Annotated in this window: 51 protein-coding genes and 3 pseudogenes (1 of these 54 running past the window's edge); 31 read left to right on the forward strand and 23 right to left on the reverse strand. The window is 61.7% G+C overall.

Annotation, left to right across the window (positions count from 1 at the left end):
• The 20 genes and pseudogenes from HX814_RS13820 to HX814_RS13915 all read left to right on the forward strand — a co-directional run.
• A partial coding sequence (locus HX814_RS13820) for a urocanate hydratase (RefSeq protein ID WP_008430265.1) occupies positions 1–138 on the forward strand: 138 nt, incomplete at its 5' end.
• Between the two features lie 142 nt (positions 139–280).
• Positions 281–1,720: a cytosine permease gene (locus tag HX814_RS13825; RefSeq protein ID WP_087692903.1), complete on the forward strand. Its 1,440-nt coding sequence runs from the start codon at positions 281–283 to the stop codon at positions 1,718–1,720.
• Positions 1,707–1,854, forward strand: a pseudogene (locus HX814_RS13830) (histidine ABC transporter substrate-binding protein); the annotation flags it as partial. The gene HX814_RS13825 and the pseudogene HX814_RS13830, both read left to right, overlap by 14 nt.
• Before the next feature lie 71 nt (positions 1,855–1,925).
• Positions 1,926–2,777, forward strand: coding sequence for a proline/glycine betaine ABC transporter permease (locus HX814_RS13835; protein ID WP_003209260.1), 852 nt, complete (start codon positions 1,926–1,928; stop codon positions 2,775–2,777).
• Positions 2,774–3,598 (forward strand): glycine betaine/L-proline ABC transporter ATP-binding protein, encoded by an 825-nt coding sequence (locus tag HX814_RS13840; RefSeq protein WP_003209262.1) that lies wholly within the window; start codon positions 2,774–2,776, stop codon positions 3,596–3,598. The genes HX814_RS13835 and HX814_RS13840 overlap by 4 nt, the downstream gene beginning before the upstream one ends.
• Before the next feature lie 146 nt (positions 3,599–3,744).
• Positions 3,745–5,268 (forward strand): histidine ammonia-lyase, encoded by a 1,524-nt coding sequence (hutH, locus tag HX814_RS13845; RefSeq protein ID WP_102367932.1) that lies wholly within the window; start codon positions 3,745–3,747, stop codon positions 5,266–5,268.
• 114 nt (positions 5,269–5,382) lie between these two features.
• Positions 5,383–6,921: a histidine ammonia-lyase gene (gene hutH, locus HX814_RS13850; RefSeq protein WP_085984627.1), complete on the forward strand. Its 1,539-nt coding sequence runs from the start codon at positions 5,383–5,385 to the stop codon at positions 6,919–6,921.
• Positions 6,922–7,091: 170 nt separating this feature from the next.
• Entirely contained in the window at positions 7,092–8,498 is a 1,407-nt protein-coding gene (locus tag HX814_RS13855) for an amino acid permease (RefSeq protein WP_177008283.1), read from the forward strand.
• Positions 8,499–8,514: 16 nt separating this feature from the next.
• A complete protein-coding gene (gene hutI / locus HX814_RS13860) occupies positions 8,515–9,720 on the forward strand; it encodes an imidazolonepropionase (RefSeq protein ID WP_003209269.1) in 1,206 nt (401 codons plus the stop codon).
• 11 nt (positions 9,721–9,731) lie between these two features.
• Positions 9,732–10,532: an N-formylglutamate deformylase gene (hutG, locus tag HX814_RS13865; protein WP_177008284.1), complete on the forward strand. Its 801-nt coding sequence runs from the start codon at positions 9,732–9,734 to the stop codon at positions 10,530–10,532.
• Between the two features lie 259 nt (positions 10,533–10,791).
• Positions 10,792–11,739 (forward strand): choline ABC transporter substrate-binding protein, encoded by a 948-nt coding sequence (locus HX814_RS13870; RefSeq protein ID WP_008439284.1) that lies wholly within the window; start codon positions 10,792–10,794, stop codon positions 11,737–11,739.
• Positions 11,740–11,893: 154 nt separating this feature from the next.
• A complete protein-coding gene (locus HX814_RS13875) occupies positions 11,894–12,829 on the forward strand; it encodes an alpha/beta hydrolase (RefSeq protein ID WP_177008285.1) in 936 nt (311 codons plus the stop codon).
• Between the two features lie 103 nt (positions 12,830–12,932).
• Positions 12,933–13,904, forward strand: coding sequence for a prolyl aminopeptidase (gene pip, locus HX814_RS13880; protein ID WP_008439282.1), 972 nt, complete (start codon positions 12,933–12,935; stop codon positions 13,902–13,904).
• Positions 13,901–14,338, forward strand: coding sequence for a D-aminoacyl-tRNA deacylase (dtd, locus tag HX814_RS13885; protein WP_087692908.1), 438 nt, complete (start codon positions 13,901–13,903; stop codon positions 14,336–14,338). The genes pip and dtd overlap by 4 nt, the downstream gene beginning before the upstream one ends.
• Positions 14,339–14,605: 267 nt before the next feature.
• Entirely contained in the window at positions 14,606–16,357 is a 1,752-nt protein-coding gene (locus tag HX814_RS13890) for a glucan biosynthesis protein G (protein WP_008439280.1), read from the forward strand.
• Positions 16,350–18,925 (forward strand): annotated as a pseudogene (gene mdoH, locus HX814_RS13895) (glucans biosynthesis glucosyltransferase MdoH); the annotation flags it as partial. The gene HX814_RS13890 and the pseudogene mdoH, both read left to right, overlap by 8 nt.
• A 237-nt stretch (positions 18,926–19,162) precedes the next feature.
• A complete protein-coding gene (locus HX814_RS13900; protein WP_043226395.1) occupies positions 19,163–19,966 on the forward strand; it encodes a transporter substrate-binding domain-containing protein in 804 nt (267 codons plus the stop codon).
• Between the two features lie 219 nt (positions 19,967–20,185).
• The gene (locus HX814_RS13905; protein WP_003209284.1) at positions 20,186–20,983 is read left to right on the forward strand and encodes a transporter substrate-binding domain-containing protein; all 798 of its coding nucleotides are present in this window, start codon (positions 20,186–20,188) and stop codon (positions 20,981–20,983) included.
• A gap of 143 nt (positions 20,984–21,126) precedes the next feature.
• Positions 21,127–22,086, forward strand: a complete 960-nt coding sequence (locus HX814_RS13910; RefSeq protein ID WP_003209286.1) for an amino acid ABC transporter permease — start codon at positions 21,127–21,129, stop codon at positions 22,084–22,086.
• Positions 22,079–22,813 (forward strand): amino acid ABC transporter ATP-binding protein, encoded by a 735-nt coding sequence (locus HX814_RS13915; protein ID WP_087692909.1) that lies wholly within the window; start codon positions 22,079–22,081, stop codon positions 22,811–22,813. The genes HX814_RS13910 and HX814_RS13915 overlap by 8 nt, the downstream gene beginning before the upstream one ends.
• Positions 22,814–22,939: 126 nt before the next feature.
• On the opposite strand, the gene HX814_RS13920 is transcribed toward HX814_RS13915, so the two are convergent.
• From HX814_RS13920 to ubiE, 12 genes and pseudogenes are all read right to left on the reverse strand, one after another.
• Complete coding sequence (locus HX814_RS13920) at positions 22,940–24,847, reverse strand: methyl-accepting chemotaxis protein (RefSeq protein ID WP_177008286.1); 1,908 nt, start codon at positions 24,845–24,847, stop codon at positions 22,940–22,942.
• A 172-nt stretch (positions 24,848–25,019) separates the two neighbouring features.
• Entirely contained in the window at positions 25,020–25,892 is an 873-nt protein-coding gene (locus HX814_RS31685; protein ID WP_371103578.1) for a methyl-accepting chemotaxis protein, read from the reverse strand.
• A pseudogene (locus HX814_RS31690) lies at positions 25,878–26,936 on the reverse strand (methyl-accepting chemotaxis protein); the annotation flags it as partial. The pseudogene HX814_RS31690 and the gene HX814_RS31685, both read right to left, overlap by 15 nt.
• A 178-nt stretch (positions 26,937–27,114) precedes the next feature.
• Positions 27,115–27,822, reverse strand: coding sequence for a 16S rRNA (uracil(1498)-N(3))-methyltransferase (locus HX814_RS13930; protein ID WP_003209293.1), 708 nt, complete (start codon positions 27,820–27,822; stop codon positions 27,115–27,117).
• Entirely contained in the window at positions 27,819–28,610 is a 792-nt protein-coding gene (tatC, locus tag HX814_RS13935; protein ID WP_026078063.1) for a twin-arginine translocase subunit TatC, read from the reverse strand. Before tatC ends, HX814_RS13930 begins: the two co-directional genes overlap by 4 nt.
• On the reverse strand, positions 28,607–29,053 hold the full coding sequence (tatB, locus tag HX814_RS13940; RefSeq protein ID WP_003209296.1) for a Sec-independent protein translocase protein TatB: 447 nt from the start codon (positions 29,051–29,053) through the stop codon (positions 28,607–28,609). Before tatB ends, tatC begins: the two co-directional genes overlap by 4 nt.
• A gap of 10 nt (positions 29,054–29,063) precedes the next feature.
• Complete coding sequence (locus HX814_RS13945; RefSeq protein ID WP_003209298.1) at positions 29,064–29,342, reverse strand: twin-arginine translocase TatA/TatE family subunit; 279 nt, start codon at positions 29,340–29,342, stop codon at positions 29,064–29,066.
• A gap of 25 nt (positions 29,343–29,367) precedes the next feature.
• Positions 29,368–29,700, reverse strand: coding sequence for a phosphoribosyl-ATP diphosphatase (locus HX814_RS13950; RefSeq protein WP_008439273.1), 333 nt, complete (start codon positions 29,698–29,700; stop codon positions 29,368–29,370).
• Positions 29,701–29,702: 2 nt separating this feature from the next.
• Positions 29,703–30,095 carry a phosphoribosyl-AMP cyclohydrolase gene (gene hisI, locus HX814_RS13955; RefSeq protein WP_010169173.1) on the reverse strand — a complete coding sequence of 131 codons (393 nt, stop codon included), beginning with the start codon at positions 30,093–30,095 and terminating at the stop codon, positions 29,703–29,705.
• Between the two features lie 41 nt (positions 30,096–30,136).
• The gene (gene ubiB / locus HX814_RS13960) at positions 30,137–31,741 is read right to left on the reverse strand and encodes a ubiquinone biosynthesis regulatory protein kinase UbiB (RefSeq protein ID WP_003209302.1); all 1,605 of its coding nucleotides are present in this window, start codon (positions 31,739–31,741) and stop codon (positions 30,137–30,139) included.
• Positions 31,738–32,361 (reverse strand): SCP2 domain-containing protein, encoded by a 624-nt coding sequence (locus tag HX814_RS13965; protein WP_003209304.1) that lies wholly within the window; start codon positions 32,359–32,361, stop codon positions 31,738–31,740. The genes ubiB and HX814_RS13965 overlap by 4 nt, the downstream gene beginning before the upstream one ends.
• Positions 32,361–33,131, reverse strand: coding sequence for a bifunctional demethylmenaquinone methyltransferase/2-methoxy-6-polyprenyl-1,4-benzoquinol methylase UbiE (gene ubiE, locus HX814_RS13970; protein WP_003209306.1), 771 nt, complete (start codon positions 33,129–33,131; stop codon positions 32,361–32,363). Before ubiE ends, HX814_RS13965 begins: the two co-directional genes overlap by 1 nt.
• Before the next feature lie 143 nt (positions 33,132–33,274).
• Here ubiE and HX814_RS13975 point away from each other — a divergent pair, with 143 nt between their 5' ends.
• The 3 genes from HX814_RS13975 to HX814_RS13985 all read left to right on the forward strand — a co-directional run bounded on the left by HX814_RS13975 (position 33,275) and on the right by HX814_RS13985 (position 35,113).
• Positions 33,275–33,550, forward strand: a complete 276-nt coding sequence (locus HX814_RS13975) for a polyhydroxyalkanoic acid system family protein (RefSeq protein ID WP_008439272.1) — start codon at positions 33,275–33,277, stop codon at positions 33,548–33,550.
• A gap of 105 nt (positions 33,551–33,655) precedes the next feature.
• Positions 33,656–34,078, forward strand: a complete 423-nt coding sequence (locus tag HX814_RS13980) for a phasin family protein (RefSeq protein ID WP_134325603.1) — start codon at positions 33,656–33,658, stop codon at positions 34,076–34,078.
• A 12-nt stretch (positions 34,079–34,090) separates the two neighbouring features.
• Entirely contained in the window at positions 34,091–35,113 is a 1,023-nt protein-coding gene (locus tag HX814_RS13985; RefSeq protein ID WP_177008289.1) for a phasin family protein, read from the forward strand.
• Positions 35,114–35,284: 171 nt separating this feature from the next.
• Here HX814_RS13985 and HX814_RS13990 read toward each other — a convergent pair whose 3' ends face one another.
• The 10 genes from HX814_RS13990 to HX814_RS14035 all read right to left on the reverse strand — a co-directional run bounded on the left by HX814_RS13990 (position 35,285) and on the right by HX814_RS14035 (position 48,280).
• Positions 35,285–35,905: a TetR/AcrR family transcriptional regulator gene (locus tag HX814_RS13990; protein WP_003209312.1), complete on the reverse strand. Its 621-nt coding sequence runs from the start codon at positions 35,903–35,905 to the stop codon at positions 35,285–35,287.
• Between the two features lie 27 nt (positions 35,906–35,932).
• Positions 35,933–37,615 (reverse strand): class II poly(R)-hydroxyalkanoic acid synthase, encoded by a 1,683-nt coding sequence (phaC, locus tag HX814_RS13995; RefSeq protein ID WP_003209314.1) that lies wholly within the window; start codon positions 37,613–37,615, stop codon positions 35,933–35,935.
• 101 nt (positions 37,616–37,716) lie between these two features.
• Positions 37,717–38,562, reverse strand: coding sequence for a poly(3-hydroxyalkanoate) depolymerase (gene phaZ / locus HX814_RS14000; protein ID WP_003209316.1), 846 nt, complete (start codon positions 38,560–38,562; stop codon positions 37,717–37,719).
• Between the two features lie 189 nt (positions 38,563–38,751).
• On the reverse strand, positions 38,752–40,431 hold the full coding sequence (gene phaC, locus HX814_RS14005) for a class II poly(R)-hydroxyalkanoic acid synthase (protein WP_003209318.1): 1,680 nt from the start codon (positions 40,429–40,431) through the stop codon (positions 38,752–38,754).
• A gap of 249 nt (positions 40,432–40,680) precedes the next feature.
• The gene (locus tag HX814_RS14010; protein WP_003209319.1) at positions 40,681–41,058 is read right to left on the reverse strand and encodes a gamma-butyrobetaine hydroxylase-like domain-containing protein; all 378 of its coding nucleotides are present in this window, start codon (positions 41,056–41,058) and stop codon (positions 40,681–40,683) included.
• 162 nt (positions 41,059–41,220) lie between these two features.
• A complete protein-coding gene (gene hslU / locus HX814_RS14015) occupies positions 41,221–42,558 on the reverse strand; it encodes an ATP-dependent protease ATPase subunit HslU (RefSeq protein WP_008439258.1) in 1,338 nt (445 codons plus the stop codon).
• Positions 42,559–42,596: 38 nt separating this feature from the next.
• Positions 42,597–43,127 carry an ATP-dependent protease subunit HslV gene (gene hslV, locus HX814_RS14020; RefSeq protein ID WP_003209323.1) on the reverse strand — a complete coding sequence of 177 codons (531 nt, stop codon included), beginning with the start codon at positions 43,125–43,127 and terminating at the stop codon, positions 42,597–42,599.
• A gap of 256 nt (positions 43,128–43,383) precedes the next feature.
• A complete protein-coding gene (locus tag HX814_RS14025) occupies positions 43,384–44,088 on the reverse strand; it encodes an SPOR domain-containing protein (protein ID WP_003209324.1) in 705 nt (234 codons plus the stop codon).
• 1 nt (position 44,089) lies between these two features.
• Entirely contained in the window at positions 44,090–45,826 is a 1,737-nt protein-coding gene (argS, locus tag HX814_RS14030; protein WP_003209327.1) for an arginine--tRNA ligase, read from the reverse strand.
• A 234-nt stretch (positions 45,827–46,060) separates the two neighbouring features.
• Positions 46,061–48,280 carry a primosomal protein N' gene (locus HX814_RS14035; RefSeq protein ID WP_008439257.1) on the reverse strand — a complete coding sequence of 740 codons (2,220 nt, stop codon included), beginning with the start codon at positions 48,278–48,280 and terminating at the stop codon, positions 46,061–46,063.
• Between the two features lie 297 nt (positions 48,281–48,577).
• Between HX814_RS14035 and rpmE the strand changes: the two genes are divergently transcribed.
• From rpmE to HX814_RS14050, 3 genes are all read left to right on the forward strand, one after another.
• A complete protein-coding gene (gene rpmE / locus HX814_RS14040; protein ID WP_003209330.1) occupies positions 48,578–48,808 on the forward strand; it encodes a 50S ribosomal protein L31 in 231 nt (76 codons plus the stop codon).
• A gap of 41 nt (positions 48,809–48,849) precedes the next feature.
• Positions 48,850–49,638, forward strand: coding sequence for a thermonuclease family protein (locus HX814_RS14045; RefSeq protein WP_177008352.1), 789 nt, complete (start codon positions 48,850–48,852; stop codon positions 49,636–49,638).
• Positions 49,639–49,819: 181 nt separating this feature from the next.
• The gene (locus HX814_RS14050) at positions 49,820–51,088 is read left to right on the forward strand and encodes a malic enzyme-like NAD(P)-binding protein (protein WP_003209334.1); all 1,269 of its coding nucleotides are present in this window, start codon (positions 49,820–49,822) and stop codon (positions 51,086–51,088) included.
• Between the two features lie 191 nt (positions 51,089–51,279).
• On the opposite strand, the gene HX814_RS14055 is transcribed toward HX814_RS14050, so the two are convergent.
• The gene (locus tag HX814_RS14055) at positions 51,280–53,736 is read right to left on the reverse strand and encodes a penicillin-binding protein 1A (protein ID WP_371316571.1); all 2,457 of its coding nucleotides are present in this window, start codon (positions 53,734–53,736) and stop codon (positions 51,280–51,282) included.
• A 220-nt stretch (positions 53,737–53,956) separates the two neighbouring features.
• Here HX814_RS14055 and pilM point away from each other — a divergent pair, with 220 nt between their 5' ends.
• From pilM to aroK, 5 genes are all read left to right on the forward strand, one after another.
• Positions 53,957–54,610: a type IV pilus biogenesis protein PilM gene (gene pilM, locus HX814_RS14060; RefSeq protein ID WP_087692533.1), complete on the forward strand. Its 654-nt coding sequence runs from the start codon at positions 53,957–53,959 to the stop codon at positions 54,608–54,610.
• Entirely contained in the window at positions 54,610–55,161 is a 552-nt protein-coding gene (locus HX814_RS14065) for a PilN domain-containing protein (RefSeq protein WP_003209339.1), read from the forward strand. The genes pilM and HX814_RS14065 overlap by 1 nt, the downstream gene beginning before the upstream one ends.
• Positions 55,158–56,183 (forward strand): pilus assembly protein PilP, encoded by a 1,026-nt coding sequence (locus tag HX814_RS14070; protein WP_177008290.1) that lies wholly within the window; start codon positions 55,158–55,160, stop codon positions 56,181–56,183. The genes HX814_RS14065 and HX814_RS14070 overlap by 4 nt, the downstream gene beginning before the upstream one ends.
• A 69-nt stretch (positions 56,184–56,252) precedes the next feature.
• A complete protein-coding gene (locus tag HX814_RS14075; RefSeq protein ID WP_177008353.1) occupies positions 56,253–57,590 on the forward strand; it encodes a type IV pilus secretin PilQ in 1,338 nt (445 codons plus the stop codon).
• A gap of 4 nt (positions 57,591–57,594) precedes the next feature.
• Positions 57,595–57,671, forward strand: the start of a protein-coding gene (gene aroK / locus HX814_RS14080) for a shikimate kinase AroK (protein WP_003209345.1). The gene runs 442 nt beyond the window's last position; only the first 77 of its 519 coding nucleotides appear in the window; its start codon is at positions 57,595–57,597; its stop codon lies beyond the right edge, outside the window.

Raw genomic sequence — 57,671 nt, forward strand, 5'->3', positions numbered from 1 at the left:
GACGAAGCCGCCGAGCGTATCGCGCGCGTGCTGCACAACGACCCGGCGACCGGCGTGATGCGTCATGCGGATGCGGGCTACCAGATCGCGATTGATTGCGCCAAAGAGCAGGGCCTCAATCTCCCGATGATCAAATAACTAATGTGGGAGCGGGCTTGCTCGCGAATGCGGTGTATCAGTCACTGAAGTCGTTAGCTGACCCATCGCTTTCGCGAGCAAGCCCGCTCCCACATGTGATCTGCGTTTCACCCAAAAACAATCCATCAGAGGTTGAACATAAATGGCAGTAAAAGACGCTCGTGCAAGCACCACCCCGTTGATCGAAAGGCGTTCGATCGACTACATCCCGGAAGCGGAAAGACACGGCCGTCTATTGAGTCAGTTCACCCTGTGGTTGGGTGCCAACCTGCAAATCACTGCGATTGTCACCGGGGCCCTGGCCGTGGTGCTGGGCGGTGATGTGTTCTGGTCGTTGATCGGTCTGTTGATCGGTCAACTGCTGGGCGGTGGCGTCATGGCCCTGCATGCGGCGCAAGGCCCGCAACTGGGCTTGCCGCAGATGATCTCCAGCCGCGTGCAGTTCGGCGTGTATGGCGCGGTGATTCCCCTGGTGCTGGTGTGCCTGATGTACATCGGTTTTTCTGCCAGCGGCTCATTGCTGGCGGGGCAGGCGGTGGCGCAGTTGCTTCACGTTGAAGACTGGGTCGGCATCGTATTGTTCGCGGGGCTGATCATGGTGTTTACGATCTTCGGCTACCGGGTGATCCACGGCATTGGTCGCATCGCCAGCGTGCTGGGGGTGGTTGCCTTCGTGTACCTGTTCTACAGGCTGCTGGCCGGTAACGACATCGGTGCGTTGCTAGGCAACAAGCATTTTTCCCTCAGCAGTTTCCTGCTGGCGATTTCCCTCTCGGCGTCCTGGCAGATTGCGTTCGGCCCGTATGTAGCGGACTACTCGCGCTACTTGCCGCGCAGCACGCAGGCCTCGAAAACCTTCTGGGCCGTGGGCCTCGGTTCGGTGATCGGCGCGCAGGCTTCGATGGTGTTCGGTGTGTTTGCGGCAGCCCTGGCAGGCTCGCAATTCGCTCACCACGAAGTGTCGTTTATCGTCGGCCTGGGCGGCACCGGGATCGTCGCGGCGCTGCTGTATTTCAGCATCGCCTTCGGCAAGGTCACCGTCACCACCCTCAACGCCTACGGCAGCTTCATGTCGATCGCGACAATCATCAGTGGTTTCCGTGGCAGCCGGCATATCGGCAGTGGCACGCGGCTGTTGTACATCTTCGTGATGGTGTCGATTGCCGCCGCGCTGGCGTTGCTGGGCAAGGACTCGTTCCTCAAGGATTTCTCCGCGTTCATCCTGTTCCTGCTGGCGTTTTTCACGCCCTGGAGTGCGATCAACCTGGTGGACTTCTACTGCATCACCAAAGAGCGCTATGACATCCCGGCCCTGTCCAACCCCAACGGTCGCTACGGTCGCTGGAACCTGATGGGCATCAGCATCTACGTGTTCGGCGTGCTGATTCAGATGCCGTTCATCTCGACGCATTTCTACACCGGCCCACTGGTCGCGAGCCTGGGCGACACCGATATCTCGTGGATCATCGGGCTGGTGGTGCCGGCGGCGTTGTACTACTGGGCTGCGAAAAAATGGCACAGCCCGATTCCTGAGCGCCTCGTGCTGCCCGATGTGCAGGGCGCCGCTGCTCAACCTGCTTAACCAGAACCCGGTACGCATGACAAACAGCGAATTGAAACAGCAAAACTGGCGAAAACTTTCCTCAAGGGACATCCTGAACTCTGGCACGCATGGTGAGCGACAACGCAGCCAAGAAAATCGACGCGGCCTTGTAGGTTGAGCGTTTCCGGTTGCCGCCACAGGCAACCGGGCGCCCGGCCACAATCCACTGGATCGAGAGCACACTATGTTTCCTGAGAGTTTTACGTTTTCCATCGCCGACTGGGTCAACAGTTGGGTCGATGCGCTGGTGACCAACTACGGCGATGTGTTCCGGCACATCTCCGATACGTTGCTGTGGGCCATCGTTAACCTGGAAGGTTTGCTGCGCGCAGCGCCCTGGTGGTTGATGTTGCTGATTGTCGGCGGTATTGCCTGGCATGCCACTCGCAAGTGGTTCACCACCGTCGTGATCGTCGGCCTGCTGTTTCTGGTGGGCGCGGTCGGGCTGTGGGACAAACTGATGCAAACCCTGGCGCTGATGATGGTGGCCACGGTGATCTCGGTGCTGATCGGCATTCCCCTGGGGATTCTGTCGGCCCGCAGCAACCGCCTGCGTTCGGTGCTGATGCCGCTGCTGGACATCATGCAGACCATGCCCAGCTTCGTGTACCTGATTCCGGTGTTGATGCTGTTCGGCCTGGGCAAGGTCCCGGCGATTTTCGCCACGGTGATCTACGCCGCACCGCCGCTGATTCGTCTTACCGACCTGGGCATTCGCCAGGTGGACGGTGAAGTCATGGAAGCGATCAACGCCTTCGGTGCCAACCGCTGGCAGCAACTGTTCGGCGTGCAACTGCCGCTGGCCCTGCCGAGCATCATGGCCGGGATCAACCAGACCACCATGATGGCCCTGTCGATGGTGGTGATCGCCTCGATGATCGGCGCCCGTGGCCTGGGTGAAGATGTACTGGTGGGCATCCAGACCCTCAACGTTGGACGCGGCCTTGAAGCCGGTCTGGCGATCGTGATTCTTGCCGTGGTCATCGACCGCATTACGCAAGCCTATGGTCGTCCACGGCATGAGGCGAGCAAATGACTACTGTCAGCAAAATTGAAGTCAAAAACGTATTCAAGATTTTCGGCAACCGCTCCAAGGATGCACTGGCGTTGATTGGCCAGGGCAAGAGCAAGGACGAGGTGCTGGCCGAGACTGGTTGCGTGGTGGGTGTGAACGACCTGTCCCTGAGCGTCGACACCGGTGAAATCTTCGTGATCATGGGGCTGTCGGGTTCCGGCAAGTCGACCCTGGTGCGTCACTTCAACCGGCTGATCGACCCTACCAGCGGTGCGATCCTGGTGGACGGTGAAGACATCCTGCAACTGGACATGGAAGCCTTGCGCCAATTCCGCCGGCACAAGATCAGCATGGTGTTCCAGAGCTTTGGCCTGCTGCCTCACAAGAGTGTGCTGGACAACGTTGCCTACGGCCTGAAAGTGCGTGGCGAAACCAGGCAAGTGTGCGCCGAGCGTGCGCTGCACTGGATCGAAACCGTGGGCCTCAAGGGCTATGAAAACAAATACCCGCATCAACTTTCCGGCGGCATGCGTCAGCGTGTAGGCCTGGCCCGGGCGCTGGCGGCCGACACCGACATCATCCTGATGGACGAGGCGTTCAGTGCGCTCGACCCGCTGATCCGTGCCGAGATGCAAGACCAGTTATTGGAGCTGCAAAAGACCCTGCACAAGACGATCGTGTTCATTACCCACGACCTCGATGAGGCGGTGCGCATCGGCAACCGCATTGCGATCCTCAAGGACGGCAAGCTGATCCAGGTCGGCACGCCCCGCGAGATTTTGCATTCACCGGCGGATGAGTACGTGAACCGGTTTGTCCAGCGGCGGGTGGCGGTGGTTTGATCCGATATTTGTGGTGGGTTGGCTGAGGCTATCGCAGGCAAGCCAGCTCCCACATTTGGAATGCGTTTCCCCTGTGGAAGCTGGCTCGCTTGCGATGAGGCCAGTGAAGCTGCACAACAATTGCGAATTTCATGAAGAGGTCAACGATGTCCCAGGCTGAAAAAATCATCATCGCCGACGCCCCGATGCGTTGGCAGGACGTGGTCGCCGTGGCTCGCCACGGTGCGATCCTCGAACTCTCGGGCCAGGCCTGGGCTCGCATCGACAATGCACAGGCCATCGTCCAGCGCATCGTCACCAGCGGCGAGCGCGCCTACGGCATCAACACCGGCCTGGGCGCCTTGTGCAACGTGTCGCTCAAGGACGAACAACTGAGCCGGCTGTCGCGCAATACCCTGCTCAGCCATGCCTGCGGCGTCGGTGCTCCACTGAGTGTGGAGCAAACCCGCGCGATCATTTGCGCGGCGATCATTAACTACAGCCACGGCAAATCCGGCTTGCATCCGCAGGTGGTGCATTCGCTGCTGGGGCTGCTCAACCATGGCATCACGCCGCAAGTGCCGTCCCAGGGGTCCGTGGGTTACCTGACCCACATGGCGCACATTGGCGTCGCCTTGCTCGGCGTCGGCGACGTCAGCTATCGGGGCCGTATCGTTCCCGCACACCAGGCGCTGGCTGAAGAAGGTTTGCAGCCCGTAGTGCTCGGTGCCAAGGACGGGCTGTGCCTGGTCAACGGCACGCCGTGCATGACCGGCCTCAGCAGCCTGGCCCTGGCCGATGCGCACCGCCTGCTGCAATGGGCCGATGTGATCGGTGCCATGAGCTTCGAAGGCCAGCGCGGCCAGATCGACGCCTTCGACGAAGAAATCATCGCGCTCAAGCCGCACCCGGGCATGCAGCAAGTGGGCATCAACCTGCGCGCGTTGCTGGACGGCAGCGAAGTGATCGCCAGCAGCAAAGGCATTCGCACCCAGGACGCCCTGAGCATCCGTTCGATTCCCCAGGTGCACGGCGCCGCCCGCGACCAACTGGAACACGCCACCCGGCAGATCGAAACCGAACTCAACGGTGCCACCGATAACCCGCTGGTGCTCGGCACGCCAGACAGCTACCGCGTGGTGTCCCAGGCCAATCCCCACGGGCAGTCCGTGGCCCTGGCGGCAGACATGCTGGCCATCGCCATGGCCGAAATCGGCTCCATCGCCGAGCGTCGCCTGGACCGTCTGATCAACCCGCACGTCAGTGGTTTGCCGGCGTTCCTGGTGAGCAACCCCGGGGTCAACTCCGGGATGATGATCGTGCAGTACGTCGCCGCCTCGCTGTGCGGGCAAAACCGCCAGTTGGCGCAACCGGCGGTGCTCGACAACTTCGTCACCTCGGGCCTGCAGGAAGACCACCTGAGCATGGGCACCAACGCCGCGCTGAAGCTGTATTCGGTGCTGGAAAACGTCACCCAGATCCTCGCCATCGAGTACTTGCTGGCGGCCCAGGCGTTCGAGTTCCTCCAGGAGCAACGCTTCGGCGCCGGCACCGATGCCGCCTGGCGTTTGCTGCGCGAACACGTCCCGGCCTACGACCAGGACCGCTGGCTGGCGCCAGACATCGCAGCCACCGCCGCGTTGCTCAAGGACGCCGATTTACTGCAACGCACGCTACCGAATTTGCACTGACCTTTTCCCAACAATAACCAGCGTGCCAAGCCGACTGATCCTCTAAAAGAGCACAGCGGCGGATAACGGAAGCATCCGGAGCGACTGGTAGTTAACAACACTCTCAAAAGGAGCATGAATGTGACTGCGCTAAACCTGATTCCAGGCCAACTGAGCCTTGCCCAACTGCGGGCCATCTACCAGCAGCCGGTAACCCTCAGTCTGGATGACAGCGCCTCGGCCCAGATCGAAGCCAGTGTCGCCTGTGTGGAGCAGATTCTCGCCGAGAACCGCACCGCCTACGGCATCAACACCGGTTTCGGCCTGCTGGCCTCGACCCGCATTGCCAGCGAAGACCTGGAAAACCTCCAGCGTTCCCTGGTGCTGTCCCACGCCGCCGGCGTCGGTGAGCCCATCAGCGATGCGCTGGTACGGCTGGTCATGGTGCTCAAGGTCAACAGCCTGAGCCGGGGCTTTTCCGGGATTCGCCGGCAGGTCATCGACGCGCTGATCGCCCTGATCAATGCCGAGGTCTACCCGCACATTCCGCTGAAGGGTTCGGTGGGCGCCTCCGGTGACTTGGCACCATTGGCCCACATGTCGCTGGTGCTGCTGGGCGAAGGCAAGGCCCGCTACAAAGGCGAATGGCTGGAAGCTACCGAAGCGCTGAAAGTTGCCGGCCTGACGCCGCTGACCCTGGCGGCCAAGGAAGGCCTGGCGCTGCTCAACGGCACCCAGGTTTCCACCGCTTATGCATTGCGTGGGCTGTTCGAGGGCGAAGATCTGTTCGCCGGTGCCCTGGCCTGTGGCGCCCTGACGGTGGAAGCCGTGCTGGGTTCGCGCTCGCCGTTCGACGCACGCATTCACGCTGCCCGGGGCCAACGCGGCCAGATCGACTCTGCGGCCGCTTATCGCGCCCTGCTGGGTGAAAGCAGCGAAGTGTCGCAATCCCACGAAAACTGCGACAAGGTCCAGGACCCGTACTCCCTGCGTTGCCAGCCACAAGTCATGGGCGCCTGCCTGACCCAGTTCCGCCAGGCGGCCGAAGTACTGGTGGTGGAAGCCAACGCCGTGTCGGATAACCCGCTGGTGTTCGCGGCTGAAGGTGACGTGATTTCCGGTGGCAACTTCCACGCCGAACCGGTGGCCATGGCGGCGGACAACATGGCGCTGGCCATCGCGGAAATCGGCTCCCTGAGCGAGCGTCGCATCTCGTTGATGATGGACAAGCACATGTCGCAACTGCCGCCATTCCTGGTGGGCAATGGCGGTGTGAACTCCGGCTTCATGATCGCCCAGGTGACGGCGGCGGCATTGGCCAGCGAGAACAAGGCACTGGCGCATCCCCATAGCGTCGACAGCCTGCCGACGTCAGCCAACCAGGAAGACCACGTGTCGATGGCCCCGGCGGCGGGCAAGCGCCTGTGGGAAATGGCCGAGAACACCCGCGGTGTGCTGGCGGTGGAATGGTTGGCGGCTTGCCAGGGCCTGGACCTGCGCAATGGCTTGAAGACTTCGCCGGCGCTGGAAAAGGCGCGCGGGATCCTGCGCAGCAAAGTCGCGTTTTATGAGAAGGACCGCTTCTTTGCGCCGGACATCAATGCCGCCAGTGAGCTGCTGGCAACGCGTTGCCTGAACGAGCTGGTGCCGGCGAAGTTGTTGCCGAGCCTCTAAGGACATCGAACCCCTCTTTGTGGCGAGGGAGCTTGCTCCCGCTGGGCTGCGTAGCGGCCCCAAAAACTTGCGGGCGCTGCGCACCCGAGCGGGAGCAAGCTCCCTCGCCACAAAAAGCTTGTCCACACCGCTTCGAATTTTCTCAGGATAAAAATAATTAGGGACGAGAAATGCACTCGGAAAAAGGTTTAAAACGCGGGCTCTCCGCCCGACATATTCGCTTCATGGCCCTCGGTTCCGCGATCGGTACCGGGCTGTTCTACGGCTCCGCCTCCGCCATCCAGATGGCCGGCCCCGCCGTGCTCCTGGCCTACCTGATCGGCGGCGCCGCGGTGTTCATGGTGATGCGCGCCCTCGGCGAAATGGCCGTGCATAACCCGGTGTCCGGCTCCTTCGGCCAGTACGCCAGTACCTACCTGGGCCCGATGGCCGGCTTTATCCTCGGCTGGACCTACGCCTTTGAAATGATCATCGTCTGCCTCGCCGACGTCACCGCCTTCGGCATCTACATGGGCTTCTGGTTTCCCGAAGTCGCGCGCTGGGTCTGGGTGCTGGGCATCGTGTTGCTGATCGGCGGCCTGAACCTGTGCAACGTCAAAGTCTTTGGCGAAATGGAGTTCTGGCTGTCGCTGCTCAAGGTCGGTGCCATCGTCGCAATGATCCTCGGCGGCTTCGGCATCATGCTTTTCGGCATTCACTCGGCGGGCGAAGCACCCGCTACCGGCCTCAGCAACCTGTGGGCCTACGGCGGCTTCATGCCTAACGGCGTGGGTGGCTTGATCGCGTCCTTCGCGGTGGTGATGTTTGCGTTTGGCGGCATCGAAATCATCGGCATCACCGCCGGCGAAGCCAAGGACCCGCAGCGGGTGATCCCCAAGGCAATCAACGCCGTGCCGTTGCGTATCCTGCTGTTCTACGTGCTGACGTTGTTTGTGCTGATGGCGATCTACCCGTGGCCGCAGATCGGCAGCCAGGGCAGCCCGTTCGTGCAGATCTTCAGCAACCTGGGGATAGGCTCGGCGGCGACCATCCTTAACATTGTGGTGATCTCGGCCGCCGTCTCGGCCATCAACAGCGACATCTTCGGCGCCGGTCGCATGATGTATGGCCTGGCCCAGCAAGGGCAGGCGCCCAAGGGCTTTGCCCAACTGTCGAGCCAGGGCGTGCCGTGGATGACCGTAGTGGTGATGGGCGCCGCGTTGCTCGGCGGTGTGGTGCTCAATTACCTGATCCCGGAAAACGTGTTCCTGGTCATCGCCTCGATTGCGACCTTCGCCACGGTGTGGGTGTGGTTGATGATCCTGGTCACCCAGGTGGCCATGCGTCGCTCGATGACCAGGGAACAGATTGCCGAGCTGAAATTCCCGGTGCCGTTCTGGCCCTACGCGCCAGCGGCCGCCATCGTGTTCATGCTGTTCATCTTCGGCGTGCTGGGTTATTTCCCGGACACCCAGGCCGCTCTTATGGTCGGCGCCGTATGGATCGTCTTGCTGATCGTCGCCTATCTGCTGTGGGTCAAGCCCGCCGCCGGGCAAACGGCCAAGGTCCACTACGACCCGGCTTTGTCTCATCGATAACCTAATGGAGGCGTTGATGAAAACGCTTTGGCAACACTGCCACGTTGCAACCATGGCCCAGGGCAACTACTCGATCATCGAGGACGCCGCCATTGTTACCTCGGGCACGCTCATCGAGTGGATCGGCCCGCGCGCCGATCTGCCGGATGCGAACTACGCAACCACCCATGACCTGCAAGGGGCGTGGGTCACGCCCGGGCTGATCGACTGCCACACCCACACGGTGTTCGGCGGCAATCGCAGCGGCGAGTTCGAGCAGCGGCTGCAAGGCGTGAGCTACGCCGAGATCGCAGCGGCCGGTGGCGGTATTGCCAGCACCGTGCGCGCCACGCGTGCGGCGAGCGAAGATGAACTGTTTGCCAGCGGCCACAAGCGCCTGCGCAGTTTGCTGCGCGACGGTGTAACCACCGTCGAGATCAAGTCCGGCTACGGCCTGGACCTGGCCAGCGAGCGCAAGATCCTGCGGGTGATCCGTCGCCTCGGCGCCGAGTTGCCGGTCAGTGTGCGCAGCACCTGCCTGGCGGCGCATGCGTTGCCGCCGGAGTACGTGGACCGGGCCGATGCCTACATCGATCACATCTGCACCGAAATGCTCCCGGCGCTGGCAGCGGAAGGCCTGGTGGACGCGGTCGACGCCTTCTGTGAGTACCTGGCGTTCTCGCCGGAGCAGGTGGAGCGCGTGTTCATCGCCGCCCGGAAACTTGGCTTGCCGGTAAAACTGCACGCCGAACAGTTGTCGTCCCTGCACGGCTCCAGCCTGGCGGCGCGGTACCAGGCGCTGTCGGCGGACCACCTGGAATTCATGACCGAGGAAGACGCCATCGCCATGGCCGCTTCCGGCACCGTCGCGGTGCTGCTGCCGGGCGCGTTCTACTTCCTGCGGGAAACCCAGTTGCCGCCGATGGATGCCCTGCGCAAGCACGGCGTGAAGATCGCGATCGCCAGCGACCTCAACCCGGGCACCTCGCCGGCGTTGTCGGTGCGCCTGATGCTGAACATGGCCTGCACCCTGTTCCGCATGACCCCGGAAGAAGCCCTGGCCGGCGCCACGCAACACGCGGCCACCGCCCTGGGCCTGGGCAACAGCCATGGCTCGCTGGAAGTGGGCAAGGTCGCGGATTTTGTCGCCTGGCAGATTGATCGTCCCGCCGACCTGGCCTACTGGCTGGGTGGCGAGCTGGATAAACGCGTCGTGCGCCACGGCGTCGAAGTCACCGTTTAAGGAGTACCGCTGTGGATAAGGTTCTGAACTTCAAACAAGGCCGTGTGCCGCTGCTGATCAGCATGCCCCACGCGGGCCTGCGCCTGACGCCGGCGGTGCAAGCCGGGCTGATTCCCGAGGCGCAAAGCCTGCCGGACACCGACTGGCACATTCCCACGCTGTATGACTTCGCCGAAGCGCTGGGCGCCAGCACTCTGGCGGCGGAGTATTCGCGCTTTGTCATCGACCTGAACCGGCCTTCAGACGACAAGCCGCTGTACGTTGGCGCAACCACCGGCCTGTACCCGGCGACACTGTTTGACGGTGTGCCGCTGTTCCGCGAAGGCCTGGAACCGTCCAAGGCCGAGCGCGCCACGTACCTGGAGCAGGTGTGGACGCCGTATCACCGCACCCTGCAAAACGAACTGACCCGGCTCAAGGCCGAGTTCGGTTATGCGCTGCTGTTTGATGCGCACTCGATCCGCTCGGTGATCCCGCACCTGTTCGAAGGCAAGCTGCCGGACTTCAACCTCGGCACCTTCAACGGCGCGGCCTGCGATCCGCAGCTGGCCAGCGAACTGGAAGCCATCTGTGCCGGCCACCCGCAGTACAGCCATGTGCTCAACGGGCGCTTCAAGGGCGGGCACATCACCCGTCACTACGGCGACCCGGCCGAGAACATCCACGCCGTGCAGCTGGAGTTGGGGCAGTGCACCTACATGGAAGAGTTTGAGCCCTTCCGTTATCGCGCCGACCTGGCCGAGCCGACGCGGGTGGTGTTGAATGAACTGCTGGAAGGGTTCCTGGCGTGGGGCAAGCGGCATTACTCCTGAGTGGCGTCGCTGCTGAGATAGCTTTCGCGAGCAAGCCCGCTCCCACATTCGACCGTGTTCCTCCTGAAGAAACACGGTCGAATGTGGGAGCGGGCTTGCTCGCGAAGAGGCCCTCAACAGCAACACACCTCCCAAGTCGTCTGTGTGCAAATCCCTGTCGCCACAGTTCGCTTTGATCAAGGTCTCGCTGGGTAAGGTGTTGGGCACGGCGCGTCAGACGCCACTCCCACAATAAAAACTGCCGAGTGAGACCGCATCGATGAAAAGACTGTTCAACCGTTGTCTGTTGATTCTCACCGGCGCCGCACTCTTGAGCGCCAACGCGATGGCTGCCGACCCGGCCTCGTGCAAGGTCGTGCGCATGGGCGTGGTCAGCTGGACTGACGTGATCGCCACCAGCGGCATGGCCGACGTGCTGCTCAATGGCCTGGGCTATGACAGCAAGCAAACCAGCGCCGTGCAGCAGATCATCTTTGCCGGCATCCGCGACAAGCGCCTGGATATATTCCTGGGCTATTGGAAACCGGCGATGGACAACAACATCGCACCGTTCCTCGCGGCCAAGCAGGTCAAGGTGTTCGACAAGCCGAGCCTGTCCGACGCTCAAGCGACGCTGGCGGTGCCGCAGTACGTTGCCGACGCCGGCTTGAAAACCTTTGCCGACATTGCCCGCTTCAAGGACAAGCTGGGCGGCAAGATCTATGGCATCGAGCCGGGCAGCGGTGCCAATACCGATATCCAGAAAATGATCGACAGCAACCGCTTTGGCCTCGGCGGCTTCAAGCTGGTGGCGTCCGGCGAGGCAGGCATGCTGGCGGCGGTGCAGCGGGCAGTGAATCGCAAGGAGTTCGTGGTGTTTGTCGGCTGGACCCCGCACCCGATGAACATCAACATGAAAATGGCGTACCTGACCGGCAGTGAAGATGTGTTTGGCGCCAACGAAGGCATGGCCACGGTCTCCACGGTGACGGCGCCGGATTACGCCGAACGTTGCCCCAACGTGACACGCCTGCTGGAAAACCTGACCTACACCGCGGCCCAGGAAAGCCAGTTGATGGTGCCGATCATGGACCGCAAGACGCCGCAGGATGTGGCCAGACAGTGGCTGCGCGACAATCCCGAGGATTTGCAGCGCTGGCTGGCGGGTGTAACGACCCTGGATGGAAAAGACGGCGTGGCGGCGGTGCAGGCCAGCCTCAAGCCCTGAGCAAATGAAGATCAAAATGTGGCAGCGGGCTTGCTCGCGAATGCGGTGGGTCAGCCACACAAGTATTGACTGATACACCGCATTCGCGAGCAAGCCCGCTCCCACATTGGATTCGTGGCGGCTGTTAAATCCTTATCTTCAGGACGATCCTTCGATGTCCCATTACCCGATTTCCGCGCAGATGTGCGCCTTCGTCGAAAAAACCGAATCCTTCACCAGCGACGACACATCGCTGGCCGGATTGCGCCGAGGCTATGACCGCATGTGCCAGGCGTTCACCCCGGCGCGGCCCGAAGGGTTACAGGTGTCAGACGTTTCCCTGGGTGACGTGGGCGTACGCATTTATCAACCGGCGACGCCAATCCCTGATGGCGGCTGGCCATGCATCCTTTATATGCACGGTGGCGGCTGGGTGGTCGGCGGCCTGGATTCCCATGACTTCATGTGTGCTGAACTGGCCGACTCACTGCAAGTGCTGGTCATCGCCATCGATTACCGCCTGGCACCCGAACACCCGTTTCCGGCCGCCTTTGAGGATTGCCGTGCGGTGTGGCAGGCGATCCAGGTGGGCGAAGCGCCCCAGCCGATCAACCTTCAGCGTCTGGTGGTGGCCGGTGACAGCGCCGGCGGTAACCTGGCGGCGGCCCTGTGCCTGGGCCTGCGGGATGACCATCAGCCGCAGCCCCTGGCGCAAGTCCTGATCTACCCCGGCCTGGGCGGCCCCGCCGACCTGCCGTCCCGCCGCGATTGCGTCGACGCGCCGCTGCTCAGTACCGCCGACACCGAGTGCTACCTCGCCCTTTACCTGCGTGGGCCGGACAAGCCGTCGCCCTACGCCATGCCATTGCTGGCCGTGGATTTCAGCGGGTTGCCGCAGGCTTTGATCGCTGTCGCCCAGTTCGACCCGTTGCGGGACGACGGCATGCTCTACGCCGAACGCCTGCAAGGCGCCGGGGTGGCGGCCACGCTGTATCCCGGCAAAGGCCTGGTTCACGGCTGCCTGCGGGCCCGGGGCCAGGTGTTGGAGGTCGACCGGCTGTACGTTTATCTGCTGGACTACCTGCGTGGTGTTCTGCTGACACAGGTCTAGGTCCACGAGGACATGCTCATTGCACAATTCGGGTTTATGATGCCAGACGGCAAAATAATAGACGTCCCCCCAGGGATGAACTCGACCCCTTACGGAGCGCGCAATGCAGACTTTGTACCCGCAGATCAAACCCTACGCCCGGCACGATCTGGCCGTCGATGAAACCCACGTCCTGTACGTCGACGAAAGCGGTTCCCCGGAAGGCTTGCCCGTTGTGTTCATCCATGGCGGCCCCGGCGCCGGGTGTGATGCCAATAGCCGCTGCTATTTCGATCCTAATCTGTACCGAATTGTTACTTTTGATCAGCGTGGCTGCGGGCGCTCCACCCCACGGGCCAGCCTGGAAAACAACACCACCTGGGACCTGGTGGCCGACCTTGAGCGGATTCGCGAACACCTGGGCATCGAAAAATGGGTGCTGTTCGGCGGTTCCTGGGGCTCGACCCTGGCCCTGGCCTACGCGCAAACCCACCCGGAGCGTGTGCACGGCCTGATCGTGCGGGGCATTTTCCTGGCCCGCCCCCAGGACATTCAGTGGTTCTACCAGGCTGGCGCCAGCCGGCTGTTCCCCGATTACTGGCAGGACTACCTGGCGCCTATCCCGGCGGAGGAGCGGCACGACCTGCTCAGCGCCTACCACAAGCGCCTGACCGGCAACGACCAGATCGCCCAGATGCACGCCGCCAAGGCCTGGTCCACGTGGGAAGGGCGCATGTTGGGCCTGTGCCCGAACCCGCAATTGATCGAGCGTTTCTCCGAACCCCAGCGCGCCCTGTCGATTGCCCGTATCGAATGCCATTACTTCACCAATAACTCGTTCCTTGAACCTGACCAGTTGATCCGCGACATGCACAAGATCGCCCACCTGCCTGGCGTAATCGTGCATGGCCGCTACGATATGATCTGCCCGCTGGACAATGCCTGGGAGCTGCATCAGGCCTGGCCCAACAGTGAGCTGCAGATCATCCGCGAGGCCGGCCATGCGGCTTCCGAACCTGGAATTACCGATGCGCTGGTGCGTGCGGCGAGTGAAATGGCACGGCGCCTGCTTGATTTGCCGCCTGAAGAAGCATGAAGGGGCTTTTGCAACGGGTGCGCGGCGCCCGGGTCGAGGTAGAAGGGCAGGTGGTCGGGGCGATAGACCAGGGTTTGCTGGTGCTGGTGGCTGTCGAGCCTTCGGATACGCAAGCCAGCGCCGACAAGCTGCTGCATAAGCTGCTTAACTATCGGGTGTTCAGCGACGACGAGGGCAAGATGAACCTGTCCTTGAAAGACATTGGCGGCGGTTTGCTGCTGGTGTCGCAGTTCACCCTGGCGGCAGACACCAAGAGTGGGCTGAGGCCGAGCTTCTCCACGGCGGCACCGCCGGCGTTGGGCGAGGCGCTTTTCGACTATCTGCTGTTACAAGCGCAACAATTGCATGGCACGGTAGCGGCAGGGCGTTTTGGCGCTGATATGCAGGTGCATTTGGTCAATGATGGGCCGGTCACCTTCCTGTTACAGACGTGAATGTACTGAAAACGACTTGTGATGCCCAAAAAACCGGGTTTTCGCTACAAATACTTCGCTGACCCTGATGCGTTGTCACGCGGGCTACTAGATAATCGCGCGCTACGGGGATCAGCGTTAATTGGTCCATTTTTGACTTAGGTAGAGACTTGTCCGATAGCCATTGGGGAATCATTTAGCCCCATGGGAGTCGGAACAATGCTCGCCAACCTGGCATATAGATAGCTGGCCGTTGGTTTTTTGATCTGTTTTCGGCGAGGGTTGCTCGTGATTGTTAGTCCCTGTAATGCACCAAAATTGTCTGCCAAACGGTTACGAAACGTACTGGTGACGGGCTCTGCCCTGTTTTGCCTGTTCGGCGCGGGTCAACTGTGGGCATTCAGTCTGGATGATGTGTCGGCCAAGGCAAAAGAGCTGGCCGGGCAGAAATACGAAGCTCCGCGCAGCAATTTGCCGAACGAATTCCGCGAAATGAAATTCGCTGATTACCAGAAAATTCGTTTCCGCAACGAAAAAGCCGAGTGGGCCGATCAGAACACCCCGTTCAAGCTGTCCTTCTACCACCAGGGTATGCATTTCGATACACCGGTGAAAATCAACGAAGTCACCGCCGACAGCGTTCAGGAAATCAAGTACGACCCGTCCCGCTTCGATTTCGGCGACGTCAAGTTTGATCCCAAATCCACCGAACAGCTGGGTTATGCCGGTTTCCGTGTGCTGTACCCGATCAACAAGGGTGACAAGCAAGACGAAATCATGACCATGCTCGGCGCCAGCTATTTCCGCGTCGTGGGCAAGGACCAGGTCTACGGCCTGTCTGCCCGCGGCATGGCGATCGACACCGCGTTGCCGTCCGGCGAAGAATTCCCGCGTTTCACCGAGTTCTGGATCGAGCGTCCAAAACCGGGTGAGAAACAGCTGGTGATCTACGCCCTGCTGGATTCGCCGCGGGCCACCGGCGCTTATCGCCTGATCCTGCGCCCGGGTACCGACACCATCGTCGACGTCAAATCCCAGATGTACCTGCGTGACAAGGTCACCAAGCTGGGCATCGCCCCGCTGACCAGCATGTTCCTGTTCGGCGCCAACCAGCCGTCCAAGGTCCTCAACTACCGTCGCGAGCTGCACGATTCCAGCGGCCTGTCGATCCATGCCGGCAACGGCGAGTGGATCTGGCGCCCACTGAACAACCCCAAACACCTGTCGGTCAGCAACTTCACCGTGGAAAACCCGCGTGGTTTCGGCCTGCTGCAACGCGGCCGCAACTTCAGCCACTACGAAGACCTCGACGACAACTACGACAAGCGCCCAAGCGCCTGGATCGAGCCTGAAGGCGATTGGGGCAAGGGCTCCGTCGACCTGGTAGAGATTCCGACCGCCGATGAAACCAACGACAACATCGTTGCGTTCTGGAGCCCGGAAACACTGCCGGAGCCAGGCAAGCCGCTGGACGTTGCCTACCGCCTGCACTGGACATTGCAAGACGCCGAGTTCCATTCGCCAGAAAGCGCCTGGGTCAAGCAGACCCTGCGTTCCACCGGCGACGTCAAGCAATCCAACCTGATCCGTCAGCCAGACGGCAGCGTGGCTTACCTGGTGGACTTCGAGGGCCCGTCCCTGAAGAAACTGCCAGCTGACGCACCGGTTCGCAGCCAGGTCAGCGTGGGCGACAACGCCGAAATCGTTGAAAACAGCGTGCGCTACAACCCGCACACCCAAGGCTGGCGCTTGACCCTGCGCATGAAGATCAAGGACGCAGGCAAACCGACTGAAATGCGCGCTGCTCTGGTTCAGGACATCGTGCAGCCGGAACCGGAGAAGGTTTCGACCCAAGTGTTGAAAGCCGACAAGGTCCTGGCCAAGCAGCACGAGAAAGCAGCCAAGAAAGACGCCAAGGACAAGGACGCCAAGCAGCCGGAAGCGGCTGCCCCAGCCACACCACTCCCTACCCAGGATCAGGCCAAGACAGAGCAAGTCCTGACCGAAACCTGGAGCTATCAGTTGCCTGCCGATGAGTAATTCTCAAGTCCAGCCAGAGACTCTTGCCGAGTACCTGGCGCATCTACCGATGACCGATGAGCAGCGCGCCGAACTGGCGGGCTGCGAGTCCTTCAGTGAATTGCACAAGCGCCTGTCATCGTCCACGTTCGACGCGCCTGCCGACGCTGCCCAGGCATCGGTAGGCGCCCGGCTGACCCTCAACACTGCCGAAGAGCTGCAAGACGCCGAAATGCTGGTGCTCGACGCCAGCGGCCGGGTTTGCCTCAAGGCCACGCCGCCGATCCGTCGGACCAAGGTCGTGCCTGAGCCGTGGCGCACCAATATCCTGGTGCGTGGCTGGCGCCGCCTGACCGGCCGCACGAATCCACCGGCCCCGCCGAAGGATGAGCGCGTACTGCCGGCCGCCCGCTGGCGCACCGTCGGTTCGATCCGTCGCTATATCCTGCTGGTGCTGATGCTCGGCCAGACGATCGTTGCCGGCTGGTACATGAAAGGCATCATGCCGTACCAGGGCTGGTCCTTCGTCGACTTTGACGAGATCCGCAACCAGACCCTGCTGCAAACCGCGACCCAGGTACTGCCTTACGCCCTGCAAACCAGCATCCTGGTGCTGTTCGGGATTCTGTTCTGCTGGGTCTCGGCCGGTTTCTGGACCGCGCTGATGGGCTTCCTGGAACTGCTGACCGGTCACGATAAATACCGTATCTCCGGTAAAAGTGCCGGTGACGAGCCGATTCCGAAAGACGCCCGCACCGCCCTGGTCATGCCGATCTGCAACGAAGACGTGCCCCGGGTATTTGCCGGCCTGCGCGCGACGTTCGAATCGGTGGCTGCCACCGGTGACCTGGACCGTTTCGACTTCTTCGTCCTCAGCGACAGCAACGAGGCCGACATCTGCATCGCCGAGCAGCAAGCCTGGCTCGACGTGTGCCGCGAAGCCGGTGGCTTCGGCAAGATCTTCTATCGCCGCCGTCGCCGTCGCGTCAAACGCAAGAGCGGCAACCTCGACGACTTCTGCCGTCGCTGGGGCGGTGACTACAAGTACATGGTGGTGCTCGACGCCGACAGCGTGATGAGCGGCGAATGCCTGACCAGCCTGGTGCGCCTGATGGAAGCCACGCCGGATGCCGGGATTATCCAGACCGCGCCACGTGCGTCGGGCATGGATACCCTGTATGCGCGCATGCAGCAGTTCGCCACCCGGGTGTACGGCCCGCTGTTTACCGCCGGTCTGCACTTCTGGCAGCTGGGTGAATCCCACTACTGGGGTCACAACGCGATCATCCGCATGAAGCCGTTTATCGAGCACTGCGCCCTGGCGCCGTTGCCGGGTAAAGGTGCGTTTGCCGGTGCGATTCTTTCCCACGACTTCGTTGAAGCTGCGCTGATGCGCCGCGCCGGCTGGGGCGTGTGGATTGCCTACGACTTGCCGGGCAGCTACGAAGAGCTGCCGCCGAACCTGCTGGACGAACTCAAGCGTGACCGTCGCTGGTGCCACGGCAACCTGATGAACTTCCGCCTGTTCCTGGTAAAAGGCATGCACCCGGTGCACCGTGCGGTGTTCCTCACCGGCGTGATGTCGTACCTGTCTGCACCGTTGTGGTTCTTCTTCCTGGTGCTGTCCACGGCCTTGCTGGCGGTTAATACACTGATGGAGCCGCAGTACTTCATGGCGCCGCGCCAGTTGTATCCGTTGTGGCCACAATGGCATCCGGACAAGGCGGTGGCGCTGTTCTCCACCACCATCGTTTTGCTGTTCCTGCCTAAATTGCTGAGCATCATCCTGATCTGGGCCAAGGGCGCGAAAGAGTTCGGCGGCAAGTTCAAGGTGACCCTGTCGATGCTGCTGGAGATGCTGTTCTCCATGTTGCTGGCGCCGGTGCGGATGATTTTCCACACCCGTTTCGTACTGGCCGCGTTCCTCGGCTGGGCGGCGACCTGGAACTCGCCACAGCGTGACGACGACTCCACGCCATGGAGCGAGGCAGTCAAGCGCCACGGTCCGCAGACCCTGCTCGGCTTCTTCTGGGCGCTGCTGGTGGTGTGGTTGAACCCAAGCTTCCTGTGGTGGCTGGTGCCGATCGTCGGTTCGCTGATGCTGTCGATTCCGGTGTCGGTGATTTCCAGCCGGGTCAAACTGGGCCTCAAGTCTCGCGACGAGAGCCTGTTCCTGATCCCCGAGGAATACAATCCGCCCCAGGCGCTGTTGTCGACCGACAAGTACACCCACGAAAACCGCTGGCATGCGCTCAATGACGGTTTTGTGCGGGCGGTGGTCGATCCGCAGCAGAACGCCCTGGCGTGCGCCTTGGCAACTTCCCGTCACGGGCAGGCGGAACCGATTGAATGGCTGCGTGTTGATCGGGTTCGCCACGCGTTGAAAGTCGGCCCGGCCGGCCTCAACAACGGTGAACGCCTGGCCTTGCTCAGCGACCCGGTCGCCCTGGCACGCTTGCACGAGCAGGTCTGGAGCGAAGGCCACGCCGAGTGGCTGAGCGCCTGGCGCGAATCGGTCAAGGCCGATCCGCATGCGCCATTGCTGCCATTGAAGCCGCTGTCGTCCCAGGCTCAACCGGCCTGATTCCGACGCCCCCGAGGTGCCACCTCGGGGGCGTTTGCGATAACCGTCCTACGTTGTTTTTCCCTTCTGCTGCATCGCGCTAACTCCTTGTTATTTCGAAACAAAAGACCCTTCTCCGAGGCATATTGCCGTGCCTGCGAGTGGGTTAGCATCGCCCCCCAAATCTGACTCGAAGCCTGCGGCTTACGCGAACTTGCGCGTGGCCGGGTGTGGGAGTGTTTAATGGAACAGGGGCTTTTTTCATGATCAAAAGGTATTTGTCGATGCTGCTGCTCGGCATCGTCACATTTTCCCACGGTTACCTGGCGCATGCCGGGGCCATAGATGAGGCCGTTCGGCGAGGTGTGTTGAAAGTCGGCACCAATCCAGCCTACGTGCCCTTTGAGATGACCGACAAGAAAGGCCGGATCGTCGGGTTTGAAATTGACCTGCTTCGGGAGATGAGCAAGGCGCTGGGGGTCAAGCTGGAGCTGGTTTCGGTACCGTATATCGACCTGATTCCCGGCCTGCTGGCCAGCCGGTTCGACCTGATCGGCAGCGGCATGACTGTCACGCAGGAGCGCAACCTGACCCTCAATTTCAGCGACTCGTTCATCATCGTCGGCCAGACCGTGCTGCTGAACCCTCGGTTGGCCGACAAGGTCCAGAGCATCGAGGACTTGAACGAGGCCGGTTACCGGATCGTGGCCGCCGAAGGCACCACAGGCGAGGCGGCGGCGAAAAGGTTTCTCGGCACTGCACGGCTGCGCAGTTTTCCAACACCTGAAGAAGGCGTGCGCCAGGTGGTGGAGGGCAAGGCCGATGCGTTTATCCATGATGCGCCGTATAACCTGATCGCCATTACCAAGCCCCAGAACAGTGCGCTGTTGGCGCTGGAGCAACCCTTCACCTACGAGCCCCTGGCGTTCGGCTTGAAAAAGGGCGATTACGACAGCCTCAACTGGATCAATCATTTCCTCAACCAGGTGGCCCAGGACGGCACCTACGATCGGCTGCATGACAAGTGGTTCAAGGACTCGGGCTGGATGGCGGAAGTGGACTGGTAGTCATAACTGCTTACACATCAAGCAATTGGCTGGGCCGTGGGTCGAGGTGTCTAGCCATGCCTTTCTCTGCACGGTTGTGGGGCTTTTCTGTCATACCTTGGCAACAAATCCCGGCGAAACCTTTGTACCCGGCGGTGAGTGAGTTAGGATCGCACCCCGAAATGGTGCAGCCCTTTTGCGCGCCGACCTCACAAGAAAATGAGTTCAGGGGACTTGATGATGAAAAAGTATCTTTCGATGCTGCTGCTGGGTGTCACCGCACTGGTGGCGGTCAACGCGGCACATGCCGGCGCCATCGATGATGCGGTCAAGCGCGGTACGCTGAAAGTCGGCATGGACCCGACCTACATGCCGTTCCAGATGACCAACAAACGCGGCGAAATCATCGGCTTTGAAGTCGACATCCTCAAGGCCATGGCCAAGTCGATGGGCGTGAAGTTCGAGCCGATTTCCACCGGTTACGACGGCATCATCCCGGCCCTGTTGACCGACAAGTTCGACATGATCGGCAGCGGCATGACCCTGACTCAGGAACGCAACCTGCGCCTGAACTTCAGCGAACCGTTCATCGTGGTCGGCCAGACCCTGCTGATCCGCAAGGAGCTGGAGGGCACCATCAAGTCCTACAAAGACCTGAATGACGAGAAATACCGCCTGACCTCCAAGCTCGGCACCACCGGCGAAATGGTGGCCAAGAAGCTGATCTCCAAAGCCAAGTACCACGGCTATGACAACGAGCAGGAAGCTGTTCTGGACGTGGTCAACGGCAAGGCTGACGCCTTCGTCTATGACGCCCCGTACAACGTGGTGGCCGTGAACAAGGTCGGCGCCGGCAAACTGGTGTTCCTTGATCAGCCGTTCACCTTTGAACCCCTGGCGTTCGGCCTGAAGAAGGGCGACTACGACAGCATCAACTTCATCAATAACTTCCTGCACCAGATCCGCAACGACGGCACCTACGATCGCATCCATGACAAGTGGTTCAAGAGCTCTGAGTGGCTCAAGGATATGGAATAAAAGCTGACCTGCATTGATCGTTCCCACGCTCCGCGTGGGAATGCAGCCCGTGACGCTCTGCGTCACAAAGCGGACGCTGAGCGTCCAGTGAGGCATTCCCACGCAGAGCGTGGGAACGATCTCGACATATCCCGGAACCTGAAATGAAACAGAAAAAAGCCCAATGGCCCTGGCACCTGCTGACGGTGCTGGTGCTGGTCGGCCTGGCCGGCGCGTTGTATTACGCCACCTCGCTGATGTCCTACGAATGGCGCTGGAACCGCGTGCCGCAGTACTTCGTCTACCAGGCCGAAGAATCCCAGCGTGCGTCGGACATTTCCACCGTCAGCGAGTTGGTACGCAAGGGCGATGTGGCTGACGTCACCCTGCGTAATGACGAGGGCAACGAACAGCACCTGACCGTGGCCGAGAACAGTCTGCAAGTGGCCAAGGGCGATGACGTGGCCGAGGGCGATGTGGTCGGCGTCACCCGGCATTGGGCTGCGGGCCCTCTGCTGTGGGGCTTGTGGACTACGTTGTGGCTATCGGTGGTGTCCGGGGTGCTGGGACTGTTGATCGGCCTGGCGACCGGATTGTGTCGCCTGTCGAACAACCCGACTTTACGCGATCTGTCGACGATCTACGTCGAACTGGTACGCGGTACGCCGTTGTTGGTGCAGATCTTCATTTTCTATTTCTTTATCGGCACGGTGCTCAACCTGTCCCGGGAATTCGCCGGGATCGCCGCGCTGTCACTGTTTACCGGCGCGTATGTGGCGGAAATCATCCGTGCCGGCGTGCAGTCGATTGCCCGTGGGCAGAATGAGGCGGCACGTTCCCTGGGGCTCAGTGCCGGTCAGTCGATGCGCCACGTGGTGTTGCCGCAAGCTTTCAAGCGCGTGCTGCCGCCCCTGGCCGGGCAATTTATCAGCTTGGTCAAGGACACATCCCTGGTGTCGGTGATCGCGATTACCGAGCTGCTCAAAAGCGGCCGCGAGGTCATCACCACCTCGTTCTCGCCATTCGAAATCCTGTTCTGCGTCGCAGGCCTGTACCTGCTGATCAACCTGCCGCTGTCGAAAATCGCCAGCCGGCTTGAGCGGAGGCTCGCGCAAAGTGATTGAAGTCCGCGATCTGGTAAAAGTCTTCGACACCCGTGGCCACGTCGTACGCGCGGTGGACAACGTGACCACCCAAGTGGCCAGGGGTGAAGTGCTTGTGGTGATCGGCCCGTCCGGTTCCGGCAAGTCGACGTTCCTGCGCTGCCTTAACGGCCTGGAGGAATTCGATTCCGGCTCGGTAAGCATCGACGGCCTGCAACTGGCAGACCCGAAGACCGACGTGAACGCCTACCGCCGTGAAGTCGGCATGGTGTTCCAGCACTTCAACCTGTTCCCCCACATGACCGTGCTGGAAAACCTCTGCCTGGCGCAAAAAGTCGTGCGCAAGCGCGGCAAGAAAGAGCGCGAGGCCAAGGCCCTGGCGCTCCTGGAGAAAGTCGGCATTGCCCAGAAAGCCCACGAGTTCCCGTCGCGGCTTTCCGGTGGCCAGCAGCAACGCGTCGCGATTGCCCGCGCGCTGGCGATGGAGCCCAAGGTGATGCTGTTTGACGAGCCCACCTCGGCGCTGGACCCGGAAATGGTCGGCGAAGTGCTGGACGTGATGAAGACCCTGGCCCTGGAAGGCATGACCATGGTCTGCGTCACCCATGAAATGGGCTTTGCCCGGGAAGTGGCTGATCGCGTGCTGTTCTTCGATCACGGCAAACTGTTGGAGGACGCCGCCCCGGCGCAATTCTTCGATGCGCCGAAGGACCCTCGCGCCCAAGCCTTCCTGCGCCAGGTTCTATAAATGCGTGGGAATGTTTCTTGTGGCGAGGGAGCTTGCTCCCGCTGGGCCGCGTAGCGGCTCCAAAAAAAGATAGGAGCGCTGCGCACTCCAGCGGGAGCAAGCTCCCTCGCCACAGGTTGGGTTTTTTCAGACCTTGAACTTGCCCACCCACACCTGCAAATCCGCCCCCAGGCGGGCCAGTTCGACACTGGCCGCCGCAGTGTCCTGACTCGCGGTCCAGGTCTGTTCCGATACATCCTTGACCTTCAGCACGCTGCGGTTGATCTCCTCGGCGACTGCCGTTTGTTCCTCGGCAGCAGCGGCAATTTGCGGGTTCATCTCCTGAATCACTGACACGGTACGGGTGATACCCGCCAGCGCTTCTCCTGCACGGCGGGTCAGTTGCACGCTGTTGTCGGTGAGGCTGCGACTGTTGTCCATAATGTCCGCGACCTGCTGCGTGCCCCGATGCAGGCCGCTGATCAGCTCCTCGATTTCCTCGGCCGACTGCTGCGTGCGTTGCGCCAGGCTGCGCACTTCATCGGCGACCACGGCAAAGCCTCTGCCAGCCTCGCCGGCGCGGGCCGCTTCGATGGCGGCGTTGAGGGCCAGCAAGTTGGTCTGTTCCGATACCGACTTGATCACCTCCAGCACGCTGCCGATCTTCCGGCTTTCCTGTTGCAGGCCTTGCATGGCCTGGCTTGAACGAGCCATTTCCTGAGCCAGGTGCTCGATGTGGGTAATGGCCTCAGCCACCACCTGATCGCCCTGGCCCGCCTGCCGGTCGGCCTCGGCAGCAGCCAGCGACGCTTGCTCGGCATGGCGCGCAACTTCCTGGGAGGTGGCGAGCATCTCGTTCATGGCGGTGGCCACCTGTTCGGTTTCCTGCTTCTGGCCGTCGACCCCGTCGCGGGTTTGCTCGGTGACCGCCGAGAGTTGCTCGGCGGCGCTGGCGATCTGCTGGGCGCTGTCGCCGATGCCGCTGATCAAGCCCCGCAGGTTGAGGGTCATTTGCCCGATGCTGCGCTGCAACTGCCCCAGTTCATCCTGGCGCGAGGCCTGGATGTCGTGGCTCAGGTCACCTTCGGCAATCCGGTTGGCCACGGACAGGGCCTGGCGCAGCGGCGCGACGATCTGGACGGCGATCAACCAGGCGGCCACGACACCGAGCAACAGCGCCGCTGCAGTAACGTTGAGCAGCAGGGTGCGGGCGAGGCTGGCTTCGTTGTCACGCTTGGCGGTCTGGTCCTGGCTCAGCAGGTCGCTTTCCGTGAGCAATTGATCCAGCCACTGTTCAAGCTGGTTCTGGGTGGTTTCGGCGCTGAGTTGGGCGTCCTTGAGGCGTGTCAGGTGAGTCCGAAAATCGAGCAGGACTTTTTTCAGGGCGCTGGCGTCAACCGGCAGCGCGCCTACCGCCGCCTGGGCGCCATCCAGGGCCAGTAGCGCATCACCCACGCCCTTGGCGTAGGCGTCCAATGACGCAGCGGCCCAGGCGGGGCTCTGGGCGCGGTCTTCGGCTTGTTCCAGGGCCTGGCGCAATTGTTCCACGGCATCGAGAGCCTTTTCATCGTCTTGATTGGGCAGGTTGCTCGACAGTTCAGAGAGGCTGTCACTGCTCTGGACTGAGCTGCGCTTGAGCTGTTCACGGGCGTTTTCACGTTGCTTGATCAGCCCCTCCAAGCCGCTTAAGGCGGTCTTGAAACTGGTGACGAAGCGTCGGCTTTCCTGCAGTTGTTGTTGGTTGACCGGGTCGGTAAATCGCGGGGAAAGATCCACCAGGAACTGGTCGATCTTGTCCATGTGCAGCTCTATTTTGGACAGGCTGGCCGGGTCGTTCAGGGTGCGATAGACGATGCGATCAGCGCGCAACTCTTCGCCGACGACTGCCAATTGCGAGAGCAGCGTGAGTTTTTGGGAGCGCTCGAGGGATGCGCTCAAGGCTTGCCAGCCTGTAGAGGCGATGATCAGGCTGAGGCTGAGCACCAGGCCAAAGCCCAGGGCAAGTTTGAGGCTGATGCTGATGTTTCCGAGCAGGCGGGTCAGTGGACGAAACATGGTGAACCTCCAACGAATCAAAAGGAGCGTCTCAAGCGTCCGGCCAACAATGGTCAGGGGAGTTGAAACGCTACTTTTATTCGGCGCCAGGTGTGTGATCCACGACCTGAAAAACGCGTAGGAAATTTCACATATTGTCGGAGCGGCGGCCCTGATGGCCGCCGCAAGCGGGTCAGACCTTGAAGCGACCTACCAGGCTTTGCAGGTAAACCCCCAGGCGCGCCAGCTCGGCACTGGAAGCCGCAGTTTCTTCGCTGGCCGCCGAGGTTTGTTCGGAAACGTCCCGCACGTTGAGCACGCTGCGGTTGATCTCTTCGGCCACGGCGCTTTGCTGCTCGGCGGCGGTGGCGATCTGCTGGTTCATCGCCTGGATCGCCGAGACGGTACGGGTGATGTTTTCCAGGGCATTGCCGGCCCGACGGGTCAGCTCGACGCTGCTGTCGGTCAGGCCGCGACTGTTGTCCATGATGGTTGCCACCTGCTGGGTGCCGCTTTGCAGGCCGACGATCAACTCTTCGATCTCCTCGGTGGACTTCTGCGTCCGCTGGGCAAGGCTGCGCACTTCATCGGCAACCACCGCAAAACCGCGTCCGGCTTCACCGGCGCGCGCCGCTTCAATCGCTGCGTTAAGGGCCAGCAGGTTGGTTTGCTGGGCCACTGACTTGATGACGTCCAGCACACTGCCGATCTTGTCGCTCTCACGCTTGAGATGGCCCATGGCTTCGGTGGAGTTGCCCACCTCGCTGGCCAGGCGCTCGATCTGGGCGATGGCCTCACCGACCACCTTGTCGCCTTCACGGGCCTGCTGGTCGGCGGCTACGGCGGCTTCCGAGGCTTCTTCAGCGTTACGGGCGACTTCCTGCACGGTGGCGGCCATTTCGTTCATGGCGGTGGCCACCTGGTCGGTCTCGACCTTCTGGCTGTTGACCCCGGCGCTGGTCTGCTCGGTAACGGCCGATAGCTGCTCGGCGGCACTGGCGATCTGGGTGACGCCGTCGCTGATACCGCCAATCAGCTCCCGCAGGCCCACGGTCATGCTTTGCATCGACCGTTGCAGCTGCCCCAGTTCATCCTGGCGCCGGGAGATCAGGTTGTGGCTCAGGTCGCCGGACGCCACGCGTTCGGCGACTTTGAGGGTCTGGTTCAATGGAATCACGATCTGCCGGGTAATGGCCCAGGCGGCGAGTACACCAAACGCCAGCGCGAGGGCGGTGGCCAGTAACAGCAGGTTCTTGGCGTGGGCGGCATCGGTATCACGCACCACGGTTTGCGAAGTGGTGAGTTTGTTACTGCGATCGAGCAGGATATCGCCCTGCTCGCCCATGATTTTCATCGCGGCGGCACTGGCCACCTGGGAGTCGCGGTACTGGCTCACGGCGGCGCGGTAGGCCTGCAGCGAGGCGCTGGCCTCTTGCAGGTTGGCCCGGTATTGCTCGGGCAACGGGTCGTTGAGGTCGGTGATTTTCTTCAGGGCGTTGTCGATGGCATCCAGCGCCGGCTGTTCGGCCTCGACCTTGCCGCTGTAGGTGTAGCCGCGCACCTGGAAGCGCGCTTGCTGGATCAGTTTGCTCAGGTCGACCACGCTGTTGAACAGGGTGACGCTGTCGCCTTGCAGCAGGGATTTTTCCACTTCGTTGATTTTTGCGACGGCGTTGTCGGCGGTATCGCCCAGTTTGCTGCGGGCGCCTTCACGCTTGAGGCCGGCCTGCACCATGGCGCCGAAGGCTTTTTTGTATTGGCCCAAGGCATCTTGTTGCTGCTCTACCACGAGCTTGTCGTCGGGTTGCTCGATCAGGTCTGCGGCGGTTTTCAGGCCACTGTCCAGCTGGGTGATCAGGTCGTTGACCGCGCTGGTGCCTTGTTCGCCACGGCGCATTTCGAAGTCCAGTCGCGCCAGGCGCAGGTCCTTGGTCAGCCCGTTGAGGCTGGAGATGTAGCCCAGCTTGTCGCCACGGCTGATCACGCCGCTGAGGCCGGTCCAGCCGGTGAAGGTGATCAATAGGGTCAAGACCAATACCAGGCCGAAGCCTATGCTCAGCTTGCGGTTGACGCTGACATTCCCCAGTTTCTCGGCTAACCAACGATACATGCTGCGAACTCCCCTGGAACAAGGCTTGGACTTATTCAGAGCGTATCGGCAGATTCGGATGTTTCTGTAGGAGCGAGCTTGCTCGCGAAGGTCGTCAACGATAACGCGGGCATTCTGAGTGAGCGCGGTGTCCTTGAGTTTTTCGCGAGCAAGCTCGCTCCTACAGGAGAGGGCGGTGTTAGAAAAGGCGGGCGAGCAGCGCGGTGACGGCGGTTTCGACTCTCAGGATGCGCGCGCCGAGTTGCACCGGCTGCAACCCGGCCTTGGCCAGCAGGTCCACCTCGTAGGGAATCCAGCCGCCTTCCGGCCCGATGGCCAGGGTGACCGGCTCATCCAGCCCGCGAGGGCAGGGCGGATAGTCGCCGGGGTGACCAATCAGGCCGAGGGTGCCTTGCGCCATGGCGGGCAGGCGGTCTTCGACGAATGGCTTGAAGCGCTTTTCGATCACGATCTCGGGCAGCACCGTGTCCCGGGCCTGTTCCAGGCCGAGGATCAATTGCTCGCGAATCGCTTCCGGCTCCAGGAACGGCGTCTGCCAGAAGCTCTTTTCCACGCGATAGCTGTTCACCAGCACCACTCGCGGCACGCCCATGGACGCCACGGTTTGCAGCACCCGGCGGAGCATTTTCGGGCGGGGCAGGGCCAGCAGCAGGGTCAGGGGCAGTTTGGCCGGCGGCGGCTGGTCGAAGGTCACTTCCAGCTCGGCTTCCCGGGCTTCCAGGCGCAGCAACTGCGCGTTGCCCATCAAACCGCCAATCCGTCCGACCCGCAGGCTGTCGCCTACGGCGGCACGGTGGACTTCCTGCATATGCACCAGGCGCCGATCACGCAGCACCACCCGGTCGGCCGCGATAAAGTCGGCCTCCTCAAGCAGCAGCAGGTTCACGGCTGGGTCGCTGGCGGCTGGTCATCGTCGGCGGGTTGGTCATCGGGGTGATCGCCACGCTTGCTCACCAGGCTGCCAAACAGGATGCCAATCTCGAACAGCATCCACATGGGTACGGCCAGCAGGGTCTGGGAGAAGATGTCCGGCGGGGTCAGGATCATGCCGACCACGAAGCAGCCGATGATCACGTACGGGCGGATCTTCTTCAGGTATTTGACGTCGACCACGCCGATCCACACCAGCAGCACCACGGCCACCGGGATTTCGAAGGCCACGCCGAAGGCGAAGAACAGCGTCATCACGAAGTCGAGGTAGCTGGTGATGTCGGTCATCATTTCCACACCGGCCGGGGTGGCGGCGGCGAAGAACTTGAAGATCAGCGGGAACACCAGGAAGTAGGCAAAAGCCATCCCGGTATAGAACAGCAGGATGCTCGACACCAGCAGCGGCACGGCGATGCGTTTTTCATGCTTGTACAGGCCCGGCGCGATAAAGCCCCAGATCTGATGCAGGATCACCGGGATCGCCAGGAACAGCGAAACCATCATCGTCAGCTTCAACGGCGTGAGGAACGGTGACGACACGTCGGTGGCGATCATCGTCGCGCCAGCCGGCAAGTAGTCGCGCAGCGGCGTGGAGACGAAGGTGTAGATCTGCTGGGTGAAGGCAAACAGCCCGGCAAAGATGATGAAGATCGCCGCGACACAGCGCAGCAGGCGGGTGCGCAACTCGGTGAGGTGCGAGACCAGTGGCATGTGCTGGTCGGTTTCCGGTTTATCAGCGCTCATGGGGCTCGCGGCGGCAATGTAGGGTCGTGGGGCGCGGGCGACACGGCAGGTGTCGGCGCGGGTTCGGTCGGGGTCACGGGCGCAGTGGGCGCAGGCTCGACGGCGTGCACGGGTTCAGCGACCGGTGCAGGCGCGGGTGCGGCGGGCGGAGCAATCGAATGCTCGGCCACAGGCTCGACCGGCTTGGGCGTTTCCTGCACCGGCGAGAGAATCTTCCGTGCCTCCTGCTCCAACGACAGAATGTGTTCGTTGTGCAGTTGCCGGCGAATCTCGTCGGCGCCGATTTCCCGTTCAACTTCCTGTTTGATGGCGTTGAAACTGCGTTTCAGGCGCCCGATCCACAGGCCGGCCGTGCGCGCGGCACCGGGCAGGCGTTCCGGCCCCAGTACCAGCAGGGCCACGAGGCCGACGAGCAGCAGTTCAGAGAAGCTGATACCAAACATTATTCAGTACTCACGAGTCTTTTTGGTTCTGCTCTTTGACGTGCTCGGCCTGCACGTCGAAGGTGCGACGTTCAGTGATCGGCTGAGTGGCCTGCGGGTGTACAGGCTGCGCCGGTGGCACCGGATTGACGGCCGGGTCGGCAGGCTTTTCGTCGTCGTTCATGGCCTTGCGAAAGCCCTTGATCGATTCACCGACGTCGGTGCCGAGGTTTTTCAGCTTCTTGGTGCCGAACACCAGCACAACGACCACAAGAATGACGATCCAGTGTTTCCAGTCAAAAATGCCCATGCTGCAATTCCTCTGTAAAAGTTGGTCAGACGGACGGGCGCGAGGCCTTTTCGGCATGCCCGGACAAGCCGAAGCGACGGTCCAGTTCATCAAGCACTGCCTGTGGATGCTGCCCCAGTTGGGCGAGCATGACCAGACTGTGGAACCACAAGTCGGCAGTTTCGTAGATCACGTCGCTGCAGTCGCCGCTGATTTGCGCGTCCTTGGCCGCAATAATCGTCTCGACGGATTCTTCGCCGAGTTTTTCCAGGATCTTGTTCAGACCCTTGTGGTACAGGCTGGCGACGTAGGAGCTGTCGGCGTCCGCGCCTTTGCGGTCTTCCAGCACCTGGGCCACACGGTTGAGGGTATCGCTCATGTTCAGTGTCCTGCCGAATAGATAGCGTGCGGGTCTTTGAGCACGGGCTCGACGGTCTTCCACTCGCCGTTCTCGAACACGCGGTAGAAGCAGCTGTGACGGCCGGTGTGACAGGCGATATCGCCGATCTGTTCGACCTTGAGGATCACCACATCGGCATCGCAGTCGATGCGCATCTCATGCAGGGTTTGCACGTGCCCGGACTCTTCGCCCTTGCGCCACAGTTTGCCACGGGAACGTGACCAGTAGATGGCGCGGTTCTCGGCGGCGGTCAGGCTCAGGGCCTCGCGGTTCATCCAGGCCATCATCAGCACGCGCCCGGTCTTGTAGTCCTGGGCAATGGCCGGCACCAGGCCGTCACTGTCCCACTTGATCTCGTCCAGCCAGTCTTTCATTTTCGGCTCCGGCAATTTGCGACAGTGTATAACCGGATTGGCTATCGACGCACGATCAGATACACGCCCACCGCGACCATGATGCCGGCCGGCCAGTGGCCCAGTTCATTCAACGGCCCGCCGGCGGCCAGTATCGTACCGCCCACCAGGTGCGCGGCGCCCAGCAGGCGCAGGAACCAGTCGTCCTTGCGCTTGTGCCACGGCGGTGCGGGGTCCTTGGCGTGGGGCTGGGACATGCGCTCCAGCAGGTCGCGGGTCATGTTGGCCAGGTGCGGCAGTTGCTCGACCTGGCTTTGCAGGTTGCCCAGCAGGGTTTTCGGGCTGATACGGTCCCGCATCCAGCGCTCGAGGAACGGCTGGGCGGTGTTCCACAGGTCGAGGTCCGGGTACAGCTGACGGCCCAGGCCTTCGATGTTCAGCAGGGTCTTTTGCAACAGTACCAACTGCGGCTGCACTTCCATATTGAAGCGCCGCGCCGTCTGGAACAGACGCATCAGCACCTGACCGAAGGAAATATCCTTTAACGGTTTTTCAAAGATCGGCTCGCACACAGTGCGGATCGCCGCTTCGAATTCGTTGAGCTTGGTTTCGGCCGGCACCCAGCCCGAATCGATGTGCAACTGCGCCACGCGGCGGTAGTCACGCTTGAAGAAAGCGAACAGGTTGCGCGCCAGGTAATCCTGGTCTTCCGGGGTCAGGCTGCCGACGATGCCGCAGTCGATCGCAATGTACTGCGGGCTCCACGGGTTCACGGTGCTGACGAAAATGTTGCCGGGGTGCATGTCGGCGTGGAAGAAGCTGTCGCGGAACACCTGGGTGAAGAAAATCTCCACGCCGCGCTCGGCAAGCATCTTCATGTCGGTGCGCTGGTCGGCCAGGGTCGCCAGGTCGGTGACCTGCACGCCGTAGATGCGCTCCATCACCAGCACTTTCGGGCGGCACCAGTCCCAATAGACTTGCGGCACGTACAGCAGCTGCGAGCCTTCGAAGTTGCGCTTGAGCTGGCTGGCGTTGGCCGCTTCGCGCAGCAGGTCGAGTTCGTCGTAGATGGTTTTTTCGTAGTCCAGCACCACGTCTACCGGGTGCAGCAGGCGTGCATCGGCAGAAAAGCGCTCGGCGGCGCGGGCAAGGATGAACAGCCACGCCAGGTCCTGGCCGATGATCGGCTTGAGGCCCGGGCGGATCACCTTCACCACCACTTCTTCGCCGCTTTTCAGTTGCGCGGCATGCACCTGGGCCACCGAGGCCGAGGCCAGCGGCGCGATGTCGAAGCGGCTGAAGACTTCGCTGATCTTCTTGCCCAGCTGCTCTTCAATCAGCGTGACTGCCAGTTGCGAGTCGAACGGCGGCACGCGGTCCTGCAACAGCATCAGTTCGTCGGCGATGTCTTCGGGCAACAGGTCGCGGCGGGTGGAGAGGATCTGCCCGAACTTGATGAAGATCGGCCCCAGGTCCTGCAACGCCAGGCGCAGGCGCGCGCCACGGCTCAGCTCGAGGGTCTTGCGCGGGAACCAGCGCCACGGCAGCACATAGCGCACCGCCAGCAGAAACCACGGCAGCGGCAGGGCGAACAGCAGGTCATCGAGGCGGTAGCGGATTACGACGCGCTGGATACGAAACAAACGGCGGACGGCGAGCAGCTTCATGCGTTATCGCTTGAATCAAGGGAGCGGCTCAGGCGCTCGAAGCGCGCCTCAAGTCGTTCCAGGTCGAGTTTGGCCTGGTCGAGTTCGCGAAAGCGCGCTTCCGCTTCCCGTTGTCCGACCAGGGTGCGCGATTCTTCGCTCAGGTATTCGGCGAGGTTCTGGTTCAGGCTGGCGAAACCCTGCTGGTACCAGCGCGTACGGCTGCGCAGATGACCGCTGATCAGTTGGGTGGCCACCGGGCCGAGCCAACGTGACAGCTCGTATTCCCAGTCCAGTTCCAGGTCTTGCAGCACGGCGGCCAGGTCCATCAGCACCGCGCTGTCGCCTTCAAGTTCCACGTCCGGGCCGTGGAGGATCGCCGTCTTGTCCCGACTCAGGGCCAGGCGCAGCAGGCTTGAGCCGGAAGCACGCAGGGTGCAGTCGGCGTCGGCGGCCCAGTGGGACGCCAGCAACAGGCCTTCATCGCTGGGCAGGATAAACAGCTGCAAGGCGGGGCTGGTGCAGTCGACGGCGATGATCCTGCCGTTCAGGTGCGCCAGCCGTGCCAGGGCGGTGCTGTCCAGGCGCAGTACACGGTTGAGGCCGTGTTCGACGCTGGCGAGAAGGCCTGCGAACAGCATCAGGGCTTGATGCCGCGGTGCAGGGCGACGATGCCCGAGGTCATGTTGTGGTAGGTCACGCGGTCGAAACCGGCCTCTACCATCATCGACTTCAGGGTTTCCTGGTTCGGGTGCATGCGGATCGATTCGGCCAGGTAGCGGTAGCTTTCGGCGTCATTGGTGATCAGCTTGCCCATCAACGGCATGAAGGCGAACGAGTAGGTGTCGTAGACCTTGGACATCAGTGCGTTGGTCGGCTTGGAGAACTCCAGCACCAGCAGGCGACCGCCGGGCTTGAGTACGCGCAGCATCGAGCGCAGTGCGTCTTCCTTGTGGGTCACGTTACGCAGGCCGAAGGCGATGGTCACGCAGTCGAAGTGGTTGTCCGGGAACGGCAGCTTTTCAGCGTCGGCCTGGACGAACTCGATATTGCCCGCCACACCTTTGTCCAGCAGGCGATCACGACCGACCTTGAGCATCGAGCCGTTGATGTCGGCCAGTACCACCTGCCCGGTGGGGCCCACCAGCTTGGAGAACTTGGCGGCCAGGTCGCCCGTGCCGCCTGCGATATCCAGCACACGGTTGCCGGTGCGTACACCCGACAACTCAATGGTGAAGCGCTTCCACAGGCGGTGCATGCCGCCGGAGAGCACGTCGTTCATCAAGTCGTACTTGGCGGCGACCGAGTGAAACACCTCGGCGACTTTTTCCGCTTTCTGGCTTTCCGGGACGTTCTTGAAGCCGAAGTGAGTGGTGGGTTCGGCATCGCTGCCTTTGCGCTGATCAGTCATATCGCTGTCACCAAAAGAGAATGGGGGCATTCTAATCCCCAAGGCATGCTTTGTCTTGGCAAGGCTGAAGGTAAGATAGGTGGTCACCGAGACCTTTTGCCGCATGGCGGGTCGACAAGTCTCTATAACGAGGAGTCATTCAAATGGCCCGTATACAGGTTGAACGTGCCCACACACTGGGCAAAGACGCTGCCCGAGAAAAAGCCGACAAGTTGGCGAGCAAACTCAAGGAGCAATATGGCCTGGAGTCTTCGTGGGCCGGCGACACACTGAACCTCAAACGTTCGGGCGTTAAAGGCACCGTGAAAGTGGCGGAAGATTCCCTGCGGATTGAAGTCGAGCTGGGTCTGTTGATGTCGGCCATGAGTGGCACCATCAAGTCCGAAATCGAGAAGGCACTGGATAAAGCCCTGGCCTGATTTGCGACCTTCTTAGGGTGCCGATTCTAATTTTTCTGCCTACTTTGTGCCCAAGCCCCCAACTTCTGTGGGCAGTTCCTCCCCCCTTTATGCGTGAGGTGCACCATGGCCAAAGTTATTTTGAAGAAAAAAATTGCTACCGGAACTAACGCCCTGACTGACGTTAAATCCTATGCCCGCAAGATCTGGCTGGCCGGTTTGGGGGCTTACGCCAAGGTCGGAAGCGAGGGCGCCGAGTACTTCAAAGAGCTGGTTAAGACTGGTCAACATGTTGAAACTAAAGGCAAAAAAGTTGTGATTGAACAACTTGATGCAGCCAACAGTCAGATTGATCAAGTCAAGAGCGAAGTCTTCGGCGTCAAAGGTCGAGTCGAAGTGCAACTGGATAAAGTTGAAAGCGCTTTTGATAGTCGTGTTGGAAGTGCCTTGAATCGGATCGGCATTCCGTCTAAACATGACGTGGAGACACTCTCTGCTAAGCTCGATGAGCTGACGGCATTGCTCGAACGTGTCGCGCGTAAACACTAAGGAGACAACGGGATGGCTGGTAAAAAGACTACTGATAAAGAAGGCAGCTCGTGGATCGGGGAAGTTGAAAAATACTCCCGCAAGATCTGGCTGGCCGGTTTAGGCGTGTACTCGAAGGTGAGCAGTGACGGCGGTAAATACTTCGAGACTTTGGTTAAAGACGGCGAGAAGGCCGAGAAGTTGACCAAGAGCACAGTGGGTAAACAAGTCGATGCGGCAAAGGCTTCCGCCGGTTCTGCCAAATCACGTATCAGCGACAAGTGGGGCGAACTGGAAGGGGCTTTTGACAAGCGCCTGAACAGTGCCATTTCGCGACTCGGCGTACCTAGCCGTACTGAAGTGAAAGCGCTGCACAGCAAGGTCGATACCTTGACCAGGCAAATCGAAAAACTCACCGGCCTTAAAGCTGCGCCAGTTGCGGCTAAAACTGCAGCGGCTAAACCGGCTGCCAAGCCTGCGGCGAAAACTGCAGCGGCCAAGCCTGCTGCTAAAACCGCCGCTAAACCGCTGGTCAAGGCCGCCGCCAAACCGGCAGCCAAGCCAGCCGCCAAGGCGCCGGCCAAAGCTGCTGCAAAACCGGCTGCCAAGCCTGCGGCGAAAACCGCAGCGGCTAAACCGGCCGCCAAGCCTGCCGCTAAACCAGTGGCCGCTAAAGCAGCTGCAAAACCTGCGGCGAAACCTGCAGCCAAGCCGGCAGCAAAAGCAGCAGCCAAGCCAGCGGTGAAAACCGCTGCCGCCAAACCTGCTGCAGCGAAGCCTGCTGCCAAGCCAGCCGCTGCGAAACCTGCAGCCAAGCCGGTTGCTGCCAAACCCGCCGCCAAGCCTGCGGCTGCAAAACCTGCAGCGGCCAAGCCAGCTGCAAAACCGGCTGCGGCGAAGAAGCCGGCCGTAGCCAAAAAGCCAGCAGCGCCGAAGCCAGCGGTAGCGGCCAAGCCTGCAACTGCAGCGCCGGCGACCAACTCGGTCACGCCACCGACGCCTGCTGCTACCCCGACTGCAACGCCGGCAAGCCCGACGCCTACCAGTCAGTCCTGATTTTTACGGGACACATAAAAACGCCCGGCCTGCGAAGGTCGGGCGTTTTTTATGGAATCTACAGAACAACACAAATCCAATGTGGGAGCGGGCTTGCTCGCGAAAGCGGTGGATCAGTCACACATGTGCTGACTGACACTCCGCTTTCGCGAGCAAGCCCGCTCCCACATTTTAGTCCGCGTCGTCCAGGTAGCGCAGCGCCAACCTCTCTGTCGCCAGCCTCGCCGGCATCAGCAGATGCGGGGCCACCAGCATCATGATCTGGTACACCACCACCCGCACCTCACCTTCTCGGTCGAGAATCCGCTGGTAGTCCAGGGAAAACAGCAAGGTCATGGTGATCTGTTCCACCAACTGCCCCAGCGCCTGGGTTTCACTGACCAGTTGCCCATCCGTCTTGAGGCGGGCCAGCAACGAGGCCAGCGTGCGCTTGAGCGCCGTCAGCAGGTTGCGGATGCCCTTGGCCAGTTTCGGCAAGCGGCCCGCCAGGTTCGACAGGTCCTGGAACAGAAACCGATAGTGCGCCATGCGCTCCACGATCAGGTGCAGGAACAGCCAGTAATCCTCGGCCGCCAGTTGTGCGTCTTCCGGCGGATCGAGCAACGGCGCCAATTCGTTTTGAAAGCGCTCGAACAGACCGAGCACCAACGGTTCCTTGCCATGGAAGTGGTAATAGAGATTGCCGGGGCTGATCCCCATTTCATTGGCCACCTCCATGGTCGACACGTTCGGCTCGCCCTTGTGGTTGAACAACTGCAAGGCACATTCAAGGATACGGTCGCGGGTCTTCATCCAGTCTTCTTAAAGTCGTCGTGGGGCTCAGCGGACTCGCACATAGGTGCCCGGCGCCGCTTCCATCGGTGGGTAATTCTGGTTGCCCAGGGCGGTCAGTGTTTCGCGCTGCACACCGGAGCGCTGCTGGATCCACGCCAGCCAGTTGGGCCACCAGCTGCCCTCGACATGATTGGCGTCGTAGTACCAGGCGCGCGGGTCGCTGCTCAGCTTGAGGTTCTCGACGTAGTTGGCCTTGGGGTTGCCCGGCGGGTTGAGGATGCTCTGGACATGCCCGCTGTTGGACAGAATGAAGCGCTTATCGCCGCCCAGCAGCTGGGTGGAGCGGTACACCGCGTCCCACGGCGTGATGTGGTCGTTGATGCCGCCCACGCTGAAGCTGTCCACCGTCACCTTCTGCAAGTCGACAGGCGTGCCGCACACCTCCAGGCCGCCGGGATGGCTCAGCGGGTTGTGCTTGAAGAAGTCCAGCAAGTCGCCATGCAGCGCGGCGGGCAGGCGGGTGTTGTCGTTGTTCCAGTACAGGATGTCGAAGGCCGGCGGTTCCTTGCCCAGCAGGTAATTGTTGATCCAGTAGTTCCAGATCAGGTCGTTGGGACGCATCCAGGCGAATACCTTGGCCATGTCCCGGCCGTCGAGTACGCCTTGCTGGTAAGAGCGGCGCTTGGCGGCTTCCAGCGTCTGTTCGTCGGCGAACAGGGTGGCGGGGCTGTCGATCTGGCTGTCCAGCAGGCTCACCAGGTAGCTGGCGCTGGAGATACGGCGCAGCTGGCGCTTGGCCTGCAGATGGCCTTGCAGCGCGGCGATGGTCAGGCCACCGGCGCAGGCGCCCATCAGGTTGACCTCGCGGGCGCCGGTGATTGCGCGGGTTACGTTCAGCGCTTCTTCCAAAGCCGCGACGTAGGTGGACAAGCCCCATTCCCGGTGGCGTACATCCGGGTTGCGCCAGCTGACCATAAACACTTGCAGGCCATTTTTCAGAGCGAACTGGACGAAGCTGTTGTTCGGGCTCAGGTCGAAAATGTAGTACTTGTTGATTTGCGGCGGCACCACCAGCAGCGGCTTGGCGTACTGTTTTTCGCTCATGGGCTTGTACTGGATCAGCTCCAGCAGTTCATTGCGAAACACCACCGAACCGGGTGTGGTGGCCACCGTCTTGCCGACTTCAAAGGCCTGCTTGGTGACCTGGCGCGGCAAGCCGTTGTTGTGCAGCAGGTCGTCGAACAGGTTGCTGACGCCACGCACCACGCTGTTGCCGCCGGAGTTGAGCAGCTCCTTGATCGCCAGCGGGTTGAGCAGGGTGTTGGATGGCGACACGGCATCGTTGAGCAGGGCAAAGGCAAAGTGCGCCCGCGCCCGGTCGTCGGCGCTGAGGTTGCTGTCGTCGATCCAGTGGCGGGTCTGTTTTTGCCAGCTCAGGTAGGCTTGCAGGCTGCGCCGATAAAACGGGTTGAGCTGCCAGGTCGGGTCGGCGAAGCGGCTGTCCTTCGGGTTCGGCTCGTGCACCGTTTCCCCGAGCAGCACGCGGCCCAATTGCCCGCCCAACTTCAGGGCGTGGCGGGCGGTGTGCACCGGATTGCGCAAGCCGTGTGCGGCGACGCTGCGCAGGGTCGAGAGCAAATCCCGGCCGCGCAGGCCGGTGATCGCACTTTCAATATTGATGAACGCGGCGGGTGTGGGCACCGGGTTCGATACGGGTCTTTCTCGCATGCGCCAACACTCCTTCGTCAAGCCATCAACAAGCACGCCAATTCAGAACCATAGTCGGTTCTGGCCAAGTTGCGCGGCGCGGTCGTCCTGACCGCTGCCGTCTAAAGTGCGGGTTGCGGGTGAATCACCGCCCTCAGGCGTTCCTCCTGGAGAAACTTCATGATGATCGGCGCCACGGCCTCGGCCCGGGTAATCAGGAACAGATGGCCGTCGTCGATGATGTGCAGTTGGGCGTTGGGAATGCGCCAGGCCAGCATGCGCATGTTGATCAGCGGGATCAGCGGGTCGTCGTCGCCGGCCAGCACCAGGGTCGGCTGCTTGATCTTGTGCAGCCAGTGGATGCTGGTCCAGCCAAGCCCGGCGAACAGTTGCCAGTAGTAACCCAGCTTGCCCGCCGAACGCACTTTGCTCGCGTGTTCGGCGGCCAGTTTCGAATCCCGACGGAAGGAGCCGCCGTAGATCATCGGTGCAATGCGCACCACGTGGGACGGTTGGATATAACGCCGGGGGCTGGCCATCAGCCACAAGACTTTCGGCTTGCCCGGCACCATGAAGGCACCGGCGGCGGTGGCGGCCAGAATCAGCTTCTTGCAGCGTTCCGGATAGTCATAGGCGAACTGCTGCGCCAGCGCGCCGCCCCAGGAAACGCCCACCGCGTTGACCTGGCCATAGTCCAGGTAGTCGAGCATGCGCGCGGTGAGTTTGGCCAGGCCGGGAAAGCGATAAGGCCGGCTGGGGGTCGACGAGCCGCCGACGCCTGGCACATCAAAGGCAATCACTTCCAGGTCCGGGTCCAGGGCCTGGACGAACGGAAACACCAGCTCAAGGTTGGCGCCGATGCCATTGAAAATCAGCAGCGGCGTCAAGTGAGGCTTGCCCGGGCGTACCGCCGTGCGGATAGCTTGGCCATCCAGGTCGATGGTACGGAAGATGAACGGTTGCGGCATGGGCTTACCCTGCAAAGTGGCGCGCTATTCCCTGTCGGAACTCGGTCAGTGTGGGAGCGGCGGTGCGACGATTCGACTTGCTCGCGAAGGCGGTGAATCCGTCTCTAGATGCATCAACTGACACACCCCCTTCGCGAGCAAGCCCGCTCCCACAGTTGATACCGTTCCAGTCACAAAAGTGTGTGTGCTTTATCGTTCATGTACATAAGTGCCCGGCGCCGCTTCCGCCGCTGCATAAGTCTTGTTGCCCAGGTTCGCAGGCGCCTTCTTCAACTTGCCCGACCGCTCCGCCTGCCACGCCTGCCAATGCAACCACCACGAATCGGTGTGCTTGGTGGCGTTCTCCTGCCAGTCCAGGGCCTTGCCCGGCATCGTATCGCTGGTCTGGTAACGCGACTTGGGATTGCCCGGCGGGTTCAGAATGCTCTGGATATGCCCGCTGCTGGACAGCACAAACTCCACCTTGCCGCCAAACAGCTGCGCCGACTTGTAGCAGGACTGCCACGGTGTGATGTGGTCGTTGGTGCCGGCCAAAGAATAAATATCGGCAGTGACCTGCTTCAGGTCGATCGGCGTGCCGCACACTTCCAGGGCATTGGCCCGCACCAAGGGATTGTTCTTGAACAGTTCGATCAGGTCGCCATGGAACGCGGCCGGCAAGCGGGTGGTGTCGTTGTTCCAGAACAGGATGTCGAACACCGGTGGCTCGTTGCCCAGCAGGTAGTTGTTGACCCAGTAGTTCCAGATCAGGTCATTGGGGCGCATCCAGGCAAACACCTTGGCCATGTCGCGGCCTTCCAGCACACCGGCCTGGTAGGAATGGCGCTTGGCTGCTTCCAGGGTCTGTTCGTCGACGAACAACGCCACCTGGGTGTCCAGGGTGGTGTCCAGCACGCTCACCAGCAGGGTCAGGGCGTTGACCTTCTTCTCGCCCAGCGCCGCGTAGTGGCCCAGCAGGGCGGTGCAGGTGATGCCGCCGGAGCAGGCGCCGAGCATGTTGATGTCTTTGCTGCCGGTGATCGCGCTCACCACATCGACCGCTTCTTTCAGCGCCTCGATGTAGGTCGACAGGCCCCACTCGCGCTGGGCCTTGGTCGGGTTGCGCCAACTGACGATAAACGTCTGCTGGTTATTGCGCAGGCAGAAGCGCGCCAGGCTCTTGTCCGGGCTCAGGTCGAATACATAGAACTTGTTGATCTGCGGCGGCACCACCAGCAGCGGACGTTCGTGCACCTGCTCGGTGATCGGCCGGTATTGGATCAGCTCCAGCACATCGTTGCGAAACACCACGGCGCCTTCGGTGGTGCCCAGGCTCTTGCCCACTTCAAAGGCGCCCATGTTGACCTGGCTCGGCATGCCGCCGTTGTGCACCATGTCCTTGGCCAGGTGGGACAGGCCATCCAGCAGGCTCTTGCCGCCGGTTTCAAAGAAGCGTTTGACCGCCGCCGGGTTGGCTGCGCTGTTGGTGGGCGCCATGGCCTCGGTCATCAGGTTGATGACGAAGTGGCCGCGGCTGATGTCGTGTTCCGACAGGTTGCTGTCACCGATCCAGTCGTGCAGCTCCTTGCGCCACGCCAGGTAGGTTTGCAGGTAACGTTTGTAGAGCGGGTTCTGAGTCCACGCCGGGTCGTTGAAACGACGGTCGTCGGCCTCGGGTGTCAGCTGTGATTTGCCGAACACCACGTTCTTCAATTCGACGCCGAAATGGGCGACATGCTTGACGCTGTGCAACGGTTGTTTGATGGCCTGGGTCAGCACCATCCGAGCGGATGCCAGTAAATCCTTTTTCCGTAACGCGATGATCGGGTTCAGCCCCAGGGTGTTTTCCGAGGCCTGGCGTTTCAAGTCATCGTTGTTCTTGTTACTCATCTACGACGCTCCATTGTCCGACAGACGAGTACCGGGTACCGCTGTGTACCACTACTTGCCACACAGCACAGCCTGGTACTACTGCTCGGGTGACCGTTAATACCGCATCGTCAAATGCAGGGAACTTGCCAGTTCCATTGGTTACCCGAGTTTAATTTTTTTCGCAAGCGGGCCAATCGTTGGCCACGACAGAGGGGCATTCAAGCAGATGGAATTAGAAAATGCCCACTAATGAGCAAGAGGCCTGGGCTAGAGCATCAGCCGCACGACCGACTGGCTCGGGTCGCGGGTTTTTCCGGCGGCTTTCAGCTCGGCAAGATAGTCAGCCCACAGCGCGTCCTGACGCACGGCAAGTTGATAGAGGTAGTCCCAGGTGAACAATCCGCTGTCATGGCCATCGTCGAAGGTCAATTTCAGTGCGTATTGGCCGGCGGGTTCGATCTTGGTCAAGCCGACATTGAGCTTGCCGAATTGCAGGATCGGTTTGCCGTGGCCCTGGACCTCGGCGGAGGGGGAGTGCACGCGAAGGAATTCGGCGGGCAGTTGATACACCTCGTCGGGACCGTAGGTGAGGCCCAGGGTCCTGGAGGCTTTGTGCAGGTTGATGGCGGTAGGCAGTTTGGTCATTTGGGGAACCGCTCAGAGATGATCCTGAAGGAACCGGCTTTAAACTGTGGGAGCGGGCTTGCTCGCGAATGCGGTGGGTCAGTTCATGCAATTGTGACTGACCCACCGCATTCGCGAGCAAGCCCGCTCCCACATTAAAGCAGAGCGGTTCCTGCGTGAGGCTTACAGGATATAACGAGACAGATCTTCGTTCTGCGCCAATTCACCCAGGTGGCTGTTGACGTAGTCGGCGTCGATCTTGATTGCTTCGCCATTCTGCGCGCCCGCCATGTCGCCGGCACTGAAGGACACTTCCTCCAGCAGGCGCTCAAGCAGGGTGTGCAAGCGACGGGCACCGATGTTCTCGGTCTTCTCGTTGACCTGCCAGGCAATCTCCGCCAGACGCTTGATACCGTCCGGCAGGAACTCAATCCCCAGGCCTTCGGTTTTCAGCAGCTCGCGGTATTGCTCGGTCAGCGACGCGTGCGGCTCGCTGAGGATGCGTTCGAAGTCGCCCGGCGTCAGCGCTTTCAGTTCAACGCGAATCGGCAGGCGACCTTGCAGCTCCGGCACCAGGTCGCTTGGCTTGCTCAGGTGGAACGCACCGGACGCGATAAACAGGATGTGGTCGGTCTTGACCATGCCCAGCTTGGTGTTGACGGTGCAGCCTTCGATCAGCGGCAGCAGGTCGCGCTGCACGCCTTCGCGGGACACGTCGACGCCGCCGGAATTGCCGCGCTTGGCCACCTTGTCGATCTCGTCGATAAACACGATGCCGTGCTGCTCGACTGCCTCCAGGGCCTTGGCCTTGAGTTCTTCCTCATTGACCAGGCGCCCGGCCTCTTCGTCACGCACCAGTTTCAGCGCTTCCTTCACCTTGAGCTTGCGGCTTTTCTTCTTGCCCTTGCCCATGTTGGCGAACAGGTTCTGCAACTGGCTGGTCATTTCTTCCATGCCAGGCGGTGCGGAGATGTCGACGCCGGACACTTCGGCGACTTCGATCTCGATTTCCTTGTCGTCCAGCTGACCTTCACGCAGGCGCTTGCGGAACAGCTGGCGGGTGTTGGAATCCGAGCTTGGTGCGGCGTCTTCGTTGAAGCCCATGCGTGCCGGTGGCAGCAAGGCGTCGAGGATGCGTTCTTCAGCGGCGTCTTCGGCGCGATGGCTGACCTTGGTCATTTCCTGTTCGCGCAGCAGCTTCAGGGCAGCGTCGGCCAGGTCACGAATGATCGACTCGACGTCACGGCCCACATAGCCCACTTCGGTGAACTTGGTGGCTTCGACCTTGATGAACGGAGCATTGGCCAGCTTGGCCAGGCGCCGGGCGATCTCGGTTTTACCGACACCGGTCGGGCCGATCATCAGGATGTTCTTGGGGGTTACTTCAACGCGCAATTCTTCGGGCAGTTGCATCCGGCGCCAGCGGTTACGCAGGGCGATGGCAACGGCGCGCTTGGCATCGTCCTGGCCGATGATATGGCGATTGAGTTCATGGACGATTTCGCGGGGAGTCATGGACATAGTAATTGGCGGTCCTCAAGCGGGAATAAGCCTGCGGCTTATTCGGCGAGGTCCTGCTCCTCAATGGTCAGGTTGTGGTTGGTGAAGACACAGATGTCGCCAGCGATACCCAGGGCCGTCTCGACGATTTCCCGGGCCGACAGGTCGGTTTTCTTCAGCAGGGCGCTGGCAGCGGCCTGGGCGTAACCGCCGCCGGAACCCATGGCGATCAGGCCTTCTTCGGGTTCAACCACGTCGCCGTTGCCGGTGATGATCAGCGAGGCGTCTTTGTTGGCGACGGCCAGCATGGCTTCCAGGCGGCTGAGGGAGCGGTCGGTGCGCCATTCTTTGGCGAGTTCGACGGCGGCACGGACCAGATGGCCCTGGTGCTTCTCAAGTTGGCCTTCAAAGCGCTCGAACAGGGTAAAGGCGTCAGCGGTGGCGCCGGCGAAACCGGCGAGGACCTGGCCGTGGTACAGGCGACGGACTTTTTTCGCGTTGCCTTTCATCACGGTATTGCCAAGTGAAACCTGGCCGTCGCCGCCCATGACGACTTTGCCGTGGCGGCGAACTGAAACGATGGTGGTCAAGGGGAGAGTCTCCACGCTGCGGGGCGAAAATGCCCTGATGGAACTCATATGGGGGTGGCGGGGGGGATTTCAACTGTAGGACGGGAGGGCGGACGAGTGGTGTTTATGTGTCGGACTCGGTCCTGAGGCCGATGAAAATCAAATGTGGGAGCGGGCTTGCTCGCGAATGCGGTGTATCAGTCACTGGAAATATTGACTGGTCTGGCGCCTTCGCGAGCAAGCCCGCTCCCACATAGGTACTGCTGTGTATCCGGAATCAGCGGCTCTGGCGTTGTTGTAACAACAGGTTGCTAAACCCGGCGCCGGCCAGTTGCTTCTGCGCCACGGTCAGCTGTTCACGGTTGCTGAACGGCCCTACCAGCACGCGATACCAGGTCGCATCCTTAACCGTCCCGGACTCCACCGTCACCGCCTGCCCCAACAGAATAATCTGCGCGCGCACACGGTCCGCATCCGCCTGTTTCGGGAACGAGCCCGCCTGCAGGAAGAACTTGGTCACGGGCGCGGCCTTGGTGGTGGCGACCGGCGGCGGTGGCGGCGGGGTAATCCCGGCCAGCGCAGCCTGGGCCCGGGCCGTGTCGATCTTCGCTGCTTCCGCCGGGGTAACCGGCGTAGTCGGCACCGGCTGCGGCGTCGGCAGGGTTTTCTCCGGCACGGCGTCCGGCGGCACGATCACTTCCGATTCCGGCAGCAGCGTGTAGAAGTCGTACTTCGGCTTCACCGGCGCAGTCGGGCTAGGCGGTGTCTTGTTCGCCTCGGCCATTTTCGTGGCCTTCTGCTGTTCTTGCTTGACCCGTTTGACGTCATCGCCCTTGCCCGGGTCGAGCTTCATCAGGAACACCACAAACGCGCCGACCGTCAGGCCGATGGCCATCCACAACCAGCCCGGAATAGGCTTCTTCGCCGGTGCCTGGTAGCGGCTGGCGCCGCGCTTGGGTGCAGGTTTTTTCTTGGCAGCCAACTTACATACGCTCCAGAGTTTCCAGGCCCAACAATTCCAGGCCTTGCTTGAGGGTCCGTCCTGCCAGTGCGGCGAGGCGCAGGCGGCTCTGCTTTTGGGCTTCGTCGTCTGCGGTCAGGATCGGGCAGTTCTCGTAGAAGCTGGAGAACAAACCGGCGACTTCGTACAAATAGGTGCAGAGGATGTGCGGTGTGCCTTTTTCGCCGACGCTGTTCAGCACTTCGCCGAATTGCGCCAGTTTGGCGGCCAGTTCCTGCTCGTGTGGCGCCTCAAGGTTGATCTGGCCTTCGACTTCGCTGAAGTCCTTGCCCAGCTTGCGGAACACACCGGCCACCCGCGTGTAGGCATACAGCAGGTACGGCGCGGTGTTGCCTTCGAAGTTGAGCATCAATTCGAAGTTGAAGCTGTAGTCGCTAGTGCGGTGCTTGGACAGGTCGGCGTATTTCACCGCGCCAATCCCCACGACGCGGGCGATGTTGCGCAGGTCGGCTTCGGCCAGCTCCGGGTTCTTTTCCTTCACCAGGTTGTAGGCGCGGTCCTGGGCTTCGTTCAGCAGGTCGATCAGCTTCACGGTGCCGCCGTCACGGGTCTTGAACGGGCGGCCATCGGCGCCGTTCATGGTGCCGAAGCCCATGTGTTCCATCTGCATCGGGTGGGTCACGAAACCGGCGCGGCGCGCCACTTCGAACACTTGCTGGAAGTGCAGGGCCTGGCGCTGGTCAACGAAATACAGGGCACGGTCGGCTTTCAGCACGCCGCTGCGGTAGCGCACGGCGGCGAGGTCGGTGGTGGCGTAGAGGTAGCCGCCATCGGCCTTGACGATGATCACCGGCAGCGGGTCGCCGTCGGCGGTCTTGAATTCTTCGAGGAACACGCACTGCGCGCCGTTGCTTTCAACCAGCAGGCCCTTGGCCTTGAGGTCGTTGACCACGTTGATCAGGTCGTCGTTGTAGGCGCTTTCGCCCATCACGTCGGCCATGGTCAATTTGACGTTGAGCAGCTCGTAGATTTCCTGGCAGTGGGACAGCGAGATCTCGCGGAAGCGGCCCCACAGTTCCAGGCATTCGGCATCGCCGGCTTGCAGCTTGACCACCAGGCCACGGGCGCGGTCGGCGAATTCTTCGGATTCGTCGAAACGCTTCTTGGCGGCGCGGTAGAAGTTCTCCAGGTCCGACAGCTCGTTGCTGGTGATCGGGTTTTCCTGCAGATAGGCCATCAACATGCCGAACTGGGTACCCCAGTCGCCCACGTGGTTCTGGCGGATCACGTCATCGCCGAGGAACTCCAGGACCCGCGCCACGCCGTCGCCAATGATGGTGGAGCGCAGGTGGCCCACGTGCATTTCCTTGGCCAGGTTCGGTGCCGACAGGTCGATGGCCACGCGCTGTGCCGGGCCGGCCTTGCGCACGCCGATTTTCGCGTCGGCCAGGGCCGCGTCCAGGCGCGAGGCCAGGGCCTGGGTGTTCTGGAAGAAGTTGATGAAGCCTGGGCCGGCGATTTCAGCCTTGGTCACCTGAGGGTCGGCCGGCAGCGCGGCGATGATTTTTTCCGCCAGGTCGCGCGGCTTCAGGCCGGCCGGCTTGGCCAGCATCATCGCGATGTTGCTGGCGAAATCACCGTGGGTCTTGTCGCGGGTATTTTCCACCTGGATCGCCGGCGTCAGGCCTTCAGGCAACACACCTTCGTTGACGAGTTGGGTGAGGGCTTGTTGGATCAGCTGGCGAATGGTGTCTTTCATGGTGTTCTCTTTCGACCGCAAGCGGTGGCGCGCGATGCGCAGGTGGAAAAACTGGGCATTATCCGTGGCGAGGGCGGGCTTGCCAACCTTCGCGGGACCTTGACGGACGATTAACCTGTGGCGAGGGAGCTTGCTGTGGCGAGGGAGCTTGCTCCCGCTGGAGTGCGTTGCGCTCCCGGCTTTTTTGGGGCTGCTACGCAGCCCAGCGGGAGCAAGCTCCCTCGCCACAGGGGGTTAATACAAATCTACCGGGTCTACGTCCAGCGACCATCTCACCTGGCGACCACTGGGCATTTGCTCCAGCGCAAGTAACCAGCTGCTTAATAAACGATGCAGCGGCGCGCGGGCACTGGCTTGCAAGAGTAGCTGGGCGCGGTAGCGCCCGGCGCGGCGTTCCATCGGTGCTGGCACCGGGCCCAATAGCTCGATGCCGGTCAGACCCAGTTCCCCCAGCAAACGTTCAGCCTCGCTGCACGCTTCATCCAGGAAACCTTCGGCCTGCCCCGGCTTGTGCGCTTCGGCCCGCAGCAGCGCCAGATGCGCAAACGGTGGCAGACCTGCCGAGCGTCGCTCGCTCAAGGCCTGTTCGGCGAAGGCAAAGTAGCCTTGTTCTGTCAGTTGAATCAGCAGCGGGTGGTCGGCCAGGTGCGTCTGGATGATCACCTTGCCCGGCTCTTCGGCCCGCCCGGCCCGGCCTGCGACCTGCACGATCAACTGCGCCATGCGCTCGCTGGCGCGAAAATCCCCGGAGAACAGCCCGCCGTCGGCATCCAGGATCGACACCAGGGTCACCCGTGGGAAGTGATGCCCTTTGGCAAGCATCTGTGTGCCCACCAGAATGCACGGCTGGCCCTTCTGGATCGTGGCGAACAACTGATTCATCGCGTCCTTGCGCGAGGTGCTGTCGCGGTCGACCCGCAGCACCGGGTAATCCGGGAACAGGATGCCCAGTCGTTCTTCGGCGCGCTCGGTGCCCGCGCCCACCGGTCGCAAGTCGACTTTGCCGCACTGTGGGCAGTGCCGCGGCACCCGTTCCACATGGCCGCAGTGATGGCAGCGCAACTCGCCGGAGCGCTGGTGCACGGTCATTCGCGCATCGCAGCGATTGCACTCGGACATCCAGCCGCAGTCGTGGCACAGCAGCGTCGGCGCAAAACCCCGGCGGTTGAGGAACACCAGCACTTGCTGGCCCGCCGCGAGGGTTTGCCCGATGGCTTGCTGCATCGGCCCGGAAATGCCGCTGTCCAGCGGGCGACTTTTTACATCCAGGCGCAGGAAGCGGGGCTGCTTGGCACCGCCGGCACGTTCATTGAGACGCAGCAGGCCGTAGCGCCCGGTGTAGGCGTTGTGCAGGCTTTCCAGGGACGGCGTGGCCGAGCCCAGCACAATCGGGATGTTTTCCTGGCGGGCGCGCACCAGCGCCAGGTCGCGGGCGTGGTAGCGCAGGCCTTCCTGCTGTTTATAGGAGCCGTCATGTTCTTCGTCGATGATGATCAGCCCGGGATTTTTCATCGGGGTGAACAGCGCCGAACGGGTGCCGATAATAATGTCGGCCTCGCCGTCCCGGGCGGCGAGCCAGGATTCCAGGCGCTCGCGGTCGTTGACCGCCGAGTGCACCAGGGCGATGCGCGCGTTGAAACGCTGCTCGAAACGCGCCAGGGTTTGCGGGCCGAGGTTGATCTCGGGGATCAGCACCAGTGCCTGTTTGCCGGCTTCGAGGGTTTCGCGGATCAGTTGCAAATAGACTTCGGTCTTGCCGCTGCCGGTGACGCCGGCCAGCAGGAACGCGTGGAAGCTGTCGAAGCCGGCGCGAATTGCCTCGTAGGCGGCGCGTTGTTCGGGGTTGAGCGGCAATTCCGGCTGAGCCAGCCAGTGTTCGTGGCGCTCGCCGGGGGCGTGCTTGCGGATTTCCACCTGCACCAGGCCCTTGGCCAGCAGCAAGTCCAGGCTGTCCTTGCTCAGCATCAGCTTGCTTAAAAGCTGATGGGCGACGCCGTGGGGATGCTGGGCCAGGGTTGCCAGGGCTTCACGCTGGCGCGGGGCGCGGGCGATGCGCGGGTCGTCCATGCGCGCCCCCGGGACCATCGACCAGAAACGCTCCTGGCGCGCCTCGGCCAGTTCGCCTTGGCGCAACAGCACCGGCAGCGCCCAGCTCAAGGTGTCGCCGAGGCTGTGCTGGTAATACTGCGAGGTCCACAGGCACAGCTTGAACAGCGCAGGCGGCAGCGGCGGCGTGCTGTCGAGGATGGCCACGGCGGGCTTGAGCTTCTCGGCGGGCACTTCGCTGTGATCGGCGACTTCCACCAGGATGCCGATCATCTCCCGCCGGCCAAACGGTACCCGTACGCGCATGCCGGGCTGCAACTGCGACCGCAATACGCCGGCAGGGGCCCGATAATCGAACAGGCGGCGCAGGGGCGAGGGCAGGGCGAGGCGCAAAATGGCGTCGGGCACGCGGGGGTTCTCATATGACGGGCGGCGAAGAAGGGCGGGAGCCTAGCAGACCAGCGGTGGATGTGGGAGCCGGGCTTGCCCGCGATAGTATCGACACGGTGCACCTGAGGCACCGCCGCGCCTGCATCGCGGGCAAGCCCGGCTCCCACAGGGCCTTGTGTATGCCGCGCTTTTCTGATGAAAGGGGCCGTTGTGCTTCTTGCGCGTTTAAAAAGGTCTGGTAGAATCCGCGGCCTAATTACGTGCGGTATTCAACAATAGTGTTGATTGGCGGCACGCTAGCCTGAGGAATACACCATGAAAGCCGATATCCATCCAAACTATGTTGCCATCGACGTTACCTGCAGCTGCGGTAACAAGTTCGAAACCCGTTCGACTTTCGGCAAAGCTCTGCCAATCGACGTGTGCAACGAGTGCCACCCGTTCTACACCGGTAAGCAGAAGACTCTGGATGTTGGCGGCCGTGTTGACCGCTTCAAGACCCGCTTCGGTGCTTTCGGCGCTAAAGCTGCTCCTAAAGCCGAGTAAGGCTGGTCCGCTTGGATGGCCTGTATGGCTTGTCCTCGCTGATGAAAAAGGCGTCCCTTGTGGGCGCCTTTTTTGTGTCTGCGATTTGGCTGGCGCCCGCCCAGGCCGAGGTGTTCTGCCCGGCGCTCGGCGATGTCGCGATCTTCGACGTGCAGCGGGTAGTAGATGGTGACACCGTGCGCCTCAAGGATGGCCGCAGCATACGCATGATCGGCGTCAATGCCCCGGAAACCGGCAAGCAGGGGCGCACTGACGAGCCCTTCGCCGTGGCCGCTCGCGAGCGCCTGCAAAGTCTGGTGGATGCGAGCGGTGGGCGCGTTGGCGTGGTGCCCGGACGGGAGAGCAAGGACCGTTACGGCCGCACCCTGGCCCATCTCTACGGTGCCAATGGAGCAAATCTGGAAGCGCAGTTGCTCGCCGAAGGCCTTGGCTTCCAGGTGGCGGTCGCGCCGAATGTGGAACTGGTGGCCTGCCAGCAAGCCGCCGAACGCAGCGCCCGGCAGGCCCGGCTGGGGGTGTGGCGCCGGTCACCGGTGGTCGATGCGGCGAACATCCAGCGCTCGGGCTTTGCCGTGGTCAACGGCCGAGTGAGCAAAATCGAACGCAATCGCGGCGGAGTCTGGATTGAGTTGCAGGGCTCACTGGTACTGCGCATCGCACCCAATCTGGTGGGCCGATTCGACAGTGCACTGTTGAAGGGTTTGCAGGGCCAGTCCATCGAAGCCCGCGGCTGGGTGCTGGACCGCTCCCGACGCGGCGGCCTGGAAAAGGGCCAGGCACGCTGGCTGTTGCCACTGACCGATCCCGGCATGCTCGAGCAGGCGCCGTAAGAAAAAATTGTAGACATTTTTCAGGTCGATTGTGAACAGTTGAGCCCTTGTATCCCGTGGCTCTTGGCCAAAAGTCGTAGGGCAGGGCCCTTGACACCTGTGACTGCCCAGTCTTGTGGGGACTTTGCGACACGCGTATCCTCGGCGGTCCGTCGACCAACAGTAAAAGCGGAATGCCGATATGTCTGATTTGAAAACTGCCGCTCTCGAATATCATGCCCATCCTCGTCCAGGAAAGCTGAGTGTAGAGCTCACCAAAGCCACTGCCACCGCCCGCGACCTGTCGCTGGCCTACAGCCCTGGCGTTGCCGAGCCCGTACGTGAAATCGCCCGCGATCCTGAACTGGCCTACAAGTACACCGGCAAAGGCAACCTGGTTGCAGTGATCTCTGATGGCACCGCGATCCTCGGCCTGGGTAACCTCGGCCCATTGGCTTCCAAGCCAGTCATGGAAGGTAAGGGCGTGCTGTTCAAGCGCTTCGCCGGCATTGACGTATTCGATATTGAAGTCGATTCCGAGAGCCCGCAGGCTTTCATCGACACCGTAAAGCGCATCTCCATCACCTTCGGTGGCATCAACCTGGAAGACATCAAGGCACCTGAGTGCTTCGAGATCGAAAAGGCCCTGATCGAACAGTGCGACATCCCGGTATTCCACGATGACCAGCACGGCACCGCGATCGTTACCGCGGCCGGCATGATCAACGCCCTGGAAATCGCCGGCAAAACCCTTGGCGAAGCCAAGATCGTTTGCCTGGGCGCCGGCGCCGCGGCCATCTCCTGCATGAAGTTGCTGGTGAGCATGGGCGCCAAGCTGGAAAACATCTACATGGTCGACAGCAAGGGCGTTGTGCAGTCCGAGCGTACCGACCTGAACCAGTACAAGGCGATGTTCGCGCATCCGTCCTCCAAGCGTACCCTGGCTGACGCCCTGGACGGTGCAGACGTGTTCGTTGGCCTGTCCGGCCCGAACCTGCTGAGCGCCGAAGGCCTCAAGTCCATGGCGGCCAACCCGATCGTGTTCGCGTGCTCCAACCCGGATCCGGAAATCTCTCCGGAGCTGGCCCACGCCACCCGTAGCGACGTGATCATGGCCACCGGCCGTTCGGACTACCCGAACCAGGTCAACAACGTACTGGGCTTCCCGTTCATCTTCCGTGGTGCCCTGGACGTTCGCGCCAAGCGCATCAACGAAGAGATGAAAGTCGCGGCCGCCAACGCCCTGCGCGAACTGGCCAAACTGCCGGTTCCTCAGGAAGTGTGCGACGCCTACGGCGGCATCAAGCTGGAATTCGGTCGTGAGTACATCATCCCGAAACCAATGGACAAGCGCCTGATCACCCTGATCTCCGATGCCGTGGCCAAAGCCGCAATCGAGACGGGTGTGGCCACCCTGCCGTATCCGAAGAACTACCCGCTGCAAAGCGTGGATGATGTGTTCAACGGCTAAGCCGTTGTAGCGCACCACCAAAAAGCCCCGGCTCTTGCGAGTCGGGGCTTTTTTTGTGGCTGGCAATTGGCTCGAGCCTGGCGGTGATCCAACTGTGGGAGCGGGCTTGCTCGCGAAGACGGTGTGTCAGTCGGCCCATGTGAGCCTGATACTCCGCTTTCGCAAGCCCGCTCCCACATTGGAACTGCGTGTTAGAACAAGTCGATCGGCGCCGCCTCGTCCGCCGGCAGCGGGCTGCCCGGTGCAACGCCGTTGCCCAGTTCGTTGACCGACGGCGGCGTGTCCTCGCTCTTGAACAGCTCGAAGTACGCATTCGGCGTGCTCGGCGCTGCTGCACGGCCGCTGACCGGGTCGATCCGCAGGCTCAGGATGCCTTCCGGTTCCGGCTGGGTATGCAGCGGCATATCCTTCAGCGCGGCGCCCATGTAGCTCATCCAGATCGGCAGCGCGACAGTGCCGCCGAACTCCCGGCGACCGAGGCTTTCCGGCTGGTCGTAACCGGTCCATACGGTGGTCACGTAGTCGGCGTTGTAGCCTGAGAACCAGGCATCCTTGGAATCGTTGGTGGTACCGGTCTTGCCGGCGATATCGGCACGGCCCAGGGCCAGGGCGCGACGCCCCGTACCTTTCTTGATCACGTCTTCCAGGATGCTGTTGAGGATGTAGGTGGTACGGCCATCCACAACGCGTTCGGCTACCGCCGGCGCTTGTGGTGCGGCGGGAGCGCCGGCTGCCGGGGCTTCGCCTGGCGTCGGCTCGATGGTGATGCCGCCGTTGGCCGGTGCTGCCTGGCCGTCAGTGGCCGCGACGCCATTGACCACGTCGCCCGGTACCCGTGGCGGGTTGGCGGTGAACAGGGTTTCGCCGCTACGGCTTTCGATCTTGTCGATCAGGTACGGGGTGATCTTGTAGCCGCCGTTGGCAAAGGTGCTCCAGCCGGTGGCGATTTCCATCGGTGTCAGCGTGGCGGTACCCAGTGCCAGGGACAGGTTGGGCGGCAGGTCCGACTTGTTGAAGCCGAAGCGGGTGATGTAGTCGATGGTCTTGCCTACGCCCATCGCCTGCAGCAGGCGGATCGACACCAGGTTACGCGACTTGTACAGCGCCTCGCGGACGCGGATCGGGCCGAGGAAGGTGTTGGTGTCGTTCTTCGGGCGCCAGACTTTGTCCAGGTACTCGTCGACGAACACGATCGGTGCATCGTTGACCAGGCTGGCGGCGGTGTAGCCGTTATCCAGTGCAGCGCTGTAGATGAACGGCTTGAAGCTGGAACCCGGCTGGCGCTTGGCCTGGGTGGCGCGGTTGTAGTTGCTCTGCTCGAAGGCAAAGCCGCCGACCAGGGCACGGATTGCACCGTTCTGCGGGTCAAGCGACACCAGGGCGCCCTGTGCCACCGGCACCTGGCTGAATTTCAGGCTGTCGTCCTTCTGGCGCTGCACGCGAACCAGGTCACCGACCTGGGCCACGTCCGACGGCTGCTTGGGCATCGGGCCCATGCTGTTGGTGTTCAGGAACGGGCGGGCCCATTTCATGCTGTCCCACGACACATGCTCTTCGCCGGTGCGCGTCAGTACCTGCACGCCATCTTTCTTCACCTGGGTGACGATGGCGGGTTCAAGGCCGCTGATCGGGCGCTGTTTGCCCAGCTCGACGGTCCAGGCGCTCAGGGTCTTGCCCGGCAGGCGCGATTCAGGGCCGCGGTAGCCATGGCGCTGGTCATAGGCGACCAGGCCATCGTGTACCGACTTGTTGGCGATTTCCTGCAGGTTGCTCGGAATCGTCGTGGTCACGCGGAAACCTTCGGTGTACGCCTCGCTGCCATAGCGGCCGACCATCTCGGCACGGGCCATTTCGGCGATATACGGGGCATTCACTTCCGGGGTCGGCACGTGATAGCTGGCGTTCAGCGGCTCGGCCACCGCACTTTCGTACGCGGCCTGGTCGATCTTGCCCAGCTTGTACATGCGGCCCAGGATCCAGTCGCGGCGCTCTTTGCTGCGCGCCGGGTTGGCCAGCGGGTTGAAGCGCGAAGGCGCCTTGGGCAGGCCGGCAATCATCGCCATCTGCGCCAGGCTGGCGTCACGAATCGACTTGCCGTAGTAAACCTGTGAAGCCGCCTCGATGCCGTAGGCGCGGTTGCCCAGATAGATCTTGTTGACGTACAGCTCAAGGATCTCGTCCTTGGTCAGCTGACGTTCGATCTGCAACGCCAGGAGGATTTCCGTGGCTTTGCGGGAAAAGCTGCGTTCGCTGGTCAGGAAGAAGTTCTTCGCCACCTGCATGGTGATGGTGCTGCCACCGGATTGAATGTGTCCGCTTTTGACCAATTGCGTGGCCGCCCGCACCAGGCTGCTTGGGTCGACGCCATAGTGATTGGCGAAGTTATCGTCTTCAGCCGACAGCAGGGCGTTGATGAAATTGGGTGGAATGTCGGCGAAACGGATCGGTGTGCGGCGCATTTCGCCGAACTCCGCGATCAGTTTTTCATCGCTGCTGTAGACCCGCAAAGGAATCTGCAACTGGATACTTCTCAGGGCCTCTACGGAGGGCAAACCCGGACTAAGGTAGAGATAGGCCCCGCTGAGCACGAGCATCAGCCCGCAGACGATCGCGACAATGGAGTACCCGAAAAACTTCAGCAGACGAATCAAGGCTTTTGGATTTCCAAGGAAAAGAATGGGTTAGGCGTCGGGGCATGCACGGCAAGTGGTGGATCGACCCGGCCAGCAGATAAACGCGGGAAAAAACGCTGGGCATTAAAGCATTTTTCGGCTTCGGGCGTCATTCGCGCCGCTCATACAAGCCGACCGAATGCAGGAAGCCTGGCAGCAATCAGTCCGTAAGACAGGGAAAGTTTTGGGGAGTTTTATGAGAAAGGGATTTTTCAGGCGAAAAGCCGATGCCGTCCTGGGTATCGACATCAATGACACCGGCGTCAGGCTGGTGGAGCTGGAGGCTTCAGGCACTGGCTACAGCGTGCGGGGCTACGCCATGCAGCAGTTGCCGGCCCATGCGGTGGTCGACAGCAGCGTGGTTGATTTCGATGCCGTCGCGCAGGCACTTTCCCGGGCGCTGGTACAGGCGCATACATCACTCAGGCATGCCGCCGTGGCCGTGGCAGGGCCCTCGGTGATTACCCGCGTGCTGGAGATGGACGCGGGGCTGACGGATGCTGAAATGGTGCGTCGAATCCATGGGGAAGCAGACCAGTACATTCCTTATCCGCTGGAGGATGTGGCTATCGACTTCCAGGTGCAGGGCCCGTCGGCCCATGACCCGCAAAGCGTCGATGTGCTGCTGGTTGCCTGCCTCAAGGAACAGGTGGAGGCCCGTGAGGCGGTTTTGGCCCTTGCGGGGCTGGCGACGCGGATAGTGGATGTCGAAGCATTTGCATTGGCTCGCGCGGGCAGGCAGGCTTCGGACAGCATCACGCCGGGCCGTCGTGTCGATGGCGCGCAATGGGCCGTGGATGCCCAGGGAATGGGAGTGGCCTGCGGGCTGGCCCTGAGGAGTTTCGACTGATGACACGAATCAACCTGTTGCCGTGGCGCGCAGAACGGAATGAGCGGCGGCGCAAATATTTTCTGGTGTTTTTGGCGGGGGCTGCAGCGGTGGCGCTGGCTGCGGTTTGGCTGGCAGACCAGGTGATCGACCGTGCAATCGATCGGCAGTTGGCCCGCAATAACCAGTTGAGCCAGGGTGTCACCGGGCTCGACTCGCGGATCAAGGCCATCGACGAACTGCATGAGCAGCGCCAGCAGTTGATGGAACGGATGAAAGTTGTGCAGGGTTTGCAGGACGATCGTGCGGCGGGTGCTCAGTTGCTGGACCAGTTGGCCCGCGCCGTGCCGGAGGGGGTGCAGTTGCGCGAAGTGAGCGTCGACGGCGGTTCTGTTTCCATCAGCGGCACGGCCGGATCGAACCGGGACATTGCTCAGTTCATGCGAGGCCTCGAAGCTGCCGAAGACTTGGAAGCGCCCCGGCTTCAACGGGTTCGCGGCGCGCAGGAGGGCGACGACAATGGCTTCCAGTTGACGGTTCGCCATGGTCACTCGGATGAGGTGCGCCAATGAGAGGGGCGTCAGGCCTGCCAGGGCTGACGGAATCCGATATAACCCAGCTCTGCCAGAACGCCGCCAACTGGCCCTTGCCGGGCAAGGCGTTGCTGGCTGGCGCGGTGGTTTGCCTGCTGTGGGCAGTGGGCAATGCCTTCTACTTGAGTGGAGCGCGGGAGCAACTGCGCCAGCTTGAGTCGCAGGAAGTGGCGCTTGAACAGCAGGTCGCGCTGAAAACCAGCCAGGCTGCCGGCCTGGAGTCCCTCGTCCGCGAACTCGAAACAACGCGAGGCCATTTCGCCAACCTGTTACGGCGGTTGCCTGCCGACACCCAGGTACCCGGCCTGCTTGAAGATATTGGCCGCCTGAGTGCCGCCAATGGCTTGGTGCTGGAGGCCATCGAACTTCGGGATGACCAGCCTCGCGCCCTGTACATCGAATCGCCCATGCAGATTGGCGTCACCGGGACTTTTCACGACCTGGCGGCGTTCATCGACGGCATGGCCAGCTTGCCGGGAATTGTCACGGTGCATGACTTGGCATTCAGTCCTGTCGATCCCTCGGTGTTGCATCTCAGTCTGGTAGCCAGGACCTATCGTCACAACCGCCAGGCGGGCGATGACCTGGAGGTTGATTTGCACCCGCCGGCACAGGCTGTCGCCGAGCCCGGGCCGCAGCAAGTGGCGTACGATTTTGCAGCCTTGCGCGACCCTTTCCAGCCGCCCTCTCGCCAACTGGTTCGACCCGCCGGGCGACCGGCTGCCGGACCTGATCTCGCCAGGCCTCGCGGAATCCTCGAAGGCTTCGCCGTGGAGCAGTTCGAAATGGTCGGGACCTTGTCCCTGGGGGCTCAAACCTTCGCCCTGCTGCGCGGAGTGTCGTCTGTCCATCGGCTGGCAATCGGCGATTACCTGGGCCCGGACCACGGGCGCATCACGGCGATTCATGACTCCCATGTCGAACTGGCCGAGCTTTTCCCGGATGGCCAGGGCGCGTGGCTGGAACGCTCGCAAACCCTTGCCCTGAACGTGAACTCATAACGGAAACAAACAATGAAAAGGACTTTTTCGTCCTTCGGTGTGGCGCTATGGATAGCGTTCACGGCACCGATGGTCATGGCTGTGCCCAATCGAATCGACTTGATTCACCTGCCGCCACCTGGCAATGCGCCCCTGAGTACCGGACGCGTGGCATTCACCGGGGACAAGCTGTCCCTCAACTTCCAGAACATCGAGTTGCGCGCGGTGCTGCAGCAGATTGCTGACGTTGCCGGCCTCAATCTGGTGACCAGCGACGACGTGCAGGGTTCGATCACCCTGCGCCTCAAGGACGTGCCCTGGGACCAGGCCCTGGACCTGGTGCTGCAAACCAAGGGGCTGGACAAGCGTGTGACGGCCAATGTGCTGCTGGTCGCGCCGGCCGAGGAGTTGGCCGCCCGCGAGTTGCTGGCGATGGAGTCGCGCAAGCAAATGACTGAGTTGGCACCGCTGCGCCGCGAGTTGCTGCAAGTCAATTACGCCAAGGCGTCGGACCTGGCCAAGCTCTTCCAGTCGGCCGTGGGCCTGGAAGGCGCCACCGATGAGCGCGGCTCGGTGGCGGTGGATGACCGCACCAACAACATCATCGCCTACCAGACCCGGGAGCGGCTGGAGGAGCTGCGCACGATTGTGGCGCAACTGGATATTCCGGTAAGGCAGGTGATGATCGAGGCGCGGATCGTCGAGGCCAATGTGGATTACGACAAAAGCCTTGGCGTGCGCTGGGGCGGGCAACTGAATCGGGGTAACTGGAGCGCTGGCGGGATCAGGAAACCGCTGGCCGAAGGCACCGAGCCGCCTGAAACCCCGCCCAGCTCGCCGTTTGTGGACCTGGGGGCGGTCAACGGCAGCGCCGGCCTGGGTGTCGCGTTTATCACCGACAACCTGCTGCTGGACCTGGAACTGACCGCCATGGAAAAAACCGGCAATGGTGAAATCGTTTCGCAGCCCAAGGTCGTCACCTCCGACAAGGAAACCGCGCGAATCCTCAAGGGCACCGAGATTCCCTATCAGGAGTCCAGCTCCACCGGCGCGACCTCGGTGTCGTTCAAGGAGGCCTCCTTGTCATTGGAAGTGACGCCGCAAATCACCCCGGACGGCTGGGTGATCATGGAGGTCAAGGTCACCAAGGACGAGCCCGACTACCTGAACAGGCTCAACGATGTGCCGCCGATCAAGAAAAACGAGGTCAATGCCAAGGTGCTGGTCAAGGACGGGGAGACCATCGTGATCGGCGGGGTTTTCTCCAATACTCAAAGCAAAGTGGTAGATAAAGTGCCATTTTTGGGCGATGTGCCGTATCTTGGCCGCCTTTTCCGGCGGGATGTGGTTTCGGAGAAAAAATCCGAGCTGCTGGTATTCCTGACTCCGCGTATTATGAATAACCAGGCGATTGCTGTGAGTCGTTGATTCTGTGCGAAATTTGATTCTTGTAGGACCGATGGGGGCTGGAAAAAGCACCATCGGCCGTTTGCTGGCCAAAGAGCTGCG

The sequence above is a fragment of the Pseudomonas sp. C8002 genome (assembly GCF_013385765.1).
In the GTDB taxonomy this organism is placed as follows: domain Bacteria; phylum Pseudomonadota; class Gammaproteobacteria; order Pseudomonadales; family Pseudomonadaceae; genus Aquipseudomonas.

What these genes read in the sequence shown, in the direction of transcription:
- HX814_RS13825 (WP_087692903.1), top strand. Translation starts at nt 281, where the DNA reads ATGGCAGTAAAAGACGCTCGTGCAAGCACCACCCCGTTGATCGAAAGG.
- HX814_RS13835 (WP_003209260.1), top strand. Translation starts at nt 1,926, where the DNA reads ATGTTTCCTGAGAGTTTTACGTTTTCCATCGCCGACTGGGTCAACAGT.
- HX814_RS13840 (WP_003209262.1), top strand. Translation starts at nt 2,774, where the DNA reads ATGACTACTGTCAGCAAAATTGAAGTCAAAAACGTATTCAAGATTTTC.
- hutH (WP_102367932.1), top strand. Translation starts at nt 3,745, where the DNA reads ATGTCCCAGGCTGAAAAAATCATCATCGCCGACGCCCCGATGCGTTGG.
- hutH (WP_085984627.1), top strand. Translation starts at nt 5,383, where the DNA reads ATGAATGTGACTGCGCTAAACCTGATTCCAGGCCAACTGAGCCTTGCC.
- HX814_RS13855 (WP_177008283.1), top strand. Translation starts at nt 7,092, where the DNA reads ATGCACTCGGAAAAAGGTTTAAAACGCGGGCTCTCCGCCCGACATATT.
- hutI (WP_003209269.1), top strand. Translation starts at nt 8,515, where the DNA reads ATGAAAACGCTTTGGCAACACTGCCACGTTGCAACCATGGCCCAGGGC.
- HX814_RS13870 (WP_008439284.1), top strand. Translation starts at nt 10,792, where the DNA reads ATGAAAAGACTGTTCAACCGTTGTCTGTTGATTCTCACCGGCGCCGCA.
- HX814_RS13875 (WP_177008285.1), top strand. Translation starts at nt 11,894, where the DNA reads ATGTCCCATTACCCGATTTCCGCGCAGATGTGCGCCTTCGTCGAAAAA.
- pip (WP_008439282.1), top strand. Translation starts at nt 12,933, where the DNA reads ATGCAGACTTTGTACCCGCAGATCAAACCCTACGCCCGGCACGATCTG.
- dtd (WP_087692908.1), top strand. Translation starts at nt 13,901, where the DNA reads ATGAAGGGGCTTTTGCAACGGGTGCGCGGCGCCCGGGTCGAGGTAGAA.
- HX814_RS13900 (WP_043226395.1), top strand. Translation starts at nt 19,163, where the DNA reads ATGATCAAAAGGTATTTGTCGATGCTGCTGCTCGGCATCGTCACATTT.
- HX814_RS13905 (WP_003209284.1), top strand. Translation starts at nt 20,186, where the DNA reads ATGAAAAAGTATCTTTCGATGCTGCTGCTGGGTGTCACCGCACTGGTG.
- HX814_RS13910 (WP_003209286.1), top strand. Translation starts at nt 21,127, where the DNA reads ATGAAACAGAAAAAAGCCCAATGGCCCTGGCACCTGCTGACGGTGCTG.
- HX814_RS13920 (WP_177008286.1), bottom strand. Translation starts at nt 24,847, where the DNA reads ATGTTTCGTCCACTGACCCGCCTGCTCGGAAACATCAGCATCAGCCTC.
- HX814_RS31685 (WP_371103578.1), bottom strand. Translation starts at nt 25,892, where the DNA reads ATGCAAAGCATGACCGTGGGCCTGCGGGAGCTGATTGGCGGTATCAGC.
- tatC (WP_026078063.1), bottom strand. Translation starts at nt 28,610, where the DNA reads ATGAGCGCTGATAAACCGGAAACCGACCAGCACATGCCACTGGTCTCG.
- tatB (WP_003209296.1), bottom strand. Translation starts at nt 29,053, where the DNA reads ATGTTTGGTATCAGCTTCTCTGAACTGCTGCTCGTCGGCCTCGTGGCC.
- HX814_RS13945 (WP_003209298.1), bottom strand. Translation starts at nt 29,342, where the DNA reads ATGGGCATTTTTGACTGGAAACACTGGATCGTCATTCTTGTGGTCGTT.
- HX814_RS13950 (WP_008439273.1), bottom strand. Translation starts at nt 29,700, where the DNA reads ATGAGCGATACCCTCAACCGTGTGGCCCAGGTGCTGGAAGACCGCAAA.
- hisI (WP_010169173.1), bottom strand. Translation starts at nt 30,095, where the DNA reads ATGAAAGACTGGCTGGACGAGATCAAGTGGGACAGTGACGGCCTGGTG.
- ubiB (WP_003209302.1), bottom strand. Translation starts at nt 31,741, where the DNA reads ATGAAGCTGCTCGCCGTCCGCCGTTTGTTTCGTATCCAGCGCGTCGTA.
- HX814_RS13965 (WP_003209304.1), bottom strand. Translation starts at nt 32,361, where the DNA reads ATGCTGTTCGCAGGCCTTCTCGCCAGCGTCGAACACGGCCTCAACCGT.
- ubiE (WP_003209306.1), bottom strand. Translation starts at nt 33,131, where the DNA reads ATGACTGATCAGCGCAAAGGCAGCGATGCCGAACCCACCACTCACTTC.
- HX814_RS13975 (WP_008439272.1), top strand. Translation starts at nt 33,275, where the DNA reads ATGGCCCGTATACAGGTTGAACGTGCCCACACACTGGGCAAAGACGCT.
- HX814_RS13980 (WP_134325603.1), top strand. Translation starts at nt 33,656, where the DNA reads ATGGCCAAAGTTATTTTGAAGAAAAAAATTGCTACCGGAACTAACGCC.
- HX814_RS13985 (WP_177008289.1), top strand. Translation starts at nt 34,091, where the DNA reads ATGGCTGGTAAAAAGACTACTGATAAAGAAGGCAGCTCGTGGATCGGG.
- HX814_RS13990 (WP_003209312.1), bottom strand. Translation starts at nt 35,905, where the DNA reads ATGAAGACCCGCGACCGTATCCTTGAATGTGCCTTGCAGTTGTTCAAC.
- phaC (WP_003209314.1), bottom strand. Translation starts at nt 37,615, where the DNA reads ATGCGAGAAAGACCCGTATCGAACCCGGTGCCCACACCCGCCGCGTTC.
- phaZ (WP_003209316.1), bottom strand. Translation starts at nt 38,562, where the DNA reads ATGCCGCAACCGTTCATCTTCCGTACCATCGACCTGGATGGCCAAGCT.
- phaC (WP_003209318.1), bottom strand. Translation starts at nt 40,431, where the DNA reads ATGAGTAACAAGAACAACGATGACTTGAAACGCCAGGCCTCGGAAAAC.
- HX814_RS14010 (WP_003209319.1), bottom strand. Translation starts at nt 41,058, where the DNA reads ATGACCAAACTGCCTACCGCCATCAACCTGCACAAAGCCTCCAGGACC.
- hslU (WP_008439258.1), bottom strand. Translation starts at nt 42,558, where the DNA reads ATGTCCATGACTCCCCGCGAAATCGTCCATGAACTCAATCGCCATATC.
- argS (WP_003209327.1), bottom strand. Translation starts at nt 45,826, where the DNA reads ATGAAAGACACCATTCGCCAGCTGATCCAACAAGCCCTCACCCAACTC.
- rpmE (WP_003209330.1), top strand. Translation starts at nt 48,578, where the DNA reads ATGAAAGCCGATATCCATCCAAACTATGTTGCCATCGACGTTACCTGC.
- HX814_RS14045 (WP_177008352.1), top strand. Translation starts at nt 48,850, where the DNA reads ATGAAAAAGGCGTCCCTTGTGGGCGCCTTTTTTGTGTCTGCGATTTGG.
- HX814_RS14050 (WP_003209334.1), top strand. Translation starts at nt 49,820, where the DNA reads ATGTCTGATTTGAAAACTGCCGCTCTCGAATATCATGCCCATCCTCGT.
- pilM (WP_087692533.1), top strand. Translation starts at nt 53,957, where the DNA reads ATGAGAAAGGGATTTTTCAGGCGAAAAGCCGATGCCGTCCTGGGTATC.
- HX814_RS14065 (WP_003209339.1), top strand. Translation starts at nt 54,610, where the DNA reads ATGACACGAATCAACCTGTTGCCGTGGCGCGCAGAACGGAATGAGCGG.
- HX814_RS14070 (WP_177008290.1), top strand. Translation starts at nt 55,158, where the DNA reads ATGAGAGGGGCGTCAGGCCTGCCAGGGCTGACGGAATCCGATATAACC.
- HX814_RS14075 (WP_177008353.1), top strand. Translation starts at nt 56,253, where the DNA reads ATGGTCATGGCTGTGCCCAATCGAATCGACTTGATTCACCTGCCGCCA.